The organism is Nonomuraea sp. NPDC003709, from assembly GCF_040610775.1.
GTDB classification, from domain to species: Bacteria; Actinomycetota; Actinomycetes; order Streptosporangiales; family Streptosporangiaceae; genus Nonomuraea; species Nonomuraea angiospora_A.
The window spans coordinates 1-56640 of the sequence record NZ_JBEXMW010000009.1; the positions used below are offsets into that span (position 1 = coordinate 1).

General features: G+C 70.2%; 51 protein-coding genes and 1 pseudogene (1 of these 52 only partly in view). 34 read left to right on the forward strand and 18 right to left on the reverse strand.

Annotation, left to right across the window (positions count from 1 at the left end; all coding sequences use genetic code 11):
• Positions 1-94 precede the first annotated feature (94 nt).
• Positions 95-361, reverse strand: coding sequence for a hypothetical protein (locus ABZX61_RS26675; RefSeq protein WP_355198598.1), 267 nt, complete (start codon positions 359-361; stop codon positions 95-97).
• A gap of 89 nt (positions 362-450) precedes the next feature.
• On the opposite strand from ABZX61_RS26675, the gene ABZX61_RS26680 reads away from it, so the two are divergent.
• Positions 451-834 carry a PPOX class F420-dependent oxidoreductase gene (locus ABZX61_RS26680; protein ID WP_355198600.1) on the forward strand — a complete coding sequence of 128 codons (384 nt, stop codon included), beginning with the start codon at positions 451-453 and terminating at the stop codon, positions 832-834.
• Between the two features lie 267 nt (positions 835-1101).
• Here ABZX61_RS26680 and ABZX61_RS26685 read toward each other — a convergent pair whose 3' ends face one another.
• Together ABZX61_RS26685 and ABZX61_RS26690 are read right to left on the reverse strand one after the other, a co-directional pair.
• Complete coding sequence (locus ABZX61_RS26685; protein WP_355199303.1) at positions 1102-1743, reverse strand: alpha/beta hydrolase; 642 nt, start codon at positions 1741-1743, stop codon at positions 1102-1104.
• A 216-nt stretch (positions 1744-1959) separates the two neighbouring features.
• A complete protein-coding gene (locus tag ABZX61_RS26690) occupies positions 1960-2613 on the reverse strand; it encodes a 1,4-alpha-glucan branching protein (RefSeq protein WP_355198601.1) in 654 nt (217 codons plus the stop codon).
• A 134-nt stretch (positions 2614-2747) separates the two neighbouring features.
• Here ABZX61_RS26690 and ABZX61_RS26695 point away from each other — a divergent pair, with 134 nt between their 5' ends.
• Positions 2748-3218: a hypothetical protein gene (locus ABZX61_RS26695; protein WP_355198603.1), complete on the forward strand. Its 471-nt coding sequence runs from the start codon at positions 2748-2750 to the stop codon at positions 3216-3218.
• A 319-nt stretch (positions 3219-3537) separates the two neighbouring features.
• Here ABZX61_RS26695 and ABZX61_RS26700 read toward each other — a convergent pair whose 3' ends face one another.
• Together ABZX61_RS26700 and ABZX61_RS26705 are read right to left on the reverse strand one after the other, a co-directional pair.
• The gene (locus ABZX61_RS26700) at positions 3538-4206 is read right to left on the reverse strand and encodes a response regulator transcription factor (protein WP_355198604.1); all 669 of its coding nucleotides are present in this window, start codon (positions 4204-4206) and stop codon (positions 3538-3540) included.
• Positions 4203-5453, reverse strand: coding sequence for a histidine kinase (locus tag ABZX61_RS26705; RefSeq protein WP_355198606.1), 1251 nt, complete (start codon positions 5451-5453; stop codon positions 4203-4205). Before ABZX61_RS26705 ends, ABZX61_RS26700 begins: the two co-directional genes overlap by 4 nt.
• Before the next feature lie 158 nt (positions 5454-5611).
• On the opposite strand from ABZX61_RS26705, the gene ABZX61_RS26710 reads away from it, so the two are divergent.
• Together ABZX61_RS26710 and ABZX61_RS26715 are read left to right on the forward strand one after the other, a co-directional pair.
• Positions 5612-6991: a lipase gene (locus ABZX61_RS26710; protein WP_355198608.1), complete on the forward strand. Its 1380-nt coding sequence runs from the start codon at positions 5612-5614 to the stop codon at positions 6989-6991.
• Positions 6992-7159: 168 nt separating this feature from the next.
• On the forward strand, positions 7160-7480 hold the full coding sequence (locus tag ABZX61_RS26715; protein ID WP_350734536.1) for a hypothetical protein: 321 nt from the start codon (positions 7160-7162) through the stop codon (positions 7478-7480).
• Between the two features lie 536 nt (positions 7481-8016).
• On the opposite strand, the gene ABZX61_RS26720 is transcribed toward ABZX61_RS26715, so the two are convergent.
• Entirely contained in the window at positions 8017-8205 is a 189-nt protein-coding gene (locus tag ABZX61_RS26720; RefSeq protein WP_355198610.1) for a hypothetical protein, read from the reverse strand.
• Positions 8206-8807: 602 nt separating this feature from the next.
• Here ABZX61_RS26720 and ABZX61_RS26725 point away from each other — a divergent pair.
• Positions 8808-9815 (forward strand): hypothetical protein, encoded by a 1008-nt coding sequence (locus ABZX61_RS26725; RefSeq protein WP_355198612.1) that lies wholly within the window; start codon positions 8808-8810, stop codon positions 9813-9815.
• Positions 9773-10162, forward strand: a pseudogene (locus ABZX61_RS26730) (sigma factor); the annotation flags it as partial. The gene ABZX61_RS26725 and the pseudogene ABZX61_RS26730, both read left to right, overlap by 43 nt.
• A gap of 107 nt (positions 10163-10269) precedes the next feature.
• Here ABZX61_RS26730 and ABZX61_RS26735 read toward each other — a convergent pair.
• Complete coding sequence (locus tag ABZX61_RS26735) at positions 10270-10545, reverse strand: hypothetical protein (protein WP_355199323.1); 276 nt, start codon at positions 10543-10545, stop codon at positions 10270-10272.
• Between the two features lie 160 nt (positions 10546-10705).
• Here ABZX61_RS26735 and ABZX61_RS26740 point away from each other — a divergent pair, with 160 nt between their 5' ends.
• From ABZX61_RS26740 to ABZX61_RS26765, 6 genes are all read left to right on the forward strand, one after another.
• On the forward strand, positions 10706-11056 hold the full coding sequence (locus ABZX61_RS26740) for a bifunctional 3-phenylpropionate/cinnamic acid dioxygenase ferredoxin subunit (RefSeq protein WP_185074514.1): 351 nt from the start codon (positions 10706-10708) through the stop codon (positions 11054-11056).
• A complete protein-coding gene (locus tag ABZX61_RS26745) occupies positions 11053-12231 on the forward strand; it encodes an FAD-dependent oxidoreductase (protein WP_355198614.1) in 1179 nt (392 codons plus the stop codon). Before ABZX61_RS26740 ends, ABZX61_RS26745 begins: the two co-directional genes overlap by 4 nt.
• Positions 12232-12245: 14 nt before the next feature.
• Entirely contained in the window at positions 12246-13331 is a 1086-nt protein-coding gene (locus tag ABZX61_RS26750; RefSeq protein ID WP_355198616.1) for an S-(hydroxymethyl)mycothiol dehydrogenase, read from the forward strand.
• 70 nt (positions 13332-13401) lie between these two features.
• On the forward strand, positions 13402-14025 hold the full coding sequence (locus ABZX61_RS26755; protein WP_355198618.1) for an MBL fold metallo-hydrolase: 624 nt from the start codon (positions 13402-13404) through the stop codon (positions 14023-14025).
• Between the two features lie 28 nt (positions 14026-14053).
• Positions 14054-15166 carry an aromatic ring-hydroxylating dioxygenase subunit alpha gene (locus ABZX61_RS26760; protein ID WP_355198620.1) on the forward strand — a complete coding sequence of 371 codons (1113 nt, stop codon included), beginning with the start codon at positions 14054-14056 and terminating at the stop codon, positions 15164-15166.
• Positions 15163-17376: an FdhF/YdeP family oxidoreductase gene (locus tag ABZX61_RS26765; RefSeq protein WP_355198622.1), complete on the forward strand. Its 2214-nt coding sequence runs from the start codon at positions 15163-15165 to the stop codon at positions 17374-17376. Before ABZX61_RS26760 ends, ABZX61_RS26765 begins: the two co-directional genes overlap by 4 nt.
• Here ABZX61_RS26765 and ABZX61_RS26770 read toward each other — a convergent pair.
• Complete coding sequence (locus tag ABZX61_RS26770; RefSeq protein WP_355198624.1) at positions 17348-18121, reverse strand: IclR family transcriptional regulator; 774 nt, start codon at positions 18119-18121, stop codon at positions 17348-17350. The genes ABZX61_RS26765 and ABZX61_RS26770 overlap by 29 nt on opposite strands.
• Before the next feature lie 127 nt (positions 18122-18248).
• On the opposite strand from ABZX61_RS26770, the gene betA reads away from it, so the two are divergent.
• Positions 18249-19886 (forward strand): choline dehydrogenase, encoded by a 1638-nt coding sequence (betA, locus tag ABZX61_RS26775; protein ID WP_355198626.1) that lies wholly within the window; start codon positions 18249-18251, stop codon positions 19884-19886.
• A gap of 45 nt (positions 19887-19931) precedes the next feature.
• Here betA and purU read toward each other — a convergent pair whose 3' ends face one another.
• Positions 19932-20795, reverse strand: a complete 864-nt coding sequence (gene purU / locus ABZX61_RS26780; protein WP_350734514.1) for a formyltetrahydrofolate deformylase — start codon at positions 20793-20795, stop codon at positions 19932-19934.
• A 221-nt stretch (positions 20796-21016) separates the two neighbouring features.
• Between purU and ABZX61_RS26785 the strand changes: the two genes are divergently transcribed.
• The 12 genes from ABZX61_RS26785 to ABZX61_RS26840 all read left to right on the forward strand — a co-directional run bounded on the left by ABZX61_RS26785 (position 21017) and on the right by ABZX61_RS26840 (position 38167).
• Complete coding sequence (locus tag ABZX61_RS26785; RefSeq protein ID WP_350734512.1) at positions 21017-22477, forward strand: aldehyde dehydrogenase family protein; 1461 nt, start codon at positions 21017-21019, stop codon at positions 22475-22477.
• 24 nt (positions 22478-22501) lie between these two features.
• Entirely contained in the window at positions 22502-23560 is a 1059-nt protein-coding gene (locus ABZX61_RS26790) for a glycine betaine/L-proline ABC transporter ATP-binding protein (protein ID WP_350734510.1), read from the forward strand.
• Positions 23560-25557, forward strand: coding sequence for an ABC transporter permease subunit (locus ABZX61_RS26795; RefSeq protein WP_350734508.1), 1998 nt, complete (start codon positions 23560-23562; stop codon positions 25555-25557). Before ABZX61_RS26790 ends, ABZX61_RS26795 begins: the two co-directional genes overlap by 1 nt.
• 30 nt (positions 25558-25587) lie before the next feature.
• The gene (locus ABZX61_RS26800; RefSeq protein WP_355199305.1) at positions 25588-26559 is read left to right on the forward strand and encodes an ABC transporter substrate-binding protein; all 972 of its coding nucleotides are present in this window, start codon (positions 25588-25590) and stop codon (positions 26557-26559) included.
• 185 nt (positions 26560-26744) lie between these two features.
• Positions 26745-29147 (forward strand): FAD-dependent oxidoreductase, encoded by a 2403-nt coding sequence (locus tag ABZX61_RS26805; RefSeq protein WP_355198629.1) that lies wholly within the window; start codon positions 26745-26747, stop codon positions 29145-29147.
• A gap of 14 nt (positions 29148-29161) precedes the next feature.
• Entirely contained in the window at positions 29162-30418 is a 1257-nt protein-coding gene (glyA, locus tag ABZX61_RS26810) for a serine hydroxymethyltransferase (RefSeq protein ID WP_355198631.1), read from the forward strand.
• Positions 30415-31626, forward strand: a complete 1212-nt coding sequence (locus ABZX61_RS26815) for a sarcosine oxidase subunit beta family protein (protein WP_355198633.1) — start codon at positions 30415-30417, stop codon at positions 31624-31626. The genes glyA and ABZX61_RS26815 overlap by 4 nt, the downstream gene beginning before the upstream one ends.
• Positions 31627-31636: 10 nt before the next feature.
• A complete protein-coding gene (locus ABZX61_RS26820) occupies positions 31637-31885 on the forward strand; it encodes a sarcosine oxidase subunit delta (protein ID WP_319708365.1) in 249 nt (82 codons plus the stop codon).
• Complete coding sequence (locus ABZX61_RS26825) at positions 31882-34632, forward strand: 2Fe-2S iron-sulfur cluster-binding protein (RefSeq protein ID WP_355198635.1); 2751 nt, start codon at positions 31882-31884, stop codon at positions 34630-34632. The genes ABZX61_RS26820 and ABZX61_RS26825 overlap by 4 nt, the downstream gene beginning before the upstream one ends.
• On the forward strand, positions 34625-35164 hold the full coding sequence (locus tag ABZX61_RS26830) for a sarcosine oxidase subunit gamma family protein (RefSeq protein WP_355198637.1): 540 nt from the start codon (positions 34625-34627) through the stop codon (positions 35162-35164). Before ABZX61_RS26825 ends, ABZX61_RS26830 begins: the two co-directional genes overlap by 8 nt.
• Positions 35161-36570: an L-serine ammonia-lyase gene (locus ABZX61_RS26835; RefSeq protein ID WP_355198639.1), complete on the forward strand. Its 1410-nt coding sequence runs from the start codon at positions 35161-35163 to the stop codon at positions 36568-36570. The genes ABZX61_RS26830 and ABZX61_RS26835 overlap by 4 nt, the downstream gene beginning before the upstream one ends.
• A 43-nt stretch (positions 36571-36613) precedes the next feature.
• Positions 36614-38167 carry a recombinase family protein gene (locus ABZX61_RS26840; protein ID WP_355198641.1) on the forward strand — a complete coding sequence of 518 codons (1554 nt, stop codon included), beginning with the start codon at positions 36614-36616 and terminating at the stop codon, positions 38165-38167.
• A 618-nt stretch (positions 38168-38785) separates the two neighbouring features.
• Here the strand turns inward: ABZX61_RS26840 and ABZX61_RS26845 are convergent.
• The 6 genes from ABZX61_RS26845 to ABZX61_RS26870 form a co-directional block, all read right to left on the reverse strand.
• Positions 38786-38923, reverse strand: a complete 138-nt coding sequence (locus ABZX61_RS26845) for a hypothetical protein (protein ID WP_355198643.1) — start codon at positions 38921-38923, stop codon at positions 38786-38788.
• A gap of 317 nt (positions 38924-39240) precedes the next feature.
• Positions 39241-39435 (reverse strand): hypothetical protein, encoded by a 195-nt coding sequence (locus ABZX61_RS26850; protein WP_355198646.1) that lies wholly within the window; start codon positions 39433-39435, stop codon positions 39241-39243.
• Between the two features lie 463 nt (positions 39436-39898).
• Positions 39899-40747 carry a helix-turn-helix transcriptional regulator gene (locus tag ABZX61_RS26855; protein WP_355198648.1) on the reverse strand — a complete coding sequence of 283 codons (849 nt, stop codon included), beginning with the start codon at positions 40745-40747 and terminating at the stop codon, positions 39899-39901.
• 14 nt (positions 40748-40761) lie between these two features.
• A complete protein-coding gene (locus ABZX61_RS26860) occupies positions 40762-41247 on the reverse strand; it encodes a DUF6879 family protein (RefSeq protein ID WP_355198650.1) in 486 nt (161 codons plus the stop codon).
• A 20-nt stretch (positions 41248-41267) separates the two neighbouring features.
• Entirely contained in the window at positions 41268-41492 is a 225-nt protein-coding gene (locus ABZX61_RS26865; protein ID WP_355198652.1) for a hypothetical protein, read from the reverse strand.
• A gap of 310 nt (positions 41493-41802) precedes the next feature.
• On the reverse strand, positions 41803-42633 hold the full coding sequence (locus ABZX61_RS26870; RefSeq protein ID WP_355198654.1) for a helix-turn-helix transcriptional regulator: 831 nt from the start codon (positions 42631-42633) through the stop codon (positions 41803-41805).
• Between the two features lie 149 nt (positions 42634-42782).
• Here ABZX61_RS26870 and ABZX61_RS26875 point away from each other — a divergent pair, with 149 nt between their 5' ends.
• The 7 genes from ABZX61_RS26875 to ABZX61_RS26905 all read left to right on the forward strand — a co-directional run bounded on the left by ABZX61_RS26875 (position 42783) and on the right by ABZX61_RS26905 (position 49493).
• A complete protein-coding gene (locus ABZX61_RS26875) occupies positions 42783-43574 on the forward strand; it encodes an aminotransferase class IV family protein (RefSeq protein WP_355198656.1) in 792 nt (263 codons plus the stop codon).
• 101 nt (positions 43575-43675) lie between these two features.
• Positions 43676-44575, forward strand: coding sequence for an ABC transporter ATP-binding protein (locus tag ABZX61_RS26880; protein WP_355198658.1), 900 nt, complete (start codon positions 43676-43678; stop codon positions 44573-44575).
• On the forward strand, positions 44572-45294 hold the full coding sequence (locus tag ABZX61_RS26885) for an ABC transporter permease (RefSeq protein ID WP_355198660.1): 723 nt from the start codon (positions 44572-44574) through the stop codon (positions 45292-45294). The genes ABZX61_RS26880 and ABZX61_RS26885 overlap by 4 nt, the downstream gene beginning before the upstream one ends.
• A gap of 8 nt (positions 45295-45302) precedes the next feature.
• Positions 45303-46493, forward strand: a complete 1191-nt coding sequence (locus tag ABZX61_RS26890; protein ID WP_355198662.1) for a sensor histidine kinase — start codon at positions 45303-45305, stop codon at positions 46491-46493.
• Positions 46490-47083 (forward strand): response regulator transcription factor, encoded by a 594-nt coding sequence (locus ABZX61_RS26895; protein WP_355198664.1) that lies wholly within the window; start codon positions 46490-46492, stop codon positions 47081-47083. The genes ABZX61_RS26890 and ABZX61_RS26895 overlap by 4 nt, the downstream gene beginning before the upstream one ends.
• Positions 47084-47437: 354 nt before the next feature.
• Positions 47438-47911, forward strand: coding sequence for a hypothetical protein (locus ABZX61_RS26900; protein WP_355198666.1), 474 nt, complete (start codon positions 47438-47440; stop codon positions 47909-47911).
• A 106-nt stretch (positions 47912-48017) separates the two neighbouring features.
• Positions 48018-49493: a UDP-N-acetylmuramoyl-L-alanyl-D-glutamate--2,6-diaminopimelate ligase gene (locus ABZX61_RS26905; RefSeq protein WP_355198668.1), complete on the forward strand. Its 1476-nt coding sequence runs from the start codon at positions 48018-48020 to the stop codon at positions 49491-49493.
• Positions 49494-49593: 100 nt separating this feature from the next.
• Here ABZX61_RS26905 and ABZX61_RS26910 read toward each other — a convergent pair whose 3' ends face one another.
• On the reverse strand, positions 49594-50514 hold the full coding sequence (locus ABZX61_RS26910; protein WP_355198670.1) for a LysR family transcriptional regulator: 921 nt from the start codon (positions 50512-50514) through the stop codon (positions 49594-49596).
• Positions 50515-50605: 91 nt separating this feature from the next.
• Positions 50606-51289: an SDR family NAD(P)-dependent oxidoreductase gene (locus ABZX61_RS26915; protein WP_355198672.1), complete on the reverse strand. Its 684-nt coding sequence runs from the start codon at positions 51287-51289 to the stop codon at positions 50606-50608.
• Positions 51290-51516: 227 nt separating this feature from the next.
• Between ABZX61_RS26915 and ABZX61_RS26920 the strand changes: the two genes are divergently transcribed.
• Both ABZX61_RS26920 and ABZX61_RS26925 read left to right on the forward strand, forming a co-directional pair.
• Positions 51517-52530, forward strand: a complete 1014-nt coding sequence (locus tag ABZX61_RS26920) for an alcohol dehydrogenase catalytic domain-containing protein (RefSeq protein ID WP_355198674.1) — start codon at positions 51517-51519, stop codon at positions 52528-52530.
• 234 nt (positions 52531-52764) lie between these two features.
• Positions 52765-55917 carry a CARDB domain-containing protein gene (locus ABZX61_RS26925; protein WP_355198676.1) on the forward strand — a complete coding sequence of 1051 codons (3153 nt, stop codon included), beginning with the start codon at positions 52765-52767 and terminating at the stop codon, positions 55915-55917.
• A 39-nt stretch (positions 55918-55956) separates the two neighbouring features.
• Here the strand turns inward: ABZX61_RS26925 and ABZX61_RS26930 are convergent, their stop codons facing one another.
• Positions 55957-56640 carry the 3' portion of an MFS transporter gene (locus tag ABZX61_RS26930; RefSeq protein ID WP_355198678.1) on the reverse strand. It continues 600 nt past the right edge of the window, so only the last 684 of its 1284 coding nucleotides appear in the window; its start codon lies beyond the right edge, outside the window — the gene reads right to left on this strand; it ends in the stop codon at positions 55957-55959.

The window sequence follows — 56640 nt, forward strand, 5'->3', positions numbered from 1 at the left end:
GCGCAGGATCAGGGGTGACCAGGGCTCTCCGATGACGTCGAGGGTGCGGGCGATGGAGCAGGCCATGTCGCCGAAGTTGGTGCGTTGCATGGGGTTAGTCTACCCATTGGAGTTCCCTTAAGGAACTTGGCGTGCTACGGTCATAGAGTCTCTTCAAGGAACCCCAGAAAGGATTCGCCACCATGAGCGCGCCCGAGATGACCGAGCGGCAGACCCTCATCACCACCGGGGACTCGTCGACGAGGTGATCCTCCACCAGGTGCACATCCTGCCCGGCGGCGGCCGCCCCTTCTTCCAGGCGCTGCCCGAGCACGTACACCTCCGCCTGGTCGAAGCCGTACCGGCACCGGGCGTCACCCACCTCCACAACGAGGTCGAGCGCCGATCAGCGCTCACACCCCCTTACAACGTCACCACCGCAGTCGCCGCAACCCCTGCAAGGAGAAGAAGATGCTCAACCCCGACGTACGCCGCGTCCTCGACGGCACTTCGCTGGCCCACCTCGCCACCGTCCTGCCGGACGGCTCGCCCCACACCGTCCCGCTCTGGGTCGGCACCCACGGAGACCACATCGTCTTCCTCACCGGTCCGCAGTCGCGCAAGGCCCGCAACCTGCACCGCGACCCGCGAGTGGCGCTCTCCATAACGCCCGCCGACAACCCGTTCCAGCCCGTCATCGTCCGCGGCCGGGTCATCGAATGGCTCGACGGCGACGCGGCCTGGAAGATCATCGACCAGATCTCCATGAAGTACCTCGGCAGGCCCTACGGCCGAGATGAGGAGCGCATCGTCGCCGTCATCGAGCCCGAGCGGCAGACCGTCGGCATGAGCTGAGTCACCCCTTGCCGCTCATCCAGCACTCCCCCTGCACCGAGCAACCACCCACGACGCTGTGCCGCATTCCGGCCGCGCCCGCATGATCGGCTCAGTTCAACTCCTTCGGTGCTGCCCCGATCGTGCCTGCGCCCTGTTCGCGGTGGCCGTTGCACGAAGCACGATGCTCAACGCGCCGTACGGCTCGCCCGCGGCCCGTCCAGCCCGCCGTGCTCCGTGTTGATCTGCCTTGGACGCTTCATCTGGGGCAGTGTTCGACGACGCGGGTCACGTGGTTGTGTGCGCGAGGATGGCGGCCGCCAGCTCCTCGTGCACCTCCGGCGGCAACGTATGCCCCATACCCTCGACCATCATCAACCGCGCTCCCGGGATCCCCTCGGCGATGATCACACCATGACCCTGCTTGGCCGGCTCATGAGTGCCCTCGATCACCAACGTCGGCACCTTCACCCGATCCAGCACACCCACCGGCTCGAAATCCGGCTGAGCCATCGCAGCCAAGCGGTGATTCACCACCGCATCCAGATCCCGGGCGCGGTCAAAGATGCGCTCCTGCAGACGACGAGCAGCGTCCTCGTCGAACGGCAACCCCGTGCCATGCAGCACCCGCTGCTCAGCGATCATCGCCTCGATCCGCTCACGCCGATCAGCCGGCGGCGGACTCGCCATCAGCCCCTGGTAGTGGGCCACGAACTCCGGCGCCGGCCCCGGCAGGCTCCCCTCCGGCTGAGGCCGGCCCATCAACGCCCGCATGATCACCATCCCCTCACCCCCACCGAGCGGCGAAGAACCGATAACCGTCAGCGAACGCACCCGCCCCGGCCGCTCCACCGCGATCAACTGCCCCAGCAACCCACCCGCCGAATGACACACCAGATGCGCACTCCCGAGACCATGCGCATCCAACACCCGCAACACATCGTCCCTCAGGTATACGGCTCCCTCTCGAAGTCCACGGTCGCCGACCTGCCGGTGTCGCGATGGTCATACCGGACCACCCGACGGCCACCGGCAGTCAGCCGGCCCACGGGCGCCTTCTGTAGAACTACCAGCCGCGCCAGATCCGTACGGATACCGGCGAGTCGGCGGTCAGTCGTGGGCCTCCTCGCGCGATCGCGGCGTTCCTCAGGTACGAGGGCCGGTGTGCAAGGCCACGAACAGCCCCCGCGCGCGGGTGCCGTCCGGCAGCTGCCAGGACCCGGCGACGTAGCCAGTCACTTCCGGCGCGTCGTCCGGGGCAGGCCGCAGGACCCGGTGCAAACGCAAGGTCGTGCCGTCCGGTGCGGGCAGCTCAGTGCCCTCGTGGTCGTCGACGGCAGTGGCGGAGAAGTCCGTGGGGGCGGGGCTACCACCGAGGTAGGAGCGGGTGACCTCCCGGTCGGGAGTGTCGCTGGTGTTCTGGTCCTGGGCCTGGACCCGGCCCTCGATCAGAGCCTGCAACTGGGCGACCAGCACCGGGTCGTGGCAGCCGTCGTAGGCCCAGCGCCGCCCCAGCACCCCGTGCTCCATGGTGCCGACGAGGGCGTGCTCCGCCCCGTCGAGCGGGGCACCGCGATAGGTGAGCGGTACCAGGTAGCTGATCGGCTGAGTGCCCGAGGCGTCCGTGACCACCATGAACTCGATCCCGACCTCACCCTGGGGGTCGTCCAGCCGGAAGCCGCCGGCTTTGGCCAATTCCGGTTCGCCCGCTCCGCCCAGGTACCACGGCCGGGTGGGTAGCCAGGAGGTGAGCAGTTCCAGCTTGGTCGGCTTGAGGTCGGTGTGGTGGATGACGGCCATGCTGAGGATTCTCTTTCGTTGAGGGGAACGACCTCCACATCTTCCCAGTGGGCCTCGGAGAGCATGAGGGCGTACCCCCTCACCGTTCCGTGTTGTTCAATGGTGATCACCCAACGAACGCGCTGGAGGATGGCATGGTGCTGACCGAGGCGGCCCCGGAGGCGTTACCGAAGCAGCGGAGCAGGTGGCCGTTCTACGTGTGCCTGGGGCTCCTTGCCTGCGTCGTCGCCTACGTCCTGCTGTTCAAGGTCCCCGAGTGGCGGAACGACGAGAAGCTGGCCCGGCTGGAGGAGCGGGTGAGCATGTTCCCGCTCCCGCCCGACACGGAGACAGATGATCGCGGCGTGGAGGGCAGGGTGGGTATTCAGTCGGGCAACAGCAATCATTGCGACTATCTGGTCCACATGTCCCTGCTCACCAAGCTGCCGGACGCCGAGATCGCACGCTACTACGAGTTCGCCGCGATCGAGGGGGTCGAAGGCCGCGCGCTCTCCGGCACCGTGTACGTCAACCCGAGCGGATCATGGCGGGGCGGGTTCAAGGGCGTCATCGTGGAGTTCTTCGACGGATATCACGAACCCGGGTTCGACATGCGCTGCCACTGAGCAGCGACGACCATGTGCCGGTGCCGGCCGATGGCAGCCGCCGCAGGACCTTCGCCCCGGTGCTGCGCGTCAGCGACCGGGGGGCGGCTCATCCGGCTTCTTCGGCATCATCGCCGCCTGCGACCAGGCAGGCGCGCAGGATGCAGTGGCCTCGGCCATCGAGGAGTTGGCCGACCGCGCGGGGACCGGCTGGGGCAATAGCTGTTCGCGGAGTTGGCCGGCCGCGCGGTGACCGTCGTGACGCCTGGAGTCGCTGCGTCTACGGGCCTTCCTCCTGGCTCCGCCCGCCCCCATGTGAACGGTGGTTCGGGCGCGGTGGTCAGAAGTCGGGGGTGGAGGGGCGGATGAGGCCGGTTTCGTAGGCGAAGACCACCACCTGGGCGCGGTCGCGCAGCCCGAGCTTGACCAGTACGCGGCTCAGATGTGTCTTGACCGTCGCCTCCGCCAGGTGCAACGCCGCGGCGACCTCGGCGTTGGACAGCCCGCGCGCCACCTGCACCAGCACCTCGTGCTCGCGCGCGGTCAGCTGCGCCAGCCGTTCATCCCGCTCGGCGGGCCCCGGCGTCATCTGCGGCGCGAACCTCTCCAGCACGCGTCGGGTGACGCGCGCGGACAGCGCCGCCTCTCCGGCCGCGACGTTGCGGATCGCGCTCAGCAGTTCCGGTGGCCGCGTGTTCTTCGGCAGGAACCCGGCCGCTCCGGCCTTCAGCCCGGCGAAGGCGTACTCATCCAGGTCGAAGGTGGTCAGGATGAGCACGCGCGAGCGCGGGCTGTCGCGCACGATCCTGCGGGTGGCCTCGATGCCGTCCAGGCCGGGCATGCGCACGTCCATCAGCACCACGTCCGGACGCAGGTGCCGCGCCAGCCGGACTGCCTGCTCGCCGTCGTCCGCTTCCCCGGCCACCTCCATGTCCGGCTCGGCCTCGAAGACCATGCGGAAGGCCATCCGCAGCAGCGACTCGTCGTCGGCGATCAGCAGCCGCATCATCGTGGCGCTCCCAGGTCCAGCACGGCCAGCACCCGCCATCCGCCGCCCGCCACCGGCCCGGCGTCCAGGGTCCCGCCGTAGGCGGCCACCCGTTCCCGCATGCCCGCGATCCCGCGCCCATCGCCCCGGAGCCCGGAACGGGGCCCCGACACCCACGTCCCGGAGTCGAGAGTCCCGGGAGCGAGGGGCCCGGCGTCGAGAGGCCCGGCGTCGAAGGGCCCGGGGTCGCCAGGCACGACCGGCTCGCGAACGTCGACGACCTCCACCTCGGCACGGCGCGACGATACGTCGACCCGTACCTCTGCGCGAGCCCCGGACGCGTGCCGCAGCGTGTTCGTCAGCGCCTCCTGAACCAGCCGGTAGATCGTCAGCTGGGCGGCGGCGGGCACCACCCCGGCGTCACCGGCCACCCGGACACCCGTCGCCAGCCCGGCCGCGCGCATCCGTTCGGCCAGCGGAGCGAGCTCGGCGATCCCGGGCGCGGGCTGAAGCATCTCGTCGAGACAGTCCTCGTCCGAGGTGGCGTGGCCGGTGCTCAGGGAGCGGCGCATGTCCTGCAGGGCTTGGCGTCCCGTCGCGGCGATGTGCTCCATCGCCGCCGCGGCCCGATCCGGCGCGCTGTGGCGGACGTAGGCGGCGCTGTCGGCCAGCGCCACCATGACCGACAGGTTGTGGGTGACGATGTCGTGCATGTCGCGGGTCATCCGCGCGCGTTCGTCAGCGACGGCCAGCCGGGCCCGCTGCTCGCGGTCACGTTCCAGGGAGGTCACGTACGCCCTCCGTGCCCGCATCCACAGGCCGGCCATGAGGGCGGCGGCCGCCATCGCGCTCAGCGCGGCCACCGTGAAGGGGAACTGGCCGGGCGGCGCCCAGCGGGCTGCGGCCAGCAGCACCCCGGCCTGCAACGCGAGCGCCGCCGGCAGGGTGTGACGCCACGGGCGGTGCGCGGCGACCGTGTAGAGGGCCACCAGGAGGGCGGCGTCGGCGGGAAGCTGCACGTCCAACGCCCACTGAACGGCGGCGGCGAGGCCGATCGCGCTCAGGACCGTCATCGGAGCGCACCGCCTCCAGGCCAGCGGCGCGACCAGCGCCGTCTGCAGCGCGAGCAGCCATGGGGGACCCGACAGCACCTGGCCGGGTCCGAGCGTGGCCAGGAACAGCGCGGCGGCCAGCAGCGCGTCGGCGGGCAGGGTCGACCATCGGCTCAGCGCGGTGAGGCGGGCCGCCAGACGGTCGGCTGGGTTCATGCGCTTCACCCTAGTTGTCCTGCGGGTTCGCTCCCGCTCGTCCTCGGGGATGACGGTCATCCGAAAGTCGCAGGCGCGCGTGCTACCTCCGCCGCTGTCCCGCGGGCGTGCCGGCTGTCAGCCTGTCGGACATCCCTTTCCGATGAAGGAGCTTTCGCATGTCCGTTGTCACGAAAAATCCTGATCTGGCCATGGGCGCCCAGGCCACCGGTTCGTCCGCCATCTCCAAGAGCCCAGCGTCCGCCGTCGCAAAAGCCGCAGGCACGGCCGCGGGCACAGCCGCAGGCACGGCCGCGGGCACAGTGACGGGCAAGGTCGGAGGCAAGGTCGGAGGCAAGGTCGCGGGTAGGGTCGCCGGGCTGGCCGTGCTGGTGCTGGTGGTCTCCCTGCCCGCGTCCAGTGCCGGTGCCGGTGCCGACGCCGCGAGCCCGATTGGGGTGAGCCTGCCCGCGCCCGGCGGCCCGTATCCGGTCGGGACCGTGGCCATGCGGCTGGTGGACCGCTCGCGGCCCGATCCGCTGATGGCGGCCAAGCCGTACCGAGAACTGATGATCAGCCTGTGGTATCCGGCGGCAGGCGGCGGGCCGCTCGCGCCGCACATGGCGCCGCTGGCCGCCGCCGACTGGGATCGGCACTCGGCTCCGCCCCTGGGCGTCGCGAAGGGCGCCGTCGCCTGGGCCGCCACGCGCACCCACGCCCGCGTGGGCGCGCCGGTCGAGCCGCGTGCGGGCAGGCTGCCGGTGGTGCTGTTCAGTTCGGGGGACGGCGGGCCGCGTACGCTGGGCACCACCCTGGTCGAGGACCTGGCCTCGCGCGGCTACCTGGTCGTCACCGTCGACCACACCTACGAGGCCGACCAGGTGGAGTTTCCCGGCCGACGCCTGGTACGCGCCCTGCCGCTGCCCGCGAAGCTGACGCCGAAGGTCATCGCCAAGCTGCTGGCCGACCACGCGCGGGCGCGCCTGGCGGACATGCGGTACGTCCTGGACCAGGTCACCGCCCTGGCCCACGGCCGCCCGATCGGCGGCGAGCTGCCCAAGGGGATGCTCGGCGCGCCCGACGCCTCACGGGTGGGGGCGTTGGGACAGTCGCTGGGCGGGTCGGTCGCCGCGCAGCTGACCCGCGACGACGCCCGTGTGGACGCGGCCGTCAACCTCGACCGCTCCTATGTCGGCCCGGTGGCCACGCGCGGTGTGGCCAGGCCGTTCCTGCAGCTGGCGGCCGAGACCCACACGCGTGCCGGCGAGCCGGGCTGGAAGTCGTTCTGGCGGGCCTCGACCGGGTGGAAGCGGGAGCTGCGCTTCAAGGGTGCGGCCCACGGCTCGTTCACCGATCTGCAGCCGTTGCTGCCGCAGATCGCGGCCAAGCTTTCCAAGGTGCCGCTCGCGGACTACGTGGGTACGATCGATCCCGGTCGTTCGGTGGCGGCCCAGCGCGCCTACGTCGGGGCCTTCTTCGACCTGCACCTGCGGGGCAAGCCGACCCGCCTGTTCGAGGGCCCCGACACCCGCTTCCCTGAAGTCTCCCTCATCCCCTGACCTCGTGAGTCCCCGTGGCTCCCGGGTCAGGCGACTCGCAGCCGGCACCGGGGTGCTCGCGTTGACGCGAAATGGCCGGTAGATGCCCTCCTGATGCCCTGTCCTCGGATCATGCGCACGCGGAAGCATGAAGCGCGTAAGCCAAGCTGAAGGCGCAAAGGAGACGCCATGGGTAACGTCCTCCGGGCCCTGGCTGCCGCGGCAGCCGGCGCGATAGTCCTCGCCGGTACCGCCACCCCGGCGCACGCCGAAGTATGGAATTGCTTCACTTCCGTTAACACGACAACGAACGTGGCGGGCGCACTGTGCGCGTCCGGCTTCGGCAGCTACCGGGTTGCCGCGAAGTGCAACTCGGCTCACTACCCCTACACGAGAACGATCGTCGGCCCGTGGGTGACCAAGGTCTCCGGCCAGCAAGGGACGTGGTCCACCGCTTCCGGCGACGCCCAAGGCTGCCACGTCGTCGAGGCCTCTACGCAGGTCCGCTGACAGCCGATGCGGCGCGACCACCGTACGGACGGTTCGAGCTGGACATGGGCACCCTCGGGCCGGAAGCAGGGTTGCGCCGACGGGGGTTGACGCGGCTGTCGAGGTGGGAAATCGCCGCGTTGTATGGGGGTACGGAGCCACCGCGTTCTGCGCGGGTACGGAACCGCCGCGTGACAAGGAGGCAGGGGAACGGCTGGCCGGCGTCGAGCCGTGGCCGGCCGAGCAGCTGCTGATCTTCCTGCCGATGGCGTACACGCGGCGGTTGCTGCCGGACGTCTCGTACCCGGACGGGCTGGTGACGCCCAGCGGGCGGGCGAGCCACTCGACCGGGCCGGTGTTCGTGGCGGCGTCGAGTCGAGCGCTGTGGGCGGGTGGCCCTCCGGCCGAGCCGCTGTCCGTAGCGGCTTCGGGCCGCGCGCAGCGGGCGGGCGAGCCTCTCGGCCGGGCCGAGAGTCCGTGGCGGCTTCGGGCCGCGTGCAGTGGGCCAGCCGTGACGAGATGCGCAGACCGCGCGGCCGGGAGCTCATCCGTGAGATTCATGACCGCTCCTCGCTGGAGTTCCGCACGTGGGGCAGGGACGGCTGGGCGGGCTCACCGCGACGCGAGCCCCTGGCCAGTTCGCCGGCCCTGGCCTGCTTGAGCCGCTTACGGGCCTGATGCGGCCACACGCGGTACGCCGCCGGCGAGCAGCCGATGACGCGGGCGGTCGCCCTGGCGGACAGCATGCAAGGTGCCCAGAACGAGAATCTCCCGGTCATCCTCCGGCGGCGCGGCCGGCGCCCGCAGGACGCCCATCGGGCTCGGTCACCTCGTCCGTCACCTGCCGTCCCGCGCGACTGACCACGTAGGCCCAGACGCGTTGTCGGCATTCGTCGTACATACCGGTGAACCGGTGCGCATCGCCCGCCACTTCGGGTGCGTTCTCTGACATCAAGAAATGGCGAGAAACCTTCCGCTCGTTTCGCCTCGACTCACACCTTTTCCCCCAGCAAGAGCGCGGGTGATCACGGGGAGACAGTTTTCGGCTGCGCCATGTGGTCATAAGAAATCGCCCGAAATACCGGAGCTCCCCGGCACACTACGTGGTGCCGAAAGATCGCCTCTGCCGCCGGACGGCACGGGGCGGGACACGTAGTCGACCCGATCGGAGCACGACATCAAGACATCACATCGCCAGGACGTCGAGAATCGCCGGCGCTTACCCCTCGCCCGCGCGTTCGCCCGGAGCTCCTTCTCCGCCGCCGTCGCCCTCGCCTGCCTCGCCGCCGCCCTCTCCACGAGCGTCGTCACCGGTGGCGAATTCCGTGCGCGCGGTGCGGAGGAGGTCGTGAACCCCATCGACGCCCGGCCCAACGACGGCTCAGGCTACTGGCCGGACTTCTCGAACACCGGCTACGCCAACACGCCGGCCAACGCCGGAGGCCTGGGGCTGGGCGCGTACCCGGGCAAGCTCACCGACTACGCGGCGGGCATGAGCGCCGACAAACCGCTGAGGCTCGAGTTCCCGGACAACAGCGTCATCTCCTACAAGCGCTTCCTCGGCCTGAAGGTGCTGATCTACGGCGACAACCTCACGTTCGTCGGCTGCTTGTTCGAGGGCACCAACCCCAACGACAACCTCGTCCAGATCTACTCGGACAACAACATCAAGTTCCTGTACTCGACGTTCAAGCCGAGCTCCTACGCGATGCCGCCCGGCAACGACGGCACCGTCTCGTCGTCCCACACCAAGCCGGGCACGCCCTTCGAGGATTCCTGGCAGCTCGCCACGACGATGAAGGAAGCCGTGGCCGTCATGGATCACAACGACATCTGGGGCAACGCCGGCATGATCATGGTGACGGGTTTCCCGGACCGCCCGTCGACGTGGACGAACAACTACATCCACGACATGGCCGATACGTCGCATGACGAATACCACCACGACGGCATAGGCCCGCAGAGCGAAGGCAACGGCGGCCCCATGATCGTCCACCACAACACCCTGGCCTCCCTGGGCAACACCAACGGCCTGGCCCTGCAGGGCAACGGCGTGTACGACCACATCTCGGTCACGAACAACTACGTCTCCGGCTGGGGATACGCGCTCAGCATCGGCGTCGAGAACAACGCCACGAACATCACCGTCACCGACAACGTCTTCTCGGCCGAACTCGAGCAGCTGTACGGCTTCCTGTACGGCAACATCTGGGGCGGGTCGGCGCGCGGCTCCACCTGGCGCCGCAACCTCATCCAGGCCCGTACGGGAGACGACAACAAGAACTTCACGACGGCCGACCACGGCAGATACCTGTGGCCGTCCGGCGAGACCCGCACCACCGACTACACGGGCTGAGCCCCTTCCCGCGTGACGCGCGCCTCGCCGCTCTCCAAGAGCCACTCCGGGCTGGAGAGCGGCGAGGCCGCCCAAGATTTTCCGGTTCCGGGCGAAATGATCGGGGCGCCTCCACCCATGAAGGGAGCGTTCGTACCCGTACCGGAAGTGGAGGACGTCACGATGGGAACCGCCTGTGTCAGCTGACACGCACAGGTTCGAAGCGGCCTACCGGGGCGACCTACGACCAGATCACCGCCTACGCCGGACGCCGCTGCGACTCGCCGCAGGACGCGGCCGACGTCGTCGCCGAGACCTTCGTCATCGTCTGGCGCAAGATCGACGAACTGCCCTCGGGCGCGGAGGCGAGGCTCTGGGTCTACGGAGTGGCCCGCAACGTGCTGGCCGACCACCGCCGCAGCGCGCTGCGCCGCCGGGCGCGGCACCGGGACCTCGACGCGGAGATGGCCGACCTCTACGGCGATCTCGCCGACCACAGCGTCGAGCGGAACGTGATCGCCCAGGGGCGGCGGTGGCGCCCCTCGCCGGGCTGTCGTACGACGCCTACTCGCTCATCGGCGGGAAGCTCATCGCACGGGGGCATCCCTCCGGTGCGGTGGCGCTCCTGGTCCTGCCCGTGCTGCTGGGAAGCGGCGCGCAGCGGCCGGCCGGCCTCCGCGGCGGTGCCGGGCGTCGTGGGCGAGCGGTCGCCGGCGCTGTCCTGGTGCCGTGCTCGCCGGGGGTCCGGCATCCCTCGCCTCCCCCGTCGGCGCACGGCATCCACGGACGCGGCGAGGCGGCCGGACACTGGGGTCTAAGTCCGACAAATCAGCCTTGACATCTCCCCGCCACACCCTCACTCTGTTGCGTATAGCGCTAGACGTTTCTCTTTACGAAACCGGGGTGACAGGATGATCCCAGCGTGCCCACTGGCGTCACTCCCTCGAGGCGAGGCCCTTCGCGTCGAGGCCGACCCGCCGATCGCGGTTTTCCACACCGAGGACGGCGAGATCTTCGCCATCGATGACACCTGTACCCACCAGGACGCCTCGCTCGCCGACGGCTGGCTGGAGGGGTGCGAGATCGAGTGCCCGCTGCACGCCTCGCGTTTCGACCTGCGCACCGGCCAGGTGGACGCGCCACCGGCCAAGCGCCCCGTGCGCACGCACGAGGTGGTGGTCGACGACGGCGTCATCTATGTCAAGCAGTCCGAGGCGCCACCCAACCTGCCGCCGGGCGTCACCGTCAAGGGGCAGGTGTGAACACGATCTGCGTCGTCGGCGCCTCCCTCGCCGGGCTGCTGACCGCCAGGGCGCTGCGCGCCCAGGGTTACCGGGGCAGGCTGGTGCTGGTCGGGGACGAGCGCCACCGACCCTATGACCGCCCGCCGCTGTCGAAGGACTTCCTGCGCGGCGACCTGGCCGAGGCCGACCTGGCGCTGGAGAGCGAGGGCGAGGGCGAGGAGCTGGACGCGGAGTGGCGGCTCGGCGTGGCCGCCGTGGCCCTGGACCCCGGGGAGCGCCGCGTCGAGCTGAGCGACGGCACCTCGGTGCGGGCCGACGGCATTGTCATCGCCACCGGCGCCACCGCCCGCCGGCTTCCCGCCGCCGGCCACCTGGCCGGCGTGCACACGCTGCGCACCCTGGACGACGCCCGCTCCCTGCGCGCCGACCTGGAGGCGGGCGGGCGGCTGGTGGTGATCGGCGGCGGCTTCGTCGGCGCCGAGGTCGCCGCCACCGCCCGCGACCTCGGCCTGGACGTGACGCTGGTCGAGTCCGGCCCGGCGCCGCTGGCCCGCGTCGTCGGCGTGCCGATGGCCGAGGCGCTGGCCGCGCTGCACGAGCGGCGCGGGGTGCGGCTGCTGTCCGGCACGGTCGTGTCCGGCCTCACCGGCGAGGACCGGGTGGACGGGGTACGGCTGGCGGACGGCACCCACCTGCCCGCGGACGTCGTGGTCGTCGGGATCGGCGCCGTGCCCGCCATCGACTGGCTCCGGGGCAGCGGCCTCGACCTGGGCGACGGCGTACTGTGTGACGAGGCGGGCGGCACCTCCGCCCCCGGCATCGTGGCCGTGGGCGACTGCGCCGCCTGGTTCGACCCCGTCCAGGGCAGGCACCACAGGATCGAGCACTGGACGGGAGCCCGGCAGCGGGCCTCGGTCGCGGCGGCCACGCTGCTGTCCGGCGGCACCGCCCGCGCCGAGGCGCGGCGGCCCACCTATATCTGGTCCGACCAGTTCGATGTGAAGATCCAGTTCATCGGGCACGCCGCGGACGCGGATACGGTCAGCGTGGAGGAGGGCGACCCGGCCGAGCACAGCTTCCTCGCGGTCTACCGGCAGGGCGACCGCCCGGTCGCGGTCCTCGGGGTCAACCAGGTACGGCTGTTCACCCGGTGGCGGCGGCAGCTCGAAACGGCGCCGGTTCAGGTCGGCTGAGACAGGAGTGAATCATGGCTCATGAAGTACGCGGGGTCGTCGCGACCGGCAAGGGCAAGCCGGTCAGCCTGGAGACCATCCTGGTGCCGGACCCGGGACCCGGCGAGGCGCTGGTCCAGGTCCAGGCCTGCGGGGTCTGCCACACGGACCTGCACTATCGCGAGGGCGGCATCAGCGACGACTTCCCGTTCCTGCTCGGCCACGAGGCGGCCGGCGTGGTGGAGTCGGTCGGCGACGGTGTCACCGACGTCGCGCCCGGCGACTTCGTGATCCTGAACTGGCGGGCCGTGTGCGGCTCGTGCCGGGCGTGCCTGCGCGGCCGCCCGCAGTACTGCTTCGCCACCCACAACGCCACCCAGAAGATGACCCTGGCCGACGGCACCCCGCTCAGCCCGGCGCTGGGCATCGGCGCGTTCGCCGACAAGACGCTCGTGGCCGCGGGCCAGTGCACCAAGGTCGACCCGGCCGCCTCCCCCGCCGCGGCGGGGCTGCTCGGCTGCGGCGTGATGGCCGGTCTCGGCGCCGCGGTGAACACCGGCGGGGTCAGCAGGGGCGACTCGGTGGCGGTGATCGGCTGCGGCGGCGTCGGCAACGCGGCCATCGCGGGCGCGCGGCTGGTCGGCGCGACCACGATCATCGCGGTCGACGTGGACGGCCGGAAACTGGAGTGGGCCCGCGGCCTCGGCGCGACGCACACGGTCGACGCCAAGGACGGCGACCCGGTCGAGGCGATCAGGGAGCTGACCGGCGGGTTCGGCGCGGACGTCGTGATCGACGCGGTCGGCCGGCCGGAGACGTACCAGCAGGCCTTCTACGCCCGCGACCTGGCGGGGACCGTGGTCCTGGTCGGGGTGCCCACGCCGGAGATGACGCTGGAGCTGCCGCTGCTCGACGTGTTCGGCCGCGGCGGCGCGCTGAAGTCCAGCTGGTACGGCGACTGCCTGCCCGGCCGCGACTTCCCCATGCTGATCTCCCTCTACCTGCAGGGACGTCTCGACCTCGACGCGTTCGTCAGCGAGACCATCGGCCTGGACGACGTCGAGGACGCCTTCGCCAAGATGCACCGCGGCGAGGTGCTGCGGTCGGTGGTGGCGCTGTGATGGATCCGCAGCGGAGCGAGGACATCCATCACAGCACCGCCGGGCGGAGCCCGGCCAAGGAGGCACAGTAATGCGGGTCGAGCGCCTGGTGACCTCGGGCACGTTCAGCCTGGACGGCGGGACGTGGGAGGTCGACAACAACGTGTGGCTGGTGGGCGACGACCAGGAGGTCCTGGTCATCGACGCCGCCCACGACGCCTCCGCCATCGCCGAGGCCGTGGGTGACCGCCGGGTGAGCGCGATCGTGTGCACGCACGCGCACGACGACCACGTCAACGCCGCCCCCGAGCTGGCCGAGCTCACCGGCGCACCCGTGCTGCTCCATCCCGACGACGAGGTGCTGTGGAAGCTGACCCACCGGACGGCCACGCCCGGCGGAAGGCTGGCCAACGGCCAAATCCTGAAGGTGGGCGGCTCCGCCGTGCACGTGCTGCACACGCCGGGGCACGCGCCGGGCGCGGTGTGCCTGTACGTGCCGGAGCTCGGCGTGCTGTTCTCCGGGGACACCCTGTTCAAGGGCGGCCCCGGCGCGACGGGCAGGTCGTACAGCGACTTCCCGACGATCATCTCGTCGATCAGCCGGACGCTGCTGACGCTGCCCGGCGAGACCGTGGTGCACACCGGACACGGTGAGGACACCAGCATCGGAGCCGAGGCTCCGCAGCTCGAGGACTGGATCCGCCGAGGGCACTGACCCGGCCTGTCTCAGAGGAGTACTGCCCGTGACCACCACCACGTCAAGCGTGATCCCCACCCTCCCCGGTCGCTACTACGTGGACCCCGAGATCTTCGCCGCGGAGCAGCGGAACATCTTCGAGGCGATGTGGTTCTGCGTGGTGCGCTCGGCCGACCTGCCCAAGCCGGGCTCGTTCAAGACCGTTCAGGTCGGCTCCGAGAGCATCCTCGTCACCAGGGCGCGCGATATGTCGGTGCGCGCGTTCTTCAACGTCTGCCGCCACCGCGGCGCGACGCTGCGCACGGAGGAGTCGGGCGAGGTGAAGCGGGCCTTCCAGTGCCCGTATCACGCCTGGACCTACGACCTGGACGGCAAGCTGATCGCCGCGCCCAACCTGACCAAGATGGCCGACCTGGACCGGGTGGAGTACGGCCTGGTGAAGGTGCACGTGCGCGAGTGGCTCGGCTACGTGTGGGTGTGCCTGGCCGACGAGCCGCCCTCCTTCGAGGAGGACGTGCTGAGCGCGGTGACCGAGCGGCTCGGCTCGCTGGAGCTGCTCGAGAACTACGACGTGGCCGGTCTGGAGGTGGGCCGCAGGATCGTCTACGACGTGAAGGCGAACTGGAAGCTCATCATCGAGAACTTCATGGAGTGCTACCACTGCGCCACGATCCATCCCGAGCTGACCGAGGTGCTGCCGGAGTTCGCCGACGGCTACGCGGCTCAGTACTTCGTGGGCCACGGCGCCGAGTTCGGCGAGGAGATCCAGGGCTTCACCGTCGACGGTTCCGAGGGGCTCGACCGCATCCCGGGCGTCAGCGAGGAGCAGGACCGCCGCTACTACGCGATCACGATCAAGCCGCAGGTGTTCATCAACCTGGTGCCCGACCACGTGATCGTGCACCGCATGTTCCCGCTGGCGGTGGACCGCACGGTGGTCGAGTGCGACTGGCTCTACCTGCCCGGCGTCGTGGCGGGCGGCAAGGACCTGGACAAGTCGGTGGAGCTGTTCCACCGGGTCAACGAGCAGGACTTCGAGGCGTGCGAGCGGTGCCAGCCGCAGATGAGCTCGCGTACGTACGCCAAGGGCGGCGTGCTGGTGCCCAGCGAGCACCACATCGGCGCCTTCCACGACTGGGTCCAGGACCGCGTCGGGTGAACGAGCACGACGACGAACGACTGACGACCGGCCCGCCCAAGGACTGGGCGGGCGGCCTGCCCGCGGTGGGCCACGCCCTGCGCATCGCCCACCAGCAGATGGGGGTCGGCCGCACCGCGCTGACGCTGTTGCGCGTCAACCAGAAGAGCGGCTTCGACTGCCCCGGCTGCGCCTGGCCGGAGGGCGAGCACCGCAGCCCGGCCGAGTTCTGCGAGAACGGCGCCAAGGCGGTGGCCGAGGAGGCCACGACCCGGCGTGTCACCCGCGAGTTCTTCGCCGCCCATCCGGTGAGCGAGCTGGCCGGGATGAGCGACTACTGGCTGGGGCAGCAGGGCAGGCTGACCGAGCCGATGTACAAGCCCGCCGGCGCCGAGCACTACGAGCCCGTCGGCTGGGCGGAGGCGTTCGGCATGATCGCGGCGGAGCTGCGCGCGCTGGACAGCCCCGACCAGGCGGTCTTCTACACCTCGGGCCGCACCTCCAACGAGGCGGCCTTCGCCTACCAGTTGCTGGTGCGCCGGTTCGGCACCAACAACCTGCCCGACTGCTCCAACATGTGCCACGAGTCCAGCGGCGCCGCGCTCACCGAGACGATCGGGATCGGCAAGGGCACCGTGTCGCTCGACGACCTGCATCGGGCCGACCTGATCTTCGTGGTCGGCCAGAACCCGGGCACCAACCACCCCCGCATGCTCACCGCCCTGGAGAAGGCCAAGCGCGGCGGCGCGCGGATCGTCGCGGTCAATCCGCTGCCCGAGGCCGGGCTGCTGCGCTTCAAGAACCCGCAGCGGCCGTCCGGGCTGGCCGCGGGCACCGCGCTGGCCGACCGGTTCCTGCAGATCCGGCTCAACGGCGACATGGCGCTGTTCCAGGCGCTGTCGCTGCTGCTGCTCGACACCGCCGACGAGGCGTTCATCGCCGAGCACACCAGCGGCTTCGAGGAGTGGAAGGCGCACCTGACCGGCCTGGACTGGGCGGAGGTGCTGGAGGCGACCGGCCTGACCCGGCAGGAGCTGGAGGAGACGGCCCGCGACGTCAGGAACGCCGGGTCCGTCGTCGTCTGCTGGGCCATGGGGCTCACCCAGCACCGCAACTCCGTGGCCACCATCCGCGAGGTGGTCAACTTCCAGCTGCTGCGCGGCAACGTGGGCCTGTGCCCGGTGCGCGGCCACTCCAACGTCCAGGGCGACCGGACCATGGGCATCTACGAGAAGCCCTCGAAGGACTTCCTGGACGCGCTGGCCGGGGAGTTCGGCTTCGAGCCGCCCCGGCACCACGGGCTGGACACGGTCGAGGCCATCCGGGCCATGCGCGACGGCGAGGCGAAGGTCTTCGTCGGCATGGGTGGCAACTTCGTCCGCGCCACCCCCGACAGCCGCGTCACCGAGGCGGCGCTGCGCTGTACCAGGCTGACCGTGCAGGTCTCCACCAAGCTCAACCGCTCGCACGCGGTGTGCGGCGAGCGGGCGCTCATCCTGCCCACGCTGGGCCGCACCGAGCGCGACCCGGCCGGGTTCGTCACCGTCGAGGACTCGATGGGGCTGGTGCACGCCTCGCGCGGCCGGCTCGCGCCCGCCTCCCCGGACCTGCTGCCGGAGGTGGCGATCGTCGCCCGGCTGGGCCGCGAGCTGTTCGGCGAGGAGCCGTGGGCGGGCTTCGAGCGGGACTACGCCACGATCCGCGACCGCATCGCACGGGTGATCCCCGGTTTCGAGGACTTCAACGGCCGCGCGGAGGCCGGCTTCGCGCTGCCCAACGCGCCCAGGGACGAGCGCCGCTTCCCCACCGCCACCGGCAGGGCGGGCTTCACCGTCAACCGGCTGGAGGTCCTGCGGGTGCCGCCGGGTCGGCTGCTGCTGCAGACCGTACGCAGCCACGACCAGTACAACACCACCGTCTACGGCCTCGACGACCGCTACCGCGGTGTCAAGAACGGCCGCAGGGTGGTCTTCGTCCACCCCGGCGACCTCGCGGAGCGCGACCTGGCCGACGGCGACGTGATCGACCTGGTCAGCGAGTGGCCCGACGGCGAGCGCACCGCCGAGGGGTTCAGAGTCATCGCCTATCCGACCGCCCGCGGCTGCTGCGCCGCCTACTTCCCGGAGACCAATGTGCTGGTGCCGCTCGACTCGGTGGCCGAGACCTCCAACACCCCGACCTCCAAGAGCATCGTGGTCCGGCTCAGCCGGCGTACCCGAGGCGGCGGCTGATCTCGTCGGCCCCGCCGATCAGGACGGGAGCGAGCTCGTGCATGCGCTCGGCGGTGAAGCGGTAGGCGGGGCCGGAGGCACTCACCGCGGCGACGACGTCGCCGTGGTAGGAGCGGATGGGCGCCGCCATGGCGTTCAGCCCCTCCTCCAGCTCCTCCAGGCAGTAGCCGTAGCCGGCCTGCTTGATCTCGGCCAGTTGCTCCTCGAGCTGGGCGACGTCGGTGACCGTGCGGGGCGTGAAGGACTCCAGGGCCCCGTCGGACAGCACCCGCTCGCGCTGGCGCTCGTCCAGATGGGCCATCAGCACCTTTCCGCTGGAGGTGGCGTGCAACGGCGTGATCTGGCCGACCCAGTTGTAGGTGGTGACCGCCGAGGCGCCGCGGACCTGGTCGAGGTTGACGGCGTAGCTGGAGCGGAGCACGGCGATGTTGACCGTCTCGCCGAACTCCTCCGCCAGGCGCTGGCAGACCGGGCGCCCCCGCTGGGTGACGTCGAGCTGGGTGTTGACGCCGCCGGCCAGGCGGATGATGCCGAAGCCGAGCCGGTATTTGCCGCGTTCCTCGGCCTGCTCGACCAGGCCGCGCGCCTCGAGCGCGCCGAGCAGCCGGAACGCGGTCGACTTGTGCACGTCGATCTCCGCGGCGACCTCGCTGACCCCTGCCTCGCCCCGCCGGGAGAGGATCTCCAGCACGCTGATCGCCCGATCGACCGACTGCACGCCCCCGCTGCCCGAATCGTTGCCCATAGCGAAACTCTAAGTGCTAGAGGGAACTCCGTCTAACGTACGACCAAAAGATCTCCTGTTGCGAGTAGTGAAACGCAATGCGTATAGCGCTACGATTTGGCGAAACGCGCGAGCGAGACGAGGCACCATGACGTCACATCAATACGACTTCGTCATCGTCGGAGGCGGCTCGGCCGGCAGCGCGCTGGCGAACCGGCTCTCCGCGGACCCTGCCACGCGGGTGCTCGTCCTGGAGGCGGGCCGATCGGACTACCCGTGGGACGTGTTCATCCACATGCCCGCGGCCCTGCCCTTCCCCATCGGCAACCGCTTCTACGACTGGCGCTACGAGTCGGAGCCCGAGCCCCACATGCACGGCCGGCGGATCTATCACGCTCGCGGCAAGGTGCTCGGCGGCTCCAGCAGCATCAACGGCATGATCTTCCAGCGCGGCAACCCGCTGGACTACGAGCGGTGGGGCGCCGATCCCGGGATGAAGAGCTGGGACTACGCCCACTGCCTGCCGTACTTCAAGCGGATGGAGAACTGCCTGGCCGACCCCGACACGCCGTGGCGCGGCCACGGCGGGCCGCTGGTGCTGGAGCGCGGGGCGGCGAGCACGCCGCTGTACGACGCGTTCTTCGAGGCGGTGCAGCAGGCCGGCTATCCCCTGACCGACGACGTGAACGGCTACCGTCAGGAGGGCTTCGCCCGCTTCGACCGCAACATCCGGCGCGGCCGCCGCCTGAGCGCTGCCAGGGCGTACCTGCACCCGGTCATGAAGCGGCCCAACCTGACCGTCAAGACGCGCGTGCTGGTGACGAAGGTCGTCTTCGACGGGAACAGGGCCGTCGGCGTCGAGTTCGACGGCGGCCGGGTCCGCGCGGGCGAGATCATCCTGTGCGGCGGCGCGATCAACTCGCCGCAGCTGCTGCAGCTGTCCGGGATCGGCAACGCCGACGAGCTGCGCGAGCTCGGCATCGACGTCGTGCACGACCTGCCGGGCGTGGGCGAGAACCTGCAGGACCACCTGGAGGTCTACATCCAGCACGGCTGCCGCGAGCCGGTCTCGATGCAGCCGAACCTGCAGAAGTGGCGCCACCCCTGGATCGGCGCGCAGTGGCTTTTCCTGCGCGGCGGGCCGGGGGCGACCAACCACTTCGAGGCGGGCGGCTTCGTCCGCGGCAACGACGAGGTCGACTACCCCAACCTGATGTTCCATTTCCTGCCGCTGGCCGTGCGCTACGACGGCTCGGCGCCGGCGGGCGGGCACGGCTACCAGGTGCACGTCGGGCCCATGTACTCCGACGCCCGCGGCTCGGTGAAGATCAAGAGCACGGATCCGCGGCAGCATCCCGCGCTGCGCTTCAACTACCTGTCCACCGAGCAGGACAGGCGGGAGTGGGTGGAGGCCGTCCGGGTGGCCCGCAAGATCCTCGGGGCTCCGGCGCTGGCCGGGCTCAGCACGGGCGAGGTGTCGCCCGGCCCGTCCGTGGAGACCGACGAGGAGATCCTGGACTGGGTGGCCAAGGACGGTGAGACCGCCCTGCACCCCTCGTGCACGGCCAGGATGGGCGTGGACGCGATGTCGGTGCTCGACCCGGACACGATGCGGGTGCACGGCGTCGACGGGCTGCGCGTGGTGGACGCCTCGGCCATGCCGTACGTGACGAACGGCAACATCTACGCGCCGGTCATGATGCTGGCGGAGAAGGCGGCCGACCTCATCCTGGGCAACACGCCGCTGCCGCCGCAGACGACCGAGTTCTACCGTCACCGGGCATGACACGAGGGCGGTGGGGCACTCCCCCACCGCCCTCGTGCGTGAACGTCAGCGGAAGACGACGGTGCGGTTGCCGTTGAGCAGGACGCGCTGCTCGCTGTGCCACTTCACGGCCCTGGCCAGCACCTGCGCCTCCACGTCCCGGCCGGCCGCGACCAGGTCCTCGGATTCGAGCTCGTGGTCCACCCTGGCCACGTCCTGCTCGATGATGGGCCCCTCGTCCAGGTCGGCCGTGACGTAGTGCGCGGTCGCCCCGATGAGCTTCACGCCGCGCTCGTGCGCCTGGTGGTACGGCTTGGCGCCCTTGAAGCCCGGCAGGAAGGAGTGGTGGATGTTGATGGCCCGCCCCTCCAGCCGCTTGCACAGGTCGTCGGAGAGGATCTGCATGTAGCGCGCCAGGACCACCAGCTCCGCGTCGCACTCCTCGACCAGCTCCAGGATCCGCGCCTCGGCCTCGTCCTTGGTGGCGGCCGTGACGGGCACGTGGTGGTACGGCACGCCGTACGAGGCGGCCAGCGGCTCCAGGTCGGGGTGGTTGGAGACGATCGCGGGGATGTCGATGTTGAGCGCGCCCACCTGGCGGCGATAGAGCAGGTCGTTCACACAGTGGCCGAACTTCGAGGCCATGACCAGCGTGCGGGTGGGCGTGGCCGCGTCCTTCAGCTGCCAGTTCATCTGGAAGGACTCGGCCACGTAGGTGAACCCCTCGCGCAACCGCTCGATCTCGTCATGCGCGGCGAAGTGCACGCGCATGAAGAAGCCGCCACCCTTGCGGTCGTTGAACTGCTTGCTCTGCAGCATGTTCCCGCCGTGCTGGACGAGGAAGCTGCTGACCGCGTACACGATGCCCGGCTTGTCGGAGCAGGACACCGTGAGGATGAACTCGCGGCCAGGGTCGGGACGTGGAGACATCGCACCCTCCCGGTGTTGCGTATGACGCAAAGAAGAGATTTATACGCAACAGACTGAGGGCAGGGGCCAACCACGTCAAGGGGCAAGAAGGTCAAACCTCAGCACAACGTATTTATTTGGCCAGTGATTCCGGCAAACCCTTGACGAACACTCCGAGACGAGTCAATCCTGTTCCTCATTAAGCAGCGCCTTGCGCGATACGCAACTATCGAGGTGTGCCGATGACCGAGCTCTACATCGCGGGCGAGTGGACCAGGCCACTCGCCGGTGGTCGGCGGCGCATCCACTCGCCCGCCGACGGCAGCCTCGTGGCCACCGTGGCCGAGGGGACCGCCGCGGACACCGAGGCGGCGATCGCCGCGGCCAGGCGCGCCTTCGACGGCGGCCCCTGGCCCACGACGCCGGCCCGCGAGCGCGGCGCACTGCTGTACAAGGTAGCCGACCTGCTGGAACGCGACCGCCAGACCTTCGCCCGCGCCGAGTCGGGCGACACCGGCAAGCGCCTGGTGGAGAGCGAGTACGACATCGACGACTGCGTGGCCAGCCTGCGCTACTTCGCCGGCGTCGCGGGCACCGACGCGGGCCGGGTCGTCGACACCGGCCGCGACGACGCGATCAGCCGCATCGTGCACGAGCCGATCGGCGTCTGCGGCCTCATCACGCCGTGGAACTACCCCCTGCTCCAGACCACGTGGAAGGTCGCCCCGGCGCTCGCCGCGGGCAACACGTTCGTGCTCAAGCCGAGCGAGCTGACCCCCAGCACGGCCATCCTGCTGATGCGCGCGCTGGCCGAGGCCGGGCTGCCGGACGGAGTGGCCAACCTCGTGCTCGGCGCCGGCCCGGAGGTCGGCGCGCCGCTGGCCGAGCACCCGGACGTGGACATGGTCTCCTTCACCGGCGGCCTGGCCACCGGGCGGCGCGTCATGGCCGCCGCCGCGGCCACCGTGAAGCGGGTGGCGCTGGAGCTGGGCGGCAAGAACCCCAACATCGTCTTCGCCGACGCCGACTTCGACACGGCCGTCGACTTCGCGCTCACCGCGGTGTTCCTGCACTCCGGCCAGGTCTGCTCGGCCGGCGCGCGCCTGCTGGTGGAGGACTCCCTGCACGACGCGTTCGTGGACGAGGTCGTACGGCGGGCCGAGCTGATCCGCCTGGGCGGCCCCTTCGACCCGCACGCCGACACCGGCCCGCTCATCTCCGCCGCGCACCTGGCCAAGGTCGAGGAGTACGTGGCGGCGGGCCTGGCCGAGGGGGCCGTGCTGCGCTGCGGCGGCCGCCGCCTCGACGGGCCCGGACACTTCTACCGGCCCACCGTCCTGGACGAGTGCAAGCAGGACATGCGCGTCGTGCGCGAGGAGTCCTTCGGCCCCGTCCTGACCGTCGAGCGCTTCACGACCGAGGAGGAGGCGGTCCGCCTCGCCAACGACACCGAGTACGGCCTTGCCGGCGCGGTCTGGACCCAGGACGCCGGCAGGGCGCAGCGGGTCGCGGGCCGGCTGCGGCACGGCACGGTGTGGATCAACGACTACCACCCCTACGTGCCGCAGGCCGAGTGGGGTGGCTTCAAGCAGTCCGGCAACGGCCGCGAGCTGGGCCCGACCGGCCTGGACGAGTACCGCGAGATCAAGCACGTCTGGCAGAACATCCGACCGCGCCCACAGCGGTGGTTCCCAGAGAACTGACGCTCCGACGACGAAGAGGTGGTCATGACCGTCCCGTCACTGACCGAAAGCACACCGCTCAACACCGAGGCACCCCCCATTCTCGACGTCCGAGGCCTGTGGAAGGTGTTCGGCCCCAAGGCCGGCCGCGTGGTCGGCAGCACCCTGAGCCGCACGGAGCTCAAGGAGCAGACCGGCTGCGTCGCCGCGGTCCGCGACGTCTCCTTCTCGGTCCGGCGGGGCGAGGTGTTCGTCGTCATGGGCCTGTCGGGCTCGGGCAAGTCCACCCTGGTGCGCTGCCTGACCCGGCTGATCGAGCCCACCGCGGGCGAGATCGTGCTGGACGGCGAGGACATCCGCACCGCCGACGCCCGCAAGCTGCGCGAGCTGCGCAGGCACCGGATGGCGATGGTCTTCCAGCACTTCGGGCTGCTGCCGCACCGGTGCGTGCTGGAGAACGTGGCCTTCGGGCTGGAGATCCGGGGCACCCCCAAGAAGGAGCGCTACGAGCGGGCCCGCGAGGTGCTCGGGCTGGTCGGGCTGACCGGCTTCGAGAACTCCTACCCCGACCAGCTCTCCGGCGGCATGCAGCAGCGCGTCGGCCTGGCCCGTGCGCTCGCGGCCGACCCCGAGGTGCTGCTGTTCGACGAGCCGTTCTCCGCGCTGGACCCGCTGATCAGGCGCGAGATGCAGAACGAGGTTATCCGCCTGCACCATGAGGTGGGCAAGACGATGATCTTCATCACCCACGACCTGAGCGAGGCGCTCAAGCTCGGCGACCGGATCCTCATCATGCGCGACGGCGAGCTGGTCCAGGTCGGCACGCCCGACGAGGTGGTGGGCGCGCCCGCCGACGAGTACGTGGCCAACTTCGTCAGCGACGTCCCGCGCTCGCACGTGCTGACCCTGTCGTGGATCATGCGCCCGCCGCTGGAGGGCGAGCCGCTCGACGGCCCGGAGCTCGGCCCCGACGTGGTCATCCGCGACGCCGTGCACACCGTGCTGTCGGCCGACCGCCCGGTGCGCGTGGCCGGGGACGACGGCCTGCTCGGCGTGGTCACCAGCGCGGAGATCCTCGAAGTGATCGCCGGAGGGCAGCACTGATGGCGGCCGTCACGGCGGTCGCCGCCAGGCTGCACAAGCTGCCCGACCGCAGGCTGCTGCTGGCCCTGGTCGTCGCGGCCTGGGTGGTGGGCTGGGCGGTGCTCGGCGGGCGCGACACCCAGCAGCTGGGCGGCGCCGAGCTGACCCCGCTGCACCGCGACCTCAGCCAGGCCATGGACGTCATCGACGACAGCCGCAACAGCAACCCGTTCTTCCTCTACTTCATCAACTACATCCGGCTCTTCCTGGACGACGCGGTGACCTTCGTCCAGGCGCTGATCAGCCAGCCGTCCTTCGGCCGCCCCCTGCCCGTGCTGGGCTGGCTCGGCGTGGTGGCGATCGCCACGGCCGTCGCCCTGCTGTACGGCAACAGGAAGGTGGCGGCGCTGACGGCCGCGGGCTTCCTGTCCTTCGGCCTGCTCGGCCTGTGGCAGGAGAGCATGGACACGCTCGCCCTCACGCTGACGGCGGTCGCGCTGTCGCTGGCCGTGGGCATCCCGCTCGGGATCTGGGCGGGGCTGAGCGACCGGTTCCTGCGGCTGGTCACGCCGGTGCTCGACTTCATGCAGACGATGCCGACGTTCGTCTACCTGGCGCCGCTGACGTTGTTCTTCCTCATCGGCCCGGCCAGCGCGACCGTGGCCACGATGATCTACGCGGTCCCGCCGGCCATCCGCATCACCGCGCACGGCATCCGGCAGGTCTCGCCGGAGACGATGGAGGCGGGCACGTCGCTCGGCGCCACGCCCTTGCAGGCGCTCAGGCACGTGCGGCTGCCGATGGCCAGGCAGACGATCATCGTGGGGGTCAACCAGACCATCATGGCCGCGCTGTCCATGGCCACCATCGCGGCCCTGATCGACGCGCCCGGCCTGGGCAAGACCGTGCTCAAGGCGCTGCAGACGCTGGACGTCGGGACCGCCTTCAACGCGGGCCTGGCGATCGTGATCATGGCCGTGGTGCTCGACCGGGTGACCTCGGCCGCCAGCCGGCGGGTGGAGGAGCAGCGCCGCGCGGGCCGGCTGCGTTCCGCGCGCCGGCGCCGCATCGAGGTTGCGGGCGTGCTCGGGATCGCGGCCGTGCTGGCGTACCAGTCCTACACCTACCTCTGGGCTGCGGACTTCCCCATCGAGGCCAACATCGGCTCGTACGTGCGCAACGCCGCGGACACCGCCAGCGCCTGGGTGCAGGACAGCCTGGTGACCTACACCAACGCGCTGAAGAACGCGCTCACCAACGGGTTGCTCAACCCGTTCGAGGCCCTGCTGACCGGCTCGCCCTGGTGGCTGGTCTGCCTGGTGGCGGTCGCCGTGGCCCTGCTGGTGGGCAGCGCGCGGGCCGCGCTGGTCACCGCCATCGGGCTGCTGATGGTGCTGGCGCTCGGGCTCTGGCAGGACAGCATGGTGACGCTGGCCTCCACGCTGGTCGCGACCATCCTGGTGATGGCGCTCGGGGTGGTCGCCGGCGTGTGGATGGGCCGCAGCGACCGGGCCGACACCCTGCTGCGTCCCGTGCTCGACGCGGGGCAGACCATGCCCGCCTTCGTCTACCTGGTGCCCATCCTCGGCCTGTTCGGCCCGACGCGGTTCACCGCGATCATCGCGGCCGTGGTGTTCGCCGCGCCGGTGGCGATCAAGCTGGTGGCCGAGGGGATCAGGCGGGTCTCCCCCACCACGGTGGAGGCGGCGACCTCGGCGGGGGCGGGCACCTGGCAGCTGATCTCCAAGGTGCAGCTGCCGATGGCGCGCAGCGGCGTGACGCTGGCCGCGAGCCAGGGACTCATCTACGTGCTCTCGATGGTCGTCGTGGGCGGCCTGGTGGGCGCCGGGGCGCTCGGCTACGACGTGGTGGCCGGCTTCTCCCAGCACGAGCTCCGCGGGAAGGGGCTGGCCGCCGGGATCGCGATCGTCGTGCTCGGCATCGTGCTCGACCGCGTCATGCGCGCCGCCACGCAACGGGCCGACGCAGCCGCCCACGGAGGGCTTGCGAACAAATAAGGAACAGGAACACAGGAGGACCAAGTGGCGATGTCGAGAAGCGGCAGGATCAGGGCGCTCGCGCTCGTGACCGGCGGCGGCCTCCTGCTCAGCGCGTGCAGCGGAGCGAAGGTCGGCGAAACCCAGCAGGCCGCCGCGGGAGGCGGCAAGACGTGCGGCACGTTCAACCTCGCGGTCAACCCATGGGTGGGCTACGAGGCCAACGCCGCGGTGATCGCGCTCGTCGCGGAGAAGAACCTCGGCTGCAAGGTGGTGAAGAAGGACCTGAAGGAGGAGGTGTCCTGGCAGGGCTTCGCCACCGGTGAGGTCGACGCGGTCGTGGAGAACTGGGCCCATGACGACCTGAAGAAGAAGTACATCGACGAGCAGAAGGTCGCCGTCTCGGCGGGGCCGACCGGCAACAAGGGCGTCATCGGCTGGTTCGTGCCGCCGTGGATGGCCAAGAAATATCCCGACATCACCGACTCGAAGAACCTCAACAAGTACGCCTCGCTGTTCAAGACCTCCGAGTCCGGGGGCAAGGGCCAGCTGCTCGACGGCGACCCGTCCTTCGTCACCAACGACGCGGCGCTGGTCAAGAACCTCGACCTGGACTACAAGGTCGTCTACGCGGGCAGCGAGACCGCGCTCATCCAGGCCTTCCGGCAGGCGGAGAAGCAGCAGACGCCGCTCATCGGCTACTTCTACGACCCACAGTGGTTCCTGTCCGAGGTGAAGCTGGCCAAGGTCGACCTGCCCGCGTACACCAAGGGGTGTGACGCCGACGCGGCCAAGGTGGCCTGCGACTATCCGCCGTACGAGCTGGACAAGATCGTGAGCAAGAAGTTCGCGGACTCGGGCAGCCCCGCCTACACCCTGGTCAAGAACTTCACCTGGACCAACGACGACCAGAACCTCGTGGCCAAGTACATCGCCGAGGACAAGATGACGCCCGAGGAGGCGGCCGCCAAGTGGGTCGCCGCCAACCCCGACAAGGTCAAGGCCTGGCTCCCCGCGACCTGACCGCTCCTCCGCCGTGCGCCCGGCCCGATCGTCCTGCCGCGATCGGGCCGGGCGTACGCGTGCGCCCACCGGCCGAAAGGCTGTACTGAATAAGACAGAACACCCCTTGACACCCGGAATGCGGCGAGCGACGCTTGTTGCGGAAAGCGCGTTTGGTTGCATATATCGCAACAACGGAGGTGGCTATGACGGGCCCGAGCGTGGTCATCATCGGCGCGGGCGTGGTCGGCGCGGCCTTGGCCGACGAGCTGTCCGCCCGAGGCTGGACCGACGTCACCGTCGTCGACCAGGGGGACGTGCCCGCCACCGGCGGCTCCTCCTCGCACGCCCCCGGCCTGGTCTTCCAGGTCAACGGGTCGAAGACGATGACCGAGATGGCCCGCTACACCGCGGAGAAGTTCGTCGAGCTCGACAGCTTCCTGCAGGTCGGTGGGCTCGAGGTGGCCACCAGCCCGCAGCGGCTGGCCGAACTGCACCGCAGGCACGGCTGGGCGGTCGCGTGGGGGCTCGAGGCCCACCTGCTCACGCCGCAGGAGTGCGCCGCCAAGCACTCGCTGCTGGACGAGGCCAAGGTGCTCGGCGGGCTCTACGTCCCGACGGACGGGCTGGCCAAGGCGGTCAAGGCGGTGGACGCCCAGCTGGCCAGGGCCCGGGAGCGCGGCGTGCGGGTGCTGCCCAGGCACGAGGTGCTCGACATCAGGACCCAGGACGGCAAGGTGTGCGCGGTGGTGACCGACCACGGCGACCTGCCCGCCCAGGTGGTCGTGTGCTGCGCCGGGATCTGGGGCCCGAAGGTGGCCCGCATGGCCGGCATGGAGCTGCCGCTCACCCCGCTGGCCCACCAGCTCGCCTGGACCGGGCAGGTGCCGGGGCTGGCCGGCCAGACCGAGGAGGCCACCCGGCCGATCCTCCGCCACCAGGACGCCGACCTGTACTACCGCGAGCGCTTCGACACGCTCGGCATCGGCTACTACGGCCACCGGCCGATGCCGATCACCGCCGACGAGATCCTCGCGGTGGACGAGGCGGAGGTGATGCCGTCGGTGCTCACCTTCACCCCCGACGACTTCGCCAAGGCCTGGGAGGAGACCCAGGCGCTGCTGCCCGACACGCAGAAGGCGGAGGTCGAGTCCGGCATCAACGGGCTGTTCTCCTTCACCACCGACCACCTGCCGCTGATGGGGCAGTCCCAGGACGTCGAGGGCTTCTGGGTGGCCGAGGCGGTCTGGGTCACCCACTCCGCGGGCGTCGGCCGGGCGATGGCCGAGTGGCTGGTCGACGGCCACTGCTCCTCGTTCGACCTGCACGAGTGCGACGTCAACCGGTTCGAGCCGCACCAGCTGGCGCCCGACTACGTGCGCGATCGCGGCTGCCAGAACTACGTCGAGGTCTACGACATCATCCACCCCCTGCAGCCGATGGAGCACCCGCGCCCGCTGCGGCTGAGCCCCTTCCACCCGCGCCAGCAGGACCTGGACGCCGTCTTCCTGGAGGCCTCCGGCTGGGAGCGCCCGCAGTGGTACGGCGCCAACGCGCCGCTGCTCGACGGGCGCGACCTCCCCACGCCCGGCCCGTGGGCCGCGCAGTACTGGTCGCCGATCGTCGGCGCCGAGGCGCAGGCCACCCGCGAGGCGGTCGCGCTGTACGACATGAGCGCGCTCAAGCGGCTGGAGGTCAGCGGCCCCGGCGCACTGGCGTTCCTGCAGCGGATCACCACCGGCGACGTCTCCAAGTCGGTCGGCTCGGTGACGTACTGCCTGCTGCTCGACGCCGACGGCGGCATCCGCAGCGACGTCACCGTGGCCCGGCTCGGCCCCGACCGCTTCCAGGTGGGCGCCAACGGCAACCTGGACCTGGACTGGCTGGAGCGGCGCCGCCCGGCCGACGTGTTCATCCGCGACGTCACCGCCGGCACCTGCTGCCTGGGCGTGTGGGGCCCCAGAGCCCGCGACCTGGTCCAGCCGCTGACCGGCATCGACCTGACCGCGCTGAAGTACTTCCGCGGAGCCCGCGGCTTCATCGGCAACGTGCCCGTCACCATGCTGCGCCTGTCCTACGTCGGCGAGCTCGGCTGGGAGATCTACACCACCGCCGACATGGGGCTCAAGCTCTGGGACACGCTCTGGTCCGCGGGGCAGGAGCACGGCGTGCTGGCCGGCGGCCGCGGCGCCTTCACCAGCCTGCGCCTGGAGAAGGGCTACCGCTCCTTCGGCACCGACATGACCTTCGAGCACGACCCGTACGAAGCCGGCCTCGGCTTCGCCGTCAAGCTGGACAAGGGTGACTTCGTCGGCCGCCGGGCGCTGCTGGAGCGCAAGGCGTCGGTCCGCAGGAAGCTCACCTGCCTGCTGACCGACGAGGTGGTCATGGGCAAGGAGCCGGTCTACGACGGCGACCGGGCCGTCGGCTACGTCACCAGCGCCGCCTACGGCTACACCGTCGGCCGCGGCATCGCCTACGCCTGGCTGCCCGCCTCGCTCACGAGCCCCGGCCAGGCCCTGCACATCGGCTACTTCGACCAGCGCGTCCCGGCCGTCGTGGCCGAGGAGCCGCTCTTCGACCCGGCGATGACCCGGCTGCGCGGTTAGGGAAAGGACCTCATATGATCGACACCCCGCTGGACGTGGTGGACCCCGAGGTCGACGCCCTGATCGGCGCCGAGCTCGCCAGGCAGCGCTCGACGCTGGAGATGATCGCCTCGGAGAACTTCGCGCCCGCCGCCGTGATGGCGGCCCAGGGCTCGGTGCTCACCAACAAATACGCCGAGGGCTACCCCGGCCGGCGCTACTACGGCGGCTGCGAGCACGTGGACGTGATCGAGCAGCTCGCCATCGACCGGATCAAGGCCCTGTTCGGCGCCGAGGCGGCCAACGTGCAGCCGCACTCGGGAGCCCAGGCCAACGCCGCGGCGATGGCCGCGCTGCTGGAGCCCGGCGACACCATCCTCGGCCTCGACCTGGCCCACGGCGGCCACCTGACGCACGGGATGCGCATCAACTTCTCCGGCCGCCTGTACAACGTGGTCGCCTACCACGTGCGCGAGAGCGACCACCTGGTGGACATGGACGAGGTCGAGCGCCTGGCCCGTGAACACCGTCCCCGGCTCATCATCGCCGGCTGGTCGGCCTACCCGCGGCAGCTGGACTTCGCGGCCTTCCGCCGGATCGCCGACGAGGTGGGCGCGTACCTGATGGTGGACATGGCGCACTTCGCCGGGCTGGTGGCCGCCGGGCTGCACCCCTCCCCGGTGCCGCACGCGCACATCACGACCACGACCACGCACAAGACGCTCGGCGGCCCGCGCGGCGGGGTGATCCTGTCCACGGAGGAGCTCGCCAAGAAGATCAACTCCTCGGTCTTCCCCGGCCAGCAGGGCGGCCCGCTGGAGCACGTGATCGCGGCCAAGGCGGTCTCGTTCAAGATCGCCGCTGAGGAAGCGTTCAGGGAGCGGCAGCGCCGCACGCTGGAGGGCGCCCGCATCCTGGCCGACCGGCTGCTGGCGCCCGACGCGGCGGCCGCGGGCGTGAAGGTGCTGACCGGCGGCACCGACGTGCACCTGGTCCTGGTCGACCTGCGCGAGTCCGAGCTGGACGGCAAGCAGGCCGAGGACCGGCTGCACGCGGCCGGGATCACGGTCAACCGCAACGCCGTGCCGTTCGACCCGCGACCGCCCATGGTCACCTCGGGCCTGCGGATCGGCACCCCGGCGCTGGCCACGCGCGGCTTCGAGGCGGCCGACTTCGCGGAGGTCTCCGACGTCATCGCCACCGCGCTGACGCCGGAGGCCGACCTGTCCTACCTGCGTGACCGGGTCGAGGTCCTGGCCGGCAAGCACCCGCTGTACGGAGAGGCGCGATGAACCTGCCCGAGCACCCCGAGTGGCTGTGGGGCGCCGCCGAGCCCAGGCGCTCCTACGACGTCGTCATCGTCGGAGCCGGCGGGCACGGCCTGGCCACCGCCTACTACCTGGCCAAGAACCACGGCATCACCGACATCGCGGTCCTGGAGCGGGGGTGGCTGGCCGGCGGGAACATGGCGCGCAACACCACGATCATCCGCTCCAACTACCTGTGGGACGAGAGCGCGGGCATCTACGAGCACGCGCTCAAGCTGTGGGAGGGCCTGGAGGAGGAGCTCGGCTACGACCTGCTGTTCAGCCAGCGCGGCGTGCTCAACCTCGCGCACAGCCTGCAGGACGTGCGCGACAGCGTGCGCCGCGTCGAGGCCAACCGGCTCAACGGCGTCGACGCCGAGTGGCTGGACCCCGAGCAGGTCCGGGAGGTGTGCCCGATCGTGGACATCTCGCCCGGCGTGCGCTACCCGGTGCTCGGGGGCACCTTCCAGCCCCGCGCCGGCATCGCCAAGCACGACCACGTGGCCTGGGGGTACGCCCGCGCCGCGGCGGCCCTCGGCGTGGACTTCATCGAGCACTGCGAGGTCACCGGCCTGCAGGTGAGCGACGGCCGGGTCACCGGCGTGGAGACCACCCGGGGCCCGATCTCGGCCGGCCGGGTCGCGCTGTGCGCGGCGGGCCACACCTCGGTCGTGGCCAAGACCGCGGGGATCGACCTGCCGCTGCAGAGCCACCCGCTCCAGGCGCTGGTGTCCGAGCTGCTCGAACCCGTGCACCCGACCGTCGTCATGTCCAACGCCGTGCACGTCTACGTCAGCCAGGCGCACAAGGGCGAGCTGGTCATGGGCGCCGGCATCGACGCGGCCAACTCCTACCGGCAGCGCGGCGCCTTCCACATCATCGAGCGGCAGATGGCCGCCGCGCTGGAGCTGTTCCCGATCTTCGCCCGCGCGCACGTGCTGCGCACCTGGGGCGGCGTGGTGGACGTCTCGCCCGACGCCTCGCCGATCGTCGGCCTGACCCCGGTCCGGAACCTCTACCTCAACTGCGGCTGGGGCACCGGCGGCTTCAAGGCGACGCCCGGCGTGGGCTGGTGCTTCGCGCACACCGTGGCCAACGACGAGCCGCACCCGCTCAACGCCCCCTTCTCCCTTGACCGATTCACCACCGGGGCGCTCGTGGACGAGCACGGCGCCGCCGCGGTCGCGCACTGAGGAACGGCCGATGCTGCAGATCCCATGCCCCTGGTGCGGCCCTCGCGACGAGGCCGAGTTCCACTACGGCGGGCAGGCCCACGTCGCCTACCCCGCCGACCCGGCCGCGCTGTCGGACGAGGAGTGGGCGCGCTACCTGTTCTTCCGCGACAACCCCAAGGGCCCCTTCGCCGAGCGGTGGAGCCATGCGGCCGGCTGCCGCCGCTGGTTCAACCTGGTCCGCGACACCGCCACCAACGAGATCCTGGAGGCCCGATGAGGCTGTCCACCGGCGGGCTGATCGACCGCGGCGGCACGCTGCGCTTCCGCTTCGACGGCCGCGAGCTGACCGGTCACCCCGGCGACACCCTGGCCTCCGCGCTGCTGGCCAACGGCGTGCGCCAGGCCGCGACCAGCGTCAAGCTGGGCCGCCCGCGCGGCATCTTCGCCGCGGGCAGCGAGGAGCCCAACGCGGTCGTCCAGATCGAGCAGCCCTTCCCCGAGCCGATGCGGCCGGCCACCACGGTCGAGCTGTACGACGGGCTCGTGGCGAGCAGCCTGCCCGGCCGGGGCCGCCTGGCGGCCGAGCCCGACCCGGCCCGTTACGACGCCGTGCACGCCCACTGCGACGTGCTGGTGGTCGGCGCCGGCCCGGCGGGGCTGGCCGCCGCCAGGGCCGCGGCCGTGGACGGCGCCCGGGTGATCCTGGCCGACGAGCAGCCCCGTCCGGGCGGCAGCCTGCTGGGCACCACCGAGGACATTCCGGGCAGCCCGGCCGGGCAAGGCGGCCACGAGTGGGCGGCGGCGGTGGCGGCCGGCCTGGAGCGCCTGCCGGACGTCACGGTGCTGCGCCGCACCACGGTCTTCGGCTACTACGACGACAACTACCTCATGGCCGTCGAGCGCCGCACGGAGCACCTCGGCGCCGCCGCCCCCGCCCACGTGGCCAGGGAGCGGATCTGGCGCATCCGGGCGGGCCGGGTCGTGCTGGCCACCGGCGCGCACGAGCGGCCCATCGCCTTCGCGGGCAACGACCTGCCCGGCGTGATGCTGGCCGGGGCCGCGCGCACGTACGCCGTCAGGTACGGCGTGCTGCCCGGGCGCCGGGCCGTGGTCTTCACCACGAACGACAGCGCCTACGAGGCCGCCTTCGACCTGGCGGACGCCGGCCTGGAGGTGGCCGCGATCGTGGACGTGCGCCCCTCCCCCGGGCCGCTGGCCGAGGCCCGGCGGCGCGGCATCGAAGTGCTGGCCGGGCAGGCGGTCGAGGCCGCCAGGGGCACGGGCGAGGTCTCCTCCGTCCTGGCCGGCGGGACCGAGATCGAGGCCGACCTGGTGCTGGTGTCCGGCGGGTGGAACCCGGTGGTGCACCTGTTCAGCCAGGCGGGCGGGACGCTGCGCTACGACGAGGACCTGGCCGCGCTGGTGCCCGGGGTCTCGCGGCAGAAGGTCCGCGTGGCCGGTGCCGCCAGGGGCGTGTTCACGCTGGAGGGCTGCCTGATTGACGGCGCCGGGGATAGCGAGCCGGTGGCCCCGGGGCCCGGGGGGACGCCGTACTGGCTGGTGCCGGCGGACGACCTCGGCGGGCACTTCGTGGACCTGCAGCGGGACGTCACCGCGGCCGACGTGCTGCGCGCCACCGGCGCGGGGCTGCGCTCGGTCGAGCACGTCAAGCGCTACACCACCGCCGGGACCGCGCACGACCAGGGCAAGACGTCGGGGCTGCTGACCTCGGCCGTGGTGGCCCACGCTCTGGGCGTGCCGGTGGGCGAGGTCGGGATCACCTCCTACCGGGCGCCGTACACGCCGGTGAGCTTCGCGGCCCTGGCCGGGCGCGACCGCGGCGCGCTGCACGACCCCGTCCGGGTGACGGCGCTGCACGAGTGGCATGCCGAGCACGGGGCGCTGTTCGAGAACGTCGGGCAGTGGCAGCGGCCCTGGTACTACCCGCGCGCGGGCGAAACCATGGAGGCGGCGGTGCTGCGCGAGTGCCGGGCCGCGCGCGAAGGCGTGGCGGCGATGGATGCCTCCACGCTCGGCAAGATCGACGTGATCGGCCCGGACGCGGGCGAGTTCCTCGACAGGCTCTACACCAACCTGATGAGCTCGCTGGCCGTCGGCTCGATCCGGTACGGCGTGATGTGCCGGGCCGACGGCATGGTCTTCGACGACGGCACCGTCATCCGCCTGGCCGCCGACCACTTCCTGGTCACCACCACGACCGGCAACGCCGCCGCGGTGCTGGACTGGATGGAGGAGTGGCTGCAGACCGAGTGGCCGTCGTTGCGGGTGCACCTCACCTCGGTGACCGAGCAGTGGGCGACGGTCGCGCTGGTCGGGCCGCGCTCGCGCGAGGTGCTCGCGGCGCTGGCGCCCGAGCTGGCGGTCTCGGCGGCCGACTTCCCGTTCATGACCTGGCGCGAGGCCGAGGTGGCCGGGATCCCCGCCCGGGTGTGCCGCATCAGCTTCTCCGGCGAGCTGGCCTACGAGATCAACGTGACCTCCTGGGACGGGCTCCGCCTGTGGACCGCGATCATGTCCGATGGCCGCGTCACCCCGTACGGCACGGAGACCATGCACGTGCTGCGGGCCGAGAAGGGCTACCCGATCGTCGGCCAGGACACCGACGGCACCGTCACACCGCAGGATCTGGGCATGTCGTGGGTGGTGTCGAAGAAGAAGCCCGACTTCGTGGGCAAGCGCTCCCACGCCAGGGCCGACAGCTCGCGTCCCGACCGCAAGCAGCTCGTCGGGCTGCTGCCGGACGACCACGGCTTCCTGCTGCCGGAGGGCGCCCACCTGGTGGCCTCCGCCGAGCTGCCCGAGCCACCGGTGCCCATGCTGGGGCACGTCACCTCCAGCTACCGCAGCGCGGCGCTCGGCCGTACGTTCGCGCTGGCCCTGCTCAAGGTCGGGCAGTCGCGCCACGGCGAGCGGCTCTACGCGCCCGTGGGCGACGCCATGGTGCCGGTGACCGTCACGTCTCACGTCCTGTACGACCCCGAAGGAGCGCGTCGCGATGGTTGAGCGCAGGAGTCCGGCCGGGGCGTTCGCCGGCCGTTTCGAGGCGGCCTCGCGCGGCGGGGCGCTGACGCTGCGGGAGATCCCCTTCCTCACCCACGTCAACGTGCGGGTGCCTCCCGGGACCGACCTCGGCGTCCCGCTGCCGGTCGAGCCGAACACCGCGGTGACCTCCGGCGAGATCACCGCGGCCTGGCTGGGGCCGGACGAGTGGCTGGTGATCGCGCCGCCCGGATACCGGCCCGAGCTGCTGCGCAAGGAGCTCGGCGAGCGGCACGGCTCGATCGTGGACGTCTCGGCGCAGCGCACCACGCTGTTCGTCGGCGGACCCAGGGCCCGCGACCTGCTCGCCCACGGCTGCGCGCTCGACCTGCATCCGCGCGCGTTCGGGCCGGGGCGGTGCGCGCAGACCATGCTGGCGCGGGCGCAGGTCGTGCTCGTCCCCCGGGAAGACGGGTTCCTGGTGCTGGTGCGCTCGTCCTTCGCCGCCTACCTGGCGGAGTGGCTGCTGGACGCGGCGGCGGAGTACGTGACGTGAGCATCGGGGTCTTCGACCTGTTCAAGATCGGCATCGGGCCGTCCAGTTCGCACACGGGCGGGCCGATGGCGGCCGCGCACAGGTTCGTCCGGGGGCTGCGCCAGGACGGGCTGCTGGAGTCCGTCGCCCGGGTCGAGGCGATCCTGTACGGCTCGCTCGGGCTGACCGGCAAGGGCCACGGCAGCGACAAGGCCGTGCTGCTCGGCCTGTCCGGCGAGAAGCCGGAGCTGGTCGACGTGGACTCCGTCGACGCCCGGCTGCTCGCCATGCGGGAGTCGGGCACCGTGCCGCTCGCCGGCACGCACCCGGTGCCGTTCGTGGTCGGCGAGGACCTGGTCTTCGAACGCAGGATCTCGCTGCCCGGGCACCCCAACGGGATGCGCTTCACCGCCTTCGGCGCCGACGGCGGGGTCCTGCGGGAGAAGGTGTACTTCTCGGTCGGCGGCGGCTTCGTCGTCGACGAGACGGCCGCCGGGGCGGACCGCATCAAGGCGGACGACACGGTCCTGCCGTACCCGTTCACGACCGCGGAGGAGCTGCTCAAGCACTGCGCCAACACCGGGCTGTCGATCTCCGGGCTGATGCTGGAGAACGAGAAGGCCTTCGGCCGCACCGAGACGGAGATCCGCGCGGGCATTCTGGAGCTGTGGCGGGTGATGACCGAGTGCGTCCGACGCGGGATCGCCTCCGAGGGCGTGCTGCCCGGCGGGCTCCGTGTGCGCCGCCGCGCGCATGGGCTGCACCGGCGCCTGCTGGCGGAGGCGCCGGAGAAGGACCCGCTGCACGCGATGGACTGGGTGTCGCTGTTCGCGCTGGCGGTCAACGAGGAGAACGCCGCCGGGGGCCGCATCGTCACCGCGCCCACCAACGGCGCCGCGGGCATCATCCCGGCGGTGCTCACCTACTACACGCGGTTCGTGCCCGGCGCCGGCGACGACGGGGTGGTGCGCTTCCTGCTGACGGCGGCGGCGATCGGCGTGCTGTTCAAGGAGAACGCCTCGATCTCCGGAGCGGAGGTGGGCTGCCAGGGCGAGGTGGGTTCGGCCTGCTCGATGGCCTCGGCCGGGCTGACCGAGGTGCTGGGCGGCACGCCGGAGCAGGTGGAGAACGCCGCCGAGATCGGCATCGAGCACAATCTGGGCCTGACCTGCGACCCGATCGGCGGCCTGGTCCAGATCCCGTGCATCGAGCGCAACGCGGTGGCCTCCATCAAGGCGATCACCGCCGCCCGCATCGCCCTGCGCGGCGACGGCCGCCACTTCGTCTCGCTGGACAAGGCGATCCAAACGGTTCGCACTACCGGACGCGACATGTCCACCAAGTACAAAGAGACCAGCCGAGGCGGCCTGGCCGTCAACGTCATCGAGAGTGACGCCCATGTAGGGGTCAACGTCATCGAATGCTGATCTTCCCCATACTTGGTGGACGCACCACCAGGTAAGGGGAGAAATGGGCAAGGCGCAGGGCGGCGTCATGGCGAGGGGCGAGGTTATCGCCTCGGGTCATCGCAAGCGAGTAGTCGGGGCTGTACGGGAGTCCCGCGAGCGTGACACCAGCACGTCACCGGACACCCAGAAGCGCAAGATCACCGGATGGACGGATCTCCACGACGGAGACCTGATCCATGTAGCCGTGGACCGGGACGTATCCGGCAAGACGGTCTCCCCTTGGGACCGCCCGGACTTGGGCTATTGGATGGCCCATCCGGAGAAGTTCGACGTCCTGTGCGCGGCGAAGCTGGATCGGATCTGCCGCAACGCGGAAGACTTCTTCCGGCTCATCCGGTGGAGCCAAGAGCACTCGATCGCGCTTGTCTTCATCGAGGAGGGGTTCGATCTCACGACCCCGGCCGGAACGATGGCGGCCAAGATCCTTGCCGTGGTGGCGGAGTTCGAATGGGACTCCATTCGAGGACGGACACTCGATGGCCAGCAGACAGCCGTACAGCAGGGCCGCTGGAGAGGCGGAATCGCTCCGTACGGCTACCGTCCCGTCAAGGAGGTCAGGAACGGCGTCCTGGGCTGGTATCTGGAGATCGACCCCGACACGTCCGGCATCCTGCGGGGCATCGTGGGTCGGGTCATTCTTGGAGAGGAGTCCATTTCCAAGATTGCCGAGGATCTGAACAGCCGTGGGGTGTTGACGTCGGCCGATGCACACCGAGTGCGGCAAGGAAAGGAGCCCAAAGGCTCCAAATGGTATCCAGCAAATATGATTCAACTCCTCCGCTCACGCGCTCTATTGGGCGAATACCAGACGGCCGAGAATGACACCCTGCGAGATGAGAACACGAGCCTTCCGCTCGGTGGGGGGTCGGCTGAGGAGACCGTGGGCACGCGCGTGGAGCAGTTCATCAAGGCCGCCGGACCTGAGGGCGTCAACAGCACGGCCCTGTTCCGCAAGTTCGGCCGTAAGGCCGCCGAGATGAACGACATCATCTCTGAGCTTCCCCACGTGACCATGACCAAGGTTCAGCCGCAGGGCGGGGGCAGGCCCGCCCTGGTCTACCGCTACGAAGCTCCCGCTGAGACTGCGGAGCGCTCAAATGAACTTACTGATCTCGACCTGGAGGAGGAGCTTCCCGAGATCCTCATGGAGGAGATCGACCAGCTTGAGGAGGAGCCTGCCGAGTCAGCTACCCCCGAAGAGGAAACCACTCCGGTAGATGAGGCTCCCGCCTTCCTGCCCTTCCTCAGCGATGACGAGTGGGACGAGATCGACGCCACCCAGAGCGTCACTCCTGAGTCTGAGACGGCTTCAGAGCCCAAGCCGGTTGCCGAGACTCCGGCTGAGCCTGCCGTCTCGCCTGAAGCCGTCAGGGCGTTCTTGTCCTCACCGGCGGGTGCGGAGATGCTTCAGGAGATCCTCAAGGGCATGATGGCCAGCCAGGTTCCGGCCAGCGTTCCCCAGGAGGTCACTGCGGCCAAGGCCAAGGCTCCCCGCAGGAGCCGGGCCAAGGGCACCGCTGAGGCTTCCTTCCAGGCTCCTGAGGTAGCGGCCTAGCGTCCGGCAGGTCAAGGCCCCCGGCTAGCGAGTCGGGGGCCGTGTCTCATCTGTACGTCACCCTCGCAGGCAGGTACGTGAAATTGGAGACGTACGCGGGCACCGGCCCGCGTGGTCACGCAGGAGGATCGGGCGGCCCTACGCAGGCGTCCGGATCCCCATTATGATCGCGCCTGTGCCCCTCTTATTTTATGTCTCCCTCCTATCGCCATTTCTTGGTATATCCATTGCAGCCCTCGTCACCGCCAAGACTGCTCATCAACGAACACAGCGTCTGAAAGGGCTTGCCCTTGGCGCGGTCTTCCTGATCGTTATCATCGTCATCGCCAACTCGCCCTTGATCTCGTCAAGTTAAAGCAACGCGCTGCGACGCACCCGCATTGAGGGGGCAGTAGGGCCGTCATGCGGAACGGCGTTAACCAAGGAGCCCCCGACCAGAGGCGGGGAGGCGTGGTAGGGGCCACGGATCCGTCAGGCAGGAAACCGACAGTGCGGGGGCTCGTCTGCCTGTCTGGTCGGGGGCCGTGGGCACACGGCTACGCGGCGGCCAGGCTTACATAGCCGGGGGCGCTACACCCCGCAGGAGACGAGACCGTCCCTCGCTCCTGCGGGGCTGTCTCAGGTGCCCTCGCGTTTCCAGGGGCGCCAGCCGTCGCGCCAGTCGTCTACGAACGACTGCGCGATGATCGCGACCAGGCCGAGCGGCGGAATGAGAGCCACGTAAGCGGCGGTCTTATGCAGCAGCTCTAAAGCCATGTCAGCCCCCTATCGGGGCGTTGCGATATCGCGTAGGAATTCCGCCCATATCGCGGTCGCTCGGGCATGGGCTTTGGCGCGCGCCTCCTCCTTGGAGGTGCTGCGATTCGCCTCAAATTTCTCGCCGGGCAAGAGGAGACCGTCACGCCCGGGAAGCCGAGGATGCAAGGTCAGCGTGGAATACTCCACGGTGATCGAGAACAGAATCCGAGTGCCAACCCAACCTTTCTCGCAGGTCAGAGAACCCCCAGACGGCAGCCATTGGATCTCGGACACGCCCGTCTTCGGCTCTTGCGCAGCCTTGAGCCGAGCGCTCATTACATCGCCTCCTGCGCGGCCAGCTTTGCCGCCAACTCGTCGAGCGGCGAAGCGCACATGTTGTTGACTCCGTTCCGCCCTAGAGCGTCTTCTCCGAGGTACTTGCGCCGCCATGCGGCCACGCCGATAGCGAGATCCGTGGAGATCTCCCACGTGCCGCCGTACTTCTCCCGCAGCTTGCCAACGGTGATCATGCCGCTACCCTCGCGTTCTGGGCCACGAGGGCGGCAACCCGGTTGGGGCGGTCGGCTGGTACGAGCTCAACGCTCGTGTCTCGCGGCTCATTGTCGGGGCCAACGCCCGGCAGGTAGACGACGAAGCTACCCGAGCGTTCTCCGATGACCACGGTCGCGATCCGCCATCCGGCATCGGCGTAGATCGTCAGTTCCGGGGGGTGCCAAAGCGTCTCGCCCGACCCGTAGAGCTTGATCGCACATTGGGCCGGAACCTGACGCTTGATCAGTTGGGCATGGATGCCGGTAGTCGTCAGGTCGCCAAAACCTGATCAAGGGCCGCGTTCTGTCGTATCGCCTCCTCCCCCGATATCGGCTGACAGAGCAGGACACCACCTGATCCTGTTGCGTGTGTGCGGGCCATGCCCTCGACGGTAGGAGCAGGCGAGTTAGAGACTCAACAACCTTGCACGAGTTTGCAGCTCTAAAGAAAGTCCTGCTTGGCAGCGTGAATGAGGCGCTTGGCAGGAGCCCCTACAACGGCCATGGCGGCCATATCCGCGAAGCCCTTGATGTAGAGCGCAATCTCGCTCGGCTGCGTCACGTTCACAGTGGCGGTCAGCAGTTCGACCTGCACAAGGTTGTCATCAAAGATGTTGAATGCCTCAAGTGCCCAAAGCCGACGCGGTGCGGTGACGGGGATGATCCCGATCGAGGTTGAGGGCAGCTTAGCCATGGCAAGGAGGTGGTCGAGCTGGGCACGCATCGCGGACGGATCGCCGATCTGGTGCCGCAACACCTGTTCCTCCAGCAGGAACTTGAAGCGGTATCCCGGCCTATGGAGGAGATCATTGCGCGTGATCCGAGCGGCAACGGCGGCTTCCAGGTCGTCGGGAGCGTTATGGAAGTTGCCGAACATCTTCAACAACGCCCAAGCGTACTCAGGCGTCTGCAGGAAGCCGGGTATGAGCTGTGAGCAGTACACCCGGTGCAGACGCGTGTTCTCGTACAGGGAGACCTTCGACTCCTGGAGCTGCTTGAGCCCAGTGCGGTGGAGCCGCTTCCACTCCACATACATGGATTCTGCTGTTCTCGACATCGAGATCAGATCGTCCACCTGATCCAATGCGCTGCAGACCTGACACCAAGTCCGAAGATCCTCATTGGAGGGCAACGTCTTGGCGTGCAGAAGCCGAGACGACTTGGACTCATGCCAGCCCGCCGCCTCTGCCAGCGAGCGCCCGTTGTAACCAGCATCGCGCATGATCTCGCGAAGTCGTTCAGCGATGGCTAGGCGGACCTGTCGGGCGGACGAATACGGCGAGCTAGGCATGGTCCCTATTCTGCTTATTCGGGCCTGTACTCCGAGTGGTCGATCCCTCGTTGCCACACGGCCTCGAACGCCGCCGTACACAGCTTGATCTGCACCGGATCGCGGGTCAGCTCCTCGCCAACGTACTCACCGTTGCCACCGAAGAACCCGAACCTGACAAGGTGCTCGTCGAACACCCAGAAGTCGTTACCCGGCAAGGCGAGATCAGACGCTCGACTCCTGGGCAACCATCGGACCTGTTCTCCGGCCGCGATGTTGAGCGGCGATGTGAGCTCGTACTCGTACCGAATGAAATCGGTGACCGGCTCAGACACGATCCTCGCTCGTCGTATGGCCACCCCACGGCCCACCGCCCTGGTTACCTCCTCGCGCCACTCGTGCCAGTAGGCGTCCACGTCGGCGATCTCCGTCTTCTGCCACTCGATGTAGCACGGATCGTCGGGCGTGTAGGTGTCCCGCATCTCCAGATGAATCGCCTCGCGCACGGCGCTGGCCAGCATCTCAGAGAACGTAGGTACGCTCATTCGGCGCAAGCCTCCAGAAGGTACGGGATCATCCGCTTGGGGAGGCGGATGACCTTCTCGCTGTCCGGTAGAGAGCTCCGCTCCCGTAGCTGCGCGAGTTCGGCGGGATCGGTGACCTCCCAGCCTTGCAGCACGATGGAGCCGTCGGCGTCGTCCTTCCACACCATCGGGCAGTTGTTGCCGCCGCTGGTGTCGTCGATACCGATGAACCGTAGGGCCATGACTACCTCCGCCGTTGTGAGTTTGCATGGACTTGCACACGCGAGCCTGAACGCTCGCAAGACTGGCGTCAATACCTGCGATCGAGACCCCAGGAGAAGGGGGTCAGCACAACGTCAGCACTGGTGCAGACAACAGCCGTGATCAGTCGGAGCCAGCAGGATGAGAGACATGCTCGACATTGATCAGGATCTTTCACAAATGCAGTGCGAACCATATAGTTGGCCAAGGCCATCAAGACCATGCGTGACACCGGCCGCGACATGCTCGACAAGTACAAGGAGACCTCGCGCGGCGGCCTGGCCGTCAACGTCATCGAGTGCTGACGGAGCCGGCCAGCAGCCGCAGGTTCTCCGCCTGGGCGGAGCCGGGCGGGGCGTGGTAGACGGTCAGGGACTGCTCGGGGTCGTCGGGCAGCCGCAGCGACTCGAAGGAGAGCGTGAGCTCGCCCAGCAGCGGATGGCGCAGGCGCCGGGTGCCGTGGTTGCTCTCCTTCACGTCGTGCCCGGCCCACAGCCGGCGGAACGTCTCGCTCTTCACCGACAGCTCGCCCACGAGCGTCAGCAGCCGCGGATCGTCGGGGTAGCAGCCGGCGTACAGGCGCAGTCCGCCGACCACGTCGGCGGCCTTCGCCTCCCAGTCCGCGAACAGCCGCCGATGGCCGGGCTCCAGGAACACCAGCCGGGCCCAGTTGCGCTCCTGGGGCGGCAGCCGGTCCCAGTCGCCGAACAGGGCCGCCGCCATCGGGTTCCAGCCCAGGATGTCCGAGCGCGGCCCGGTCACGTACGCCGGGACCCCCTCCAGGGAGGCCAGCATCTGCCCGAGCGCGGTGCGCACCTGCTGCAGCGGCGGCGGCCCGTACTTCCTGCGGTCCCGGCACTTGACCAGGCGGGTGAGGTGCTCGTGCTCGGTGTCGCTCAGCCGCAGCGCGCGCGTGATCGCCCCGATCACCTCGCCCGACACGTTGTTGCCCTTGCCCTGCTCCAGCCGCGTGAGGTAGGCGACGGACACGCCGGCGAGCTGGGCCAGCTCCTCGCGGCGCAGCCCCGGCACACGCCGGTGCCGGCCGAAGACCGGCAGCCCGACGTCCTCCGGCCGCAGCCGCGCCCGCCGGCTGCGCAGGAATTCGCCGATCTCGCTCATAACCCCCGATAGTACGCACACGACGACGAACGAGGCTGACCCTGTCAGTAGTAGGAACAGCGGTCGTACGCGGAGCAGGGCTCTGGGCGATCCGGCCGGGCTGCGGCAGGCTCGATTCCCCTGATCACCACCTAAAGGGGGATATTTCAATGTTTGTCGCTCAGCGCAACGGCCGTCCTGCGACCGCCGAGGAGTTGGCGCCGCTCGCCTTCGCGGGCTACGCGCATTTCACCGCCATGCAGGTGCGCGGAGGCCGGGTCCGCGGCCTCGACCTTCACCTGGAACGGCTGCGGCGCGCCTCGGTGGAGTTGTTCGGCCGGGCGGTGCCCGACGATCGGGTGCGCTCCTACCTGCGGGCGGCGCTGCGGGACGGCCCGGCCGACGTCTCGCTGACGGCCACGGTGCATTCACCGGCGGGCGAGTTCACCGTGGCCGAGGGGGAGCCCGAGGTGCTGGTCCGTACGGGGCCGGCCGCCTCCGGTCCGGCGGGCCCGCTGACGCTGGCGGCGGTCGAGCACGAACGCTTCCTGCCCGCCGTCAAGCACGTCGGCGAGGTGGCCAAGACGTACGTCCTCCGCCAGGCCGCCGGCCAGGGCTTCGACGACGCGGCCTTCGTCGACCGCCGCGGCCGGCTCAGCGAGGGCTCGATCTGGAACCTGGCCTTCTGGGACGGCACCGCCGTGGTGTGGCCCGTGGCCGAGATGCTGACCGGGACCACGATGGCCGTCGTCCGCCGGCGGCTCGATCGCCTCGGCGTCCCCCAGCGCGCCCAGGAGATCACCCTCGCCGACCTGCCCGCCCTGGCCGGGGCCGTGGTCATGAACTCGTGGACGCCGGGCGTGCCCGTCCACCGGATCGGCTCCGTGCCCCTGCCGGAGGCCGAGCCCTTCGTACGGTTGCTGCACCGCGCCTATCAGGCCGAACCGCCGACCGCCCCCTGACGGCCTTCAGGAGGGAAGACAGGACACCTGACATACGTCACATGGGGTTGGCTGACGCACGGCACTACAGCCGCTTACCCTCCCCCGCTCATGCTGAACGCATGGGAATCGCGCTGGAACTCAAGGCTGTGAGCAGGCGTTACGGCACCACCGTCGCGCTCGACGGTGTGGATCTGGACGTGGAGCAAGGGCAGACGGTCGCCGTGCTGGGGCCCAACGGGGCGGGCAAAACGACCATGCTGTCCATCGCGCTGGGTCTCCTCTCCCCTGACGAGGGGTCGGCCAGAGTGTTCGGCCGCCCGCCCACCGAGGCGCTCCAGCGAGGCGACGTCGGGGCGTTGCTGCAGGATGCCGGGCTGCTGGACGACGTGCGGGTGGCGGAGCTGGTGGCCGCGGTGGCCGGGATGTACCCGCACCCGATGCCGGTCGAGCGGGTGATGCACGCTGCGGGCGTACAGGAGCTCGCCGGGCGGCGGGTCGGACGGCTGTCCGGTGGACAGCGGCAACGGGTACGGTTCGCTCTGGCGCTGGCCGGGGATCCGAAGTTGCTCGTCCTCGACGAACCCACCGTGGGCCTGGACGTGGAGAGCCGCCGCGCTCTCTGGCAGGAGGTACGCGCCCGGACAGCGGAGGGCCGCACAGTGGCGTTCGCCACCCATTACCTCACCGAGGCCGACGACTACGCCGACCGGATCGTGCTGCTGGCGGACGGCAAGATCGTGGCGGACGGGCCGGTCGAAGCCATCAAATCCCTGGTCGGCGGTACGGAGATCCGCTTCAGTACCGACAGCGCCGAGGTGAGCCGGTTCGAAGGACTGCCCGGCGTTCACCAGGTGCGCGTCGAGGGACGCACGGTCGCTCTGCGTACAGGCGACTCCGACGCCACCTTGCGCGCCCTGCTCGCGACGTCCGCCGAGTTCGACGACGTCAGGGACGTACGCACGGCGAGCACTGATCTGGAGAGCGCCTTCGTGAGCCTGACGGGAGGGCAGGAGCGATGAGGTCGTACCTGAGCCTGGAGCTGCGGCGCGGTTTCCGGAACCCCGCCGGGCTGGTGCTGCTGACCGGCTTCCCGGTGGCTCTCTACCTGCTGTGGACCAAGGTGCTGAACGTGGTGCCGCAGGAGCAGCAGGGTGACTTCGCCGCCGCCACCATGGTGTCGATGGCCACGTACGGTTCGATGGGCGGCGCGCTGTTCATCGGCGGGGCCATCGCGCTGGAGCGAGGCAAGGGCTGGGCGCGGCAGCTCGCGGTCACGCCGCTGCCGGCGCACGGCTATGTGGTGGCCAAGCTGGTCAGCGGGGCGACCGGAGTGCTGCCGAGCATCGTCGTCGTGCTGGCCGCGGGCGCGCTGTTCGCCGGGGTACGGCTGCCGTTGTGGACCTGGCCGGCCCTGGTGGTGTTGATCTGGCTGGGTGTCATGCCCTTCGCCGCCCTGGGCATCGCCTTCGGCTACACGCTCAAGGGACAGGCCGCGAACCTGGCCATGATGGCGGTCTACTTCGGCCTGTCCATCCTGGGCGGGCTGTGGCTGCCCATACAGCTGATGCCTGAGGGCATGCGGGTGCTGGCCGAATACAGCCCGGCCTATCAGGCGGGTTCGCTCGGCTGGCGGGCGCTGGAGGGCGAGTGGCCCACCGGGACAGCGGTCGGCGTGCTGGCCGCCTGGACCTTGCTGTTCGCCGCGCTGGCCGTCTGGCGTTACCGTCGGGCTCTGTGATGGTGGGCATGGCGCAGAGGGAATTCGGCCGGGGCCGCCGGGCGGTCCGGGCCGGGGCCCTGGCGTGGCTGCTGGTGCTGGGCTGGCCGCTCTGGTCGCTGCTGGAGTCGGAGCCGAGGGCCGGGCGGGTGGTGTGGGCGTTCGGGGCGGTGGCGGTGTTCGCGGCCTGCTGGGTGACCGTCATGTGGCGGATGTTCAGCGGTAGGAGGTCGCTGCTGCCTGCCGTGGCCGGGCTGATCGTCGCGACGCTGGCCCTGCTTCCGGTGCTCGGGCCGCCCTGGGCGTACGTCTCGTTCGTGTTCGTCGTCAGCGCGCTGGCCACCTCGCTGGAGGGAGTCGCGTTCGCCGTCGCGACGGCGGTGACCGCGGGCGTGGAGGTGGTCGCGCTGAGGACGCAGGGGATCTCGTTCGGAGGGATCTGGTGGGTGCCGGTCGCCGTCGCGGCGCAGGCGGCCGCGGTGGACAGCATCAAGCGAATGGGGGTGCTGCTCGCACGACTGGATGCGGCCCACGCCCAGGTGGCGCAACTGGCGGTGGAGAACGAGCGGCTGCGCTTCGCCAGGGATCTGCACGACATCCTGGGTCACACGCTGACCTCGATCATCATCAGGAGCCAGCTCGCCGCCCGGCTGACCCGTACCGATCCTGATCGAGCGGCACGCGAGATGACCGACATGGAACAGGTCGCCCGCCAGGCACTGGACGAGGTGCGGCTCGCGGTCGCCGGCTATCGCGCGCCGGCGCTGTCGGAGGAACTGGACAAGGCGGCGCGCGAGCTGCGGCTGGCCGGGATCGAGCTCAAGGTCTCCCCCGCCGACGGGCCCATTCCCGCCGCTACCGAAACCCTGCTCGCGTGGGCCGTACGGGAGGCCGCGACCAACGTGCTGCGCCACAGCCGGGCCCGGCATTGCTGGATCGGCCTGCGGGTGGACGCGGGAACGGCCAGCGTCGAGGTCTACGACGACGGACCACCGGTCGGCGGCGTCCGCGCAGGCATCGCAACCGGCGAGCAGGCGATCGACACAGTGGTCACCGACCCGGGCGCGGACCGGGCGGAGCCCTGCGGGCGGCGCGCGGGCAGCGGGCTCACCGGGCTGGCCGAGAGGGTCGCGGAGGCCGGCGGACTGTTGGAGGTCGGCAGGCCGGCGAGCGGCGGCTACCGTCTCTACGCCCGAGTCCCGCTGGCTGACGCCTCATGATCCGGGTACTGATCGCGGATGACCAGGATCTGGTCCGGGGAGGCCTGGCCGCGCTGCTCGCGCTGGAGGAGGATATCGAGGTGGTCGCCGAGGTCGGGCGCGGCGACGAGGTCGTCGCCGCGGCGGACGAGCACGACCCTGACGTCATCCTGCTCGACATCGAGATGCCGGGCATGTCGGGTCTGGAGGTCGCCGCACGCCTGCGGGACCGAAAGGTGATCATCGTGACCACCTTCGGCAGGCCCGGCTACCTGAACAGGGCGCTGGACGCCGGCGTGGCCGGATTCGTGGTAAAGGACGCTCCGGTCACGGAGCTGACGGCGTCCGTGCGGCGGGTGCTGGCAGGTGAACGCGTGATCGACCCCAAACTGGCCGTCACGGCCCTGACCGTCGGCCCGAGCCCGCTGACCCAGCGGGAGGCCGAAGTCCTGCGCGCCGCCTCCGACGGCTCCACCGTGGCCGACATCGCCCGCCGGCTGTTCCTCACCGACGGCACCGTGCGCAACTACCTGTCCTCGGCCATCGGCAAGACCGGAGCCCGTAACCGTGCCGAGGCCGTCCACGTGGCCGAGTCTCGCGGGTGGCTGTGACCGGCGAGTTCGCCGGTGTCCAGTTGGCACATGTCGCTACCGGTATGCGCCTGCCACGGCGTCTGACCCACAGGGAAGACCAACCCAGCCGGTGGCTGCCTTCCGCATGAAGAGAGGAGCCGCCCGGTTGCCCCGGTGTTCAACCGCCTGACGGGCCGCAAGTGAACCGATGGTCCGCGAGCCACGTCTCAAGCGTTGTGAAGCCCGTCCATTGGGTCGGCATTGCTGTTGCCGCTGCCGTGATGTGCGCGGTGATCGCCTCGATCCCAAGCGTGGTGGGCAGGGCGCGCGTGGGCGGTGAACGGCTGGCCGGGTCACGGACTGGTGGGCAGCGCCGAGGAGGTCAACTCCTGCGTGACGACCACCAACGGCACGGCCGCCAGCCGTTCATACGTCGGGCGGAGCATCACCGGCGCCTATCGTGCGGGAGTCTGGCGCCTCGATCAGCCGAACGATCCCTGCCAGACGTCGGTCGGGCGGCGAGGACAAGACGAACAGATGGTGCCCGATGGGCCTATCAAGGTCGTTATATGCAGGGTTGATCGGAACGAGCGACTGCCTGCCCGGGTGGAGCACGGCAGGGAGCAGGCCCGCGACCTGGCCGAGAAGCTCAACGCGGTGAACACCGAGCCGGGCGGGAACACCTGCCATGAGATCGACACCGGTGACAGGAGCCGGTTTCGCCTCATCTTCAGCTATGAGGACGGACCGCCGGCATGGGTGCAGATCATGTCGAATTGCCGACCGTCAATGAGCAACGGGCTGCTCCAGGGCGACGCCGGTGACGTCGTGCGCAATCGGGTAGTTCGGCTCGCCCCAACGCCCTGACTGTCGAAAACGCTACGACCTTGGCGGGACGTCCACGATGGGTTGGCGCGTCCCGTGGCTCCGATCCGGCAAGAGGTGGGGCCGACCGAACAGGAGAGGCGACAACATGAATCTGCGTGACCTACTGGCGGGATGCGACTACCGGATCCTTCACGGCGACCCGGACCGGACCGACGTCCACGCCGGCATCGCCTGCCGTTCGCAACGCCTCGCCACGGGCAGCCTCTACATCGCCATGCCCGGCAACCGTACGGACGGGCACCGCTTCATCGCCGACGCCGTGGCACGCGGAGCTGTCGCGCTCCTGGTCGAGCGCCCGCCGGCCGCGCCCATGCCGTCGCACGTGTGCGTGGTGCAGGTGGCGGACACCCGCGCGACTGCGCCGCTGGTGGCCGCACGCTACTTCGGCAACCCGTCGGCGGAGCTGCGGGTGGTGGCAGTCACCGGCACCAACGGCAAGACGTCGGTGTCCTACATGCTGGAGACCGCGTTGCGGACGGGCACCCGAGCGGCAGTCGGCGTGATCGGCACTGACGGATGCCGCGTCGGCGACGAACCGATCGGGATCGAAACGACCACGCCCACCACCCCAGAGGCGGCGGAGCTCCAACACATCCTGCGCGCAATGCGTGATCGAGGAGCGGACACGGTCGTCATGGAAGCGTCCTCGATGGCGCTGAAGCTGGGCCGGGTTGACCACACCGACATCGACGTCGGCATATTCACCAATCTGACCCCCGAGCACCTGGATGATCACGGCACCATGGAGGCGTACAAGCAGGCCAAGCTGGTGCTGTTCGGCGGCATGTGCCGACGAGCGGTGGCCAACGCCGACGACCCGGTCAGCGCCGACATCATCGCGCTGATGCCGGGCGCGGTCACAACGTACGGTCTGGACACCGCCGCCGAGTTCCGCGCGACCGACCTGCGCGTCGACGCGACCGGCACCTCATTCACCCTGCACCACGCCGGTCACCGGCAACCGGCTCGCGTGCCCGTCCCGGGCCGGTTCGCCGTCTCCAACACGCTGGCCACGCTCGCCGGCGGCCACCTGCTGGGCCACGACCTGGACACCCTCATCGACACGCTGCGGGAACTGCCCGCGATCCCGGGCCGGTTCCAGACCTACCAGACCCCGGCCGGGGTGTTGGTGGTGGTGGACTATGCCCACTCCTCCGACTCGCTGCAGCAGGCCCTCACCACGATCCGGGAATTCGCCGACCGCCGGGTGGTCACGGTCTTCGGCTGCGGCGGCGACCGTGACCCCGGCAAACGCGCCCCCATGGGCGAGATCGCCGGCACCCACTCCGATGTCGTGGTGGTCACCAGCGACAACCCCCGCACCGAGGACCCGGACGCGATCATGAACGGCCTGAAGACCACACCCGCCGTCGCAGAACGGATCACCGACCGGCGCCACGCCATCACGCGGGCGCTGGAGACGGCCGAGCCAGGCGACATCGTACTCATCGCCGGGAAAGGCGCTGAGCCGTACCAGATCATCGGCGAGCGCCAGGTGCCGTTCGACGACATGAGCACCGTCCGCGAGATCGCCGCCTCGCTCGCGCGGGAACGGGGCTGAGGGCCGCGCCTCGGCGACCGACGGCCCGTTAGATGGGAACGGGCGACTTGGTCCAGGCGGCATCGACGTGCGTCGTACAACGATTCGCGCCTGTGGTCCGCTATTCGGAGAGCGGCGTGCTCGGGTGATCCGGAGCGGCGTCATCCACGATGGCCCGAATGTCCAGGGCGTCCAGGAATGCGGCGGCGGCCGGTGAGGGGCGCAGGCGGCTCCAGATCAGGTGCTCCACCCGGGTGGGCGGATCGCGGAGCTCGACGACGTGCACGCCGGGGAGTTCGGGCGCGAAGGCGGCGGGCATCATGGCGACGCCCAGGCCAAGCCGGACCAGCCGGGCCATGAGGTCGGCGTTCGTTATCTCGAAGGCGACCTCGCGGCTGACGCCGGCGGTGGCGAACGCCTCGTCCGACTGGGCGCGCGCGGCCGTGCCGGCGGGGAAGTCGACGAACACCTCGTCCGACAGCCGGCGCAGATCCACATCGGCCGCGTCGGCCAGTGGGTGGCCGGGCGCCACCACCGCGACCAGCTCGCCCCGCGCCAGGACGAGCCCTCGGACGCCCTTCGGCCGCACGCTCGGCGGCAGCCCGAGGAAGGCGATGTCCAGGGCGCCCTGCCGGACCTGTTCGGCCAGCTCGTCGCTCGCCCCCACGCGCAGCGTGATCCGTACCTGCGGATGGCGCACGTGAAAGGTCTTCAGCGCGCTGGGCAGGTCGACCGCCGTGACGGTGGGGATGGCGCCGATGGCGAGCCGGCCGCGGAGCTCCCCGGAGGCCGCCGCCACCTCGGCGCGAGCCCGTTCGGCGGCGTCGAGGGCCTGCCGGGCGGCGGGCAGGAACGCCTCGCCGGCGGGGGTCAGCGTGACCCGGCGGCTGGTGCGGTCGAAGAGCCGGGCGCCCAGCTCCCGTTCCAGCCGGGCGATCTGGTGGCTCAGCGCGGACTGGACGACCCGGCAGCGCTCGGCGGCCCGGGTGAAGTTCGCCGTCTCCGCCACCGCGACCACATAGCGCATCTGTTGCAGCTCCACGGATCAATCGTGGATCACGATCGCCTGGCGTGACAAATATGCGTCGGACTCATTGATCGTCCAGGTCTCCCGCAGGAGACCGGCCTGGGCGTCAGTAGGTGGCGCGGCCGCCGCTGATGTCGTAGACGGCGCCGGTGGAGAAGCTGACCTTGTCGGAGGCCAGCCAGGCGATCAGTTCGGCGACCTCCTCGGGCCGGCCGACGCGGCCCATCGGGATGAGGCTGGTGATGTGGGCCAGGGCCTCGGGGCCGGTAGTGGCGTTCATCGGGGTGGCGATGACGGCCGGCGCGATGACGTTGGCCAGCACGCCGCTGGTGGCCAGCTCCTTGCCGAGCGACTTGGTCAGCGCGATGACGGCGGCCTTGGAGGCGGAGTACGGCGCCATGTTCGGGTTGCCGTCCTTGCCGGACATGCTGGCGATGTTGATGATGCGTCCCCACCCGCGCTCGCGCATGCCCGGGACGAAGGCGCGGCAGGCGTGGAAGGTGCCGTGCACGTTCACCTCGAAGGTGCGCCGCCAGCCGTCCAGCGGGATCTCCCACAGGGGCGCGTTGGGGCCGACGATCCCGGCGGAGTTGACCAGGATGTCGACCGGCCCGACCTCGTCGGCGGCGGCCTGCACGGCGGCGGCGTCGGTGACGTCGAGGACGAGGTCGGCGCCGTCGGCGATGTCGGCGGTGATGATCGAGACGCCTTCCTTCTCCAGCCGGAGGGCGGCGGCCTTGCCCAGGCCGCTGACGCCTCCGGTGATGAGGGCGGTGCGGGAGGAGGTCATGAGGTCCTTTCATTCCAATAGTTGGAACGAAGATTTATTTTATGGAAGTTGCTTGCGAGATTAGCCGATACTCACTTCCCGCAGGAAGCTCCCATTGAGCAGAACTTCCACTTTTCGGAACAGTGGTCTAGCGTTCGGAACATGTTGGTATCTGTGCCCCGCCCCGGGAACCCCGTCCACCACGCCGACGTCAGCGACCGGCGCCCGCAGATCGTGGAGGCCCGGTAGTGCGCGCGCTGGTGCTGACCGGCCCGGGCAAGGCCGAGGTCCAGGAGGTCGAGCCGCCGGTCGCCGCGCCCGGGCAGGTGGTCGTGGACGTCGAGCGGGCCGGGGTGTGCGGCACCGACATGGAGCTGTTCACCGGCGAGATGAGCTACCTGCACACCGGGCGGTCGTGGTACCCGCTACGCCCCGGCCACGAGTGGTGCGGTCGCGTGACCGACGTGGGCGAAGGCGTGGACGCCGGCTGGCTGGGCCGCCGCGTCACCGGTGACACCATGCTCGGCTGCGGGCACTGCGAGCGCTGCCGCGCCGGCCGCCACCACGTCTGCGCCGAACTGTCGGAGATCGGCATCAGCCTCGGCCGCTCCGGGGCGCTGGCCGAGCGGCTCGCCGTACCGGCGACGGCGCTGCACGCGCTGCCGGACAGCATGGACCTCACGCTGGGCGCGCTGGTCGAGCCCGGCGGCAACGCGTTGCGCGCCGTCCACGGCGCCGGCCTGCGGCCCGGCGAGCGGCTGCTGATCCTGGGCACGGGCACGATCGGCCTGCTGGCGGCGCTGTTCGCGCGTTCCCAGGGGATCGAGGTCCACCTGCTGGGCCGCGACCTCGACGGGCTGCGCCTGGCACAGTCCCTGGGCTTCACGGGCACCTGGACCCGGCCGTCGCTGCCGGAGCTGCGATGGGACGCCGTCATCGACGCCTCCAACGCGCCCGAGTTGCCCGCACTCGCGGTCGACCTCGTCGAACCGGCCGGGCGCGTGGTCTACATCGGCCTGGCCGGCACCCCGAGCACCCTCGACACCCGCGCGCTGCTCCTCAAGGACGTCACCGCCGTCGGCATCCTGGGCGGCTCGGCCGGGCTGGCGGGGACCATCGCCGCCTACGCCGACGGCTCGGTCGACGCCCGCCCGCTCGTGGCCGCCACGGTCGGCCTGGCCGAGACCGCCGACATCCTGACCGGCCACCGCCCGGCCGACGCCGGACCGGGCCCGAAGATCCACATCGATCCGCGACGATGAGCCCGGCGATGCCGCACCTGTCGGTCGCTGATCTCAGGACAGCCCGGCGGCTCCACGATCTCAACGCCGATGGGGCGGCCGTGCCGAGCGCCCGCACCGCCGTCGGGCACGGCTCCGGTACGCATCGAGATCCCAAAGATGTAGGGCGCGACATGAGTAGGGGTTACTCATGCGCGACCGGGACCAGAAGCCGGACGATCCTCCGCAAGGCGAACTCTCCTGGAGGAAACGACCGTGAGCTTCAAACATGGAGCGAGAACGTGGCGCCGGCGGCTCGCGTTCGGGGCGATCGGCGCACTGCTCGCCGCATCGATCCCGGCCCTGACCACGCCCGCCGCGGCGGCGCCGGCCCCGAACGTCTCGCTGACCTTCTCCATCGACTATCTCTTCCAGATCGAGAACCCGGACGGCGGAGGCCTGAAAGACGGGGACTACTACCCGAAAGTTCAGATCGCCGACGGGCCCATCGAGGTGGGCCCGCGGATCGAGGACGACGAGTTCTCGCCCAAGGGCCTGCCCGAGGCGCCCGACGGCTGGGTCTTCACCAAGTCAGACCTGCCCGGCGACAAGCCGACCGTGGACATCACCGTCAGCTTGTGGGACTGGGACAGCGCTCTCAACACCAATGACGACAGGATGGACATCAGCCCTCAGCCCCAGGACATCGAGCTGAACCTCGTCTACGACTTCCGCTCCCGGTCCCTGTCGGGGGACGGCATCGTCTTCGGCACGCCGTGCATCGATTCCACCGGCGACTTCAAGGGCCAGAGCTGCGTCGAGGGCAACGGCGACCACGGCTTCCCCAAGGACAACGACGGCAGGAGGACCAGGCTCGGCATCACGGTCAGCACCGCTCTTCCCGACACCGACCAGGACGGCATCCCGGACATCGTCGAACTCTCGGGGATACGCGACCGCAGCGGCGCTGTCCTCGCCGACCTGCCGGCGCTGGGCGCCGACCCGTGCCGTAAGACGATCATCCTGCAGGTCGACTACATGGCCGACGGCAGGCACTCCCACCAGCCCAAGGGCGACGCGATCACTCTGGTCAGGAACGCCTTCAAGAACGCTCCGGTCCGAGCGGCGAATCCGTGCCCGTACGGAGCACGCCCCGACGGCGTCGACTTCGTCTACATCCCGGGCGCGCGACTCAACGAACAACCGGCCATCGGACTGGTCAACAACACCGACTTCGTCACCGCCCGCAACAACAATCTCCCCCGAGAGCTGTTCCCGTACGCGCACTATGCGATCTTCGGGCACGACCTCATCGTCACCCGCGCGAACGGGAGCAGGACGTTTCCGGGGACCTCGGGCGAGTGCTGCGAGCCCCAGAGGGACAACAACAAGGACTTCCTCGTCACCCTCGGCTCGTGGCGGACCATATGTGTGGCGGACTTCGGCGTCGACTACGGCGGCGACGGCGTCCTGCAGACGAAGCCGGCGGACGACGACAACGTGGTCGGCACAGCGATCCACGTGGGCCCCGACGGCACCTGCGACACCACCAGCGCGCATCCCACCGACGTGCAGGTGCTCGACACCGGAACGGGCAAGGCCGACGCCGAGGTCGGCACCGTTCAGGACCAGGCCGGCACCCTCATGCACGAGCTCGGGCACGCGCTCGGCCTGGCCCACGGCGGCGACACCAACCTGGACAACTACAAGCCCAACTACCTCAGCGTCATGAACTACTCCTTCCAATCGGGCATCCCCAACAGCCCGCCGCCCCTGCTCATCGACGACATGGGGAACTGGAAGATCGGGGCGACCCGCATCGGGTACTCGAGCGGAAAGCTTCCCCCACTGGTCGAGACCTCGCTCATGGAGAGGAACGGGATAGGCGACGGCACCGACTACACGTTCTGGTGGACCGACAACCTCGCCCACCCGGGCAGCACCATCAGGCCGTTGCGCGCGGGGATCGGCAACGGGCCGCTCAACTGGAACGACACCACCACCCCCGGGACCGGCGTCCCGATCATCGAGCCGACCTCGGTAGGCGTGGACATCAACGGCAGCGGCGCCCAGAGCAACACCCCCTTGACCGATCACGACGACTGGGCGGCCATCAGGTTCCGGGTCGGCGACTCTCCCGACAGCAAGGGGAAAGCCTGCAGCAGTTACCCGGTGAACGCGCCATGCACCGGCAGCGGTCCGGAGAGCGAGCTCGACTTCGCCACCGTGCTCCGGCAGGAGGTCTCCTTCTTCAACCAGTACGACCCCGACATCGCCACGACCAAGAGCGTCGACAAGCGCGACGCCGAACCCGGTGACACCCTCACGTACCAGGTGAAACTCGACAACGTCGGCACCGGCGCGGCGACGGCGATCGGGCTGACCGACACCCCGCCCGGCGGCGCGGCCCAGACGCGCCAGGTGCGCTACCTCGGCCCGGGAGTGTCCACGACCGAGACGTTCACCTACGCGATCCCCTGCGACACCGCCAACGGGACCGTCCTGACCAACACGGCCACGGCGACCGCCAAGGACACCGGCGGCGGAGCCGAGGCGAACACGGCGAACAACACCGCCAAGGCCGAGACCGCCGTGCACGCCCCGAAGCTCACCCTGGCCAAGACCGCGCCGCGGACGGTCAACGCGGGCGAGGCCATGACGATCGACCTGAAGGTCGTCAACGCGGGCAGCGGCACCGCCACCGATGTGACCCTCACCGACACCCTCCCGGCCGAGGTCGCCTACAGCCGGGCCCTCGACCAGGGCACCGGGCCCAAGCCCTCGTCCGTGACCGCCAACCCGGACGGCACGACCACGCTCACCTGGTCGCTCGGCTCGATCGACGGCGGTGCGACCTCCGGTGTGCGGTTCACGGCCCGGCCCAGCCTGCTGTTCGCCGCCGGGGACGAGCTGCCCGACACCGCCTCGGTCTCGTACCGGAACGGCAACGGGTGCGTCTACGAGCCGGTGACCGCGACGGCCTCGACCACCGTCACCGAGGTGCCGCCCACCCGTGACCCGTGGCCGCAGCTGTCCTGGCAGCTGCACCCCGACCGGCAGAGCGCCGAGCTGCTGGCCCGGATCCAGGCGACCGACTCCCGCTTCGACGGGGCTGACGGCTCGGCCCCGGACGGCGCGCTCTCCCGGGCCGAGGTGAACGCGGTCTTCGGCCTCTCGATCAGGCAGCCGGACCTCCTCCGGGCCCAGCTGCTGACGACCTACCTCAACCTCGCCGACCGGCGGATCAACGCGGCGACGAAGATCTCCTCACTGGTCGCCGCCGCGCTGGAGCTGAAGTCGGTGGCCCAGGCCGCCCGCCACGCGCGGGCCACGCTCCTGCTGCCGGACGACCTCGCGCATCTGCTCACGTACACCAAGGCGACGACCGTACTGACCGAGATCAACCTCAACCTGAGCGAACGCTACTGAGCCGGACGGCCCGCCGCGGCGACCCCGCGGCGGGCCGGGTCAGTCCTGGCCGCGCCACCAGGTGACGAGCAGGCCGCCGGCCAGGACCACGGCCGCCACGACGCGGTAGCCGGCGCTCATCCCGTACGTGGCCATCACCGTGCCCATGACGGCGACCCCGACCGCGCTGCCGAGCTCGCGGGTGGCGCTGTTGAGCCCGGAGCCGAGCCCGGCCCGCTCGCGCGGCAGCGTTGCCATGATCTCGTGCGAGAACACCGGCAGGCACACCCCCATGGCCGCCCCCATGACGACCAGGCCGACCGCGTACACCGGGTACGGCATGGCCGCGTCCGCGAACGACAGCAGCGCCAGCCCCGCCACGATCCCCGCCAGCCCGGCCGGGACGGCGGGCCGCGCGGGCAGGCGGCCCGACAGCCGCGACAGGACGATCATGGGGATGACGAGCGGCACGATGGCCACGCCGGTGACCAGCGGCGAGAAGCCCTTGACCTCCTGCAGGAAGCGGGCGTTGACGAAGAACATCGCGAACAGCCCGAAGAACGTCACCGCCACGCCCAGCGTCCCCGCCCGCAGCCGCGGCAGCGCGAACAGCCGGGGGTCGAGCAGCGGCCGCGGCGCGCGGAGCTGGTGCCCGACGAAGACGCAGAACAGCACGGCCGCCACGCCGAACGCCGACAGCACGAGCCCGCTCCCCCACCCGGCCTCGGGCCCCTCGATGACCCC

Excerpts from the sequence above, each read along its gene's own strand:
- ABZX61_RS26695 (WP_355198603.1), top strand. The coding sequence starts at position 2,748 with ATGGTGCTGACCGAGGCGGCCCCGGAGGCGTTACCGAAGCAGCGGAGC.
- ABZX61_RS26895 (WP_355198664.1), top strand. The coding sequence starts at position 46,490 with ATGATCCGGGTACTGATCGCGGATGACCAGGATCTGGTCCGGGGAGGC.
- ABZX61_RS26845 (WP_355198643.1), bottom strand. The coding sequence starts at position 38,923 with ATGGCTTTAGAGCTGCTGCATAAGACCGCCGCTTACGTGGCTCTCATT.
- ABZX61_RS26770 (WP_355198624.1), bottom strand. The coding sequence starts at position 18,121 with ATGGGCAACGATTCGGGCAGCGGGGGCGTGCAGTCGGTCGATCGGGCG.
- ABZX61_RS26710 (WP_355198608.1), top strand. The coding sequence starts at position 5,612 with ATGTCCGTTGTCACGAAAAATCCTGATCTGGCCATGGGCGCCCAGGCC.
- ABZX61_RS26735 (WP_355199323.1), bottom strand. The coding sequence starts at position 10,545 with ATGCCGGACCCCCGGCGAGCACGGCACCAGGACAGCGCCGGCGACCGC.
- ABZX61_RS26720 (WP_355198610.1), bottom strand. The coding sequence starts at position 8,205 with ATGCTGTCCGCCAGGGCGACCGCCCGCGTCATCGGCTGCTCGCCGGCG.
- purU (WP_350734514.1), bottom strand. The coding sequence starts at position 20,795 with ATGTCTCCACGTCCCGACCCTGGCCGCGAGTTCATCCTCACGGTGTCC.
- ABZX61_RS26800 (WP_355199305.1), top strand. The coding sequence starts at position 25,588 with ATGTCGAGAAGCGGCAGGATCAGGGCGCTCGCGCTCGTGACCGGCGGC.
- ABZX61_RS26905 (WP_355198668.1), top strand. The coding sequence starts at position 48,018 with ATGAATCTGCGTGACCTACTGGCGGGATGCGACTACCGGATCCTTCAC.
- glyA (WP_355198631.1), top strand. The coding sequence starts at position 29,162 with ATGATCGACACCCCGCTGGACGTGGTGGACCCCGAGGTCGACGCCCTG.
- ABZX61_RS26840 (WP_355198641.1), top strand. The coding sequence starts at position 36,614 with ATGGGCAAGGCGCAGGGCGGCGTCATGGCGAGGGGCGAGGTTATCGCC.
- ABZX61_RS26815 (WP_355198633.1), top strand. The coding sequence starts at position 30,415 with ATGAACCTGCCCGAGCACCCCGAGTGGCTGTGGGGCGCCGCCGAGCCC.
- ABZX61_RS26690 (WP_355198601.1), bottom strand. The coding sequence starts at position 2,613 with ATGGCCGTCATCCACCACACCGACCTCAAGCCGACCAAGCTGGAACTG.
- ABZX61_RS26885 (WP_355198660.1), top strand. The coding sequence starts at position 44,572 with ATGAGGTCGTACCTGAGCCTGGAGCTGCGGCGCGGTTTCCGGAACCCC.
- ABZX61_RS26700 (WP_355198604.1), bottom strand. The coding sequence starts at position 4,206 with ATGATGCGGCTGCTGATCGCCGACGACGAGTCGCTGCTGCGGATGGCC.
- ABZX61_RS26830 (WP_355198637.1), top strand. The coding sequence starts at position 34,625 with ATGGTTGAGCGCAGGAGTCCGGCCGGGGCGTTCGCCGGCCGTTTCGAG.
- ABZX61_RS26750 (WP_355198616.1), top strand. The coding sequence starts at position 12,246 with ATGGCTCATGAAGTACGCGGGGTCGTCGCGACCGGCAAGGGCAAGCCG.
- ABZX61_RS26850 (WP_355198646.1), bottom strand. The coding sequence starts at position 39,435 with ATGATCACCGTTGGCAAGCTGCGGGAGAAGTACGGCGGCACGTGGGAG.
- ABZX61_RS26805 (WP_355198629.1), top strand. The coding sequence starts at position 26,745 with ATGACGGGCCCGAGCGTGGTCATCATCGGCGCGGGCGTGGTCGGCGCG.
- ABZX61_RS26860 (WP_355198650.1), bottom strand. The coding sequence starts at position 41,247 with ATGCTGGCCAGCGCCGTGCGCGAGGCGATTCATCTGGAGATGCGGGAC.
- ABZX61_RS26875 (WP_355198656.1), top strand. The coding sequence starts at position 42,783 with ATGTTTGTCGCTCAGCGCAACGGCCGTCCTGCGACCGCCGAGGAGTTG.
- ABZX61_RS26705 (WP_355198606.1), bottom strand. The coding sequence starts at position 5,453 with ATGAACCCAGCCGACCGTCTGGCGGCCCGCCTCACCGCGCTGAGCCGA.
- ABZX61_RS26880 (WP_355198658.1), top strand. The coding sequence starts at position 43,676 with ATGGGAATCGCGCTGGAACTCAAGGCTGTGAGCAGGCGTTACGGCACC.
- ABZX61_RS26865 (WP_355198652.1), bottom strand. The coding sequence starts at position 41,492 with ATGGCCCTACGGTTCATCGGTATCGACGACACCAGCGGCGGCAACAAC.
- ABZX61_RS26890 (WP_355198662.1), top strand. The coding sequence starts at position 45,303 with ATGGCGCAGAGGGAATTCGGCCGGGGCCGCCGGGCGGTCCGGGCCGGG.
- ABZX61_RS26855 (WP_355198648.1), bottom strand. The coding sequence starts at position 40,747 with ATGCCTAGCTCGCCGTATTCGTCCGCCCGACAGGTCCGCCTAGCCATC.
- ABZX61_RS26795 (WP_350734508.1), top strand. The coding sequence starts at position 23,560 with ATGGCGGCCGTCACGGCGGTCGCCGCCAGGCTGCACAAGCTGCCCGAC.
- ABZX61_RS26915 (WP_355198672.1), bottom strand. The coding sequence starts at position 51,289 with ATGACCTCCTCCCGCACCGCCCTCATCACCGGAGGCGTCAGCGGCCTG.
- ABZX61_RS26715 (WP_350734536.1), top strand. The coding sequence starts at position 7,160 with ATGGGTAACGTCCTCCGGGCCCTGGCTGCCGCGGCAGCCGGCGCGATA.
- ABZX61_RS26755 (WP_355198618.1), top strand. The coding sequence starts at position 13,402 with ATGCGGGTCGAGCGCCTGGTGACCTCGGGCACGTTCAGCCTGGACGGC.
- ABZX61_RS26680 (WP_355198600.1), top strand. The coding sequence starts at position 451 with ATGCTCAACCCCGACGTACGCCGCGTCCTCGACGGCACTTCGCTGGCC.
- ABZX61_RS26820 (WP_319708365.1), top strand. The coding sequence starts at position 31,637 with ATGCTGCAGATCCCATGCCCCTGGTGCGGCCCTCGCGACGAGGCCGAG.
- ABZX61_RS26825 (WP_355198635.1), top strand. The coding sequence starts at position 31,882 with ATGAGGCTGTCCACCGGCGGGCTGATCGACCGCGGCGGCACGCTGCGC.
- ABZX61_RS26790 (WP_350734510.1), top strand. The coding sequence starts at position 22,502 with ATGACCGTCCCGTCACTGACCGAAAGCACACCGCTCAACACCGAGGCA.
- betA (WP_355198626.1), top strand. The coding sequence starts at position 18,249 with ATGACGTCACATCAATACGACTTCGTCATCGTCGGAGGCGGCTCGGCC.
- ABZX61_RS26785 (WP_350734512.1), top strand. The coding sequence starts at position 21,017 with ATGACCGAGCTCTACATCGCGGGCGAGTGGACCAGGCCACTCGCCGGT.
- ABZX61_RS26870 (WP_355198654.1), bottom strand. The coding sequence starts at position 42,633 with ATGAGCGAGATCGGCGAATTCCTGCGCAGCCGGCGGGCGCGGCTGCGG.
- ABZX61_RS26740 (WP_185074514.1), top strand. The coding sequence starts at position 10,706 with ATGATCCCAGCGTGCCCACTGGCGTCACTCCCTCGAGGCGAGGCCCTT.